Origin of the sequence: Azospirillum baldaniorum, from assembly GCF_003119195.2 — a bacterium.
GTDB lineage: Bacteria > Pseudomonadota > Alphaproteobacteria > Azospirillales > Azospirillaceae > Azospirillum > Azospirillum baldaniorum.
This window is the reverse complement of record NZ_CP022262.1, coordinates 427501-485171: the sequence shown is the minus strand read 5'-3', so window position 1 is coordinate 485171 and position 57671 is coordinate 427501. Positions and strand designations below refer to the sequence as shown.

43 protein-coding genes, 1 tRNA gene, 2 rRNA genes and 1 pseudogene (1 of these 47 running past the window's edge) are annotated in these 57671 nt (G+C 66.4%); 30 read left to right on the top strand and 17 right to left on the bottom strand.

Features of this window, described 5'->3' with window-relative positions; genetic code table 11:
• Positions 1–2: 2 nt before the first annotated feature.
• The 3 genes from Sp245p_RS33640 to ptsP are packed head-to-tail and all read left to right on the top strand — an operon-like array spanning position 3 to position 2512.
• Positions 3–404: a PTS sugar transporter subunit IIA gene (locus tag Sp245p_RS33640; protein WP_014199776.1), complete on the top strand. Its 402-nt coding sequence runs from the start codon at positions 3–5 to the stop codon at positions 402–404.
• Between the two features lie 4 nt (positions 405–408).
• Positions 409–750: an HPr family phosphocarrier protein gene (locus tag Sp245p_RS33635; RefSeq protein ID WP_014199774.1), complete on the top strand. Its 342-nt coding sequence runs from the start codon at positions 409–411 to the stop codon at positions 748–750.
• Positions 740–2512, top strand: a complete 1773-nt coding sequence (gene ptsP / locus Sp245p_RS33630) for a phosphoenolpyruvate--protein phosphotransferase (RefSeq protein WP_014199773.1) — start codon at positions 740–742, stop codon at positions 2510–2512. The genes Sp245p_RS33635 and ptsP overlap by 11 nt, the downstream gene beginning before the upstream one ends.
• 60 nt (positions 2513–2572) lie before the next feature.
• Here the strand turns inward: ptsP and Sp245p_RS33625 are convergent, their stop codons facing one another.
• Positions 2573–3529, bottom strand: coding sequence for a LysR family transcriptional regulator (locus Sp245p_RS33625; protein ID WP_158310467.1), 957 nt, complete (start codon positions 3527–3529; stop codon positions 2573–2575).
• Positions 3530–3703: 174 nt separating this feature from the next.
• Here Sp245p_RS33625 and Sp245p_RS33620 point away from each other — a divergent pair, with 174 nt between their 5' ends.
• The 8 genes from Sp245p_RS33620 (at position 3704) to argE (ending at position 13789) form a co-directional block, all read left to right on the top strand.
• Entirely contained in the window at positions 3704–5128 is a 1425-nt protein-coding gene (locus tag Sp245p_RS33620) for an MmgE/PrpD family protein (protein ID WP_014199770.1), read from the top strand.
• A 322-nt stretch (positions 5129–5450) separates the two neighbouring features.
• The gene (locus tag Sp245p_RS33615) at positions 5451–6953 is read left to right on the top strand and encodes an ABC transporter substrate-binding protein (RefSeq protein WP_014199769.1); all 1503 of its coding nucleotides are present in this window, start codon (positions 5451–5453) and stop codon (positions 6951–6953) included.
• Positions 6954–7020: 67 nt separating this feature from the next.
• Positions 7021–7977, top strand: a complete 957-nt coding sequence (locus tag Sp245p_RS33610; protein ID WP_014199768.1) for an ABC transporter permease — start codon at positions 7021–7023, stop codon at positions 7975–7977.
• 1 nt (position 7978) lies between these two features.
• Positions 7979–8842 carry an ABC transporter permease gene (locus Sp245p_RS33605; RefSeq protein WP_109139304.1) on the top strand — a complete coding sequence of 288 codons (864 nt, stop codon included), beginning with the start codon at positions 7979–7981 and terminating at the stop codon, positions 8840–8842.
• Positions 8843–8846: 4 nt separating this feature from the next.
• The gene (locus tag Sp245p_RS33600; RefSeq protein ID WP_052584556.1) at positions 8847–10967 is read left to right on the top strand and encodes a dipeptide ABC transporter ATP-binding protein; all 2121 of its coding nucleotides are present in this window, start codon (positions 8847–8849) and stop codon (positions 10965–10967) included.
• Between the two features lie 131 nt (positions 10968–11098).
• Positions 11099–11521 carry a RidA family protein gene (locus tag Sp245p_RS33595; protein WP_014199765.1) on the top strand — a complete coding sequence of 141 codons (423 nt, stop codon included), beginning with the start codon at positions 11099–11101 and terminating at the stop codon, positions 11519–11521.
• 41 nt (positions 11522–11562) lie between these two features.
• Positions 11563–12522 (top strand): agmatinase, encoded by a 960-nt coding sequence (locus Sp245p_RS33590; RefSeq protein ID WP_014199764.1) that lies wholly within the window; start codon positions 11563–11565, stop codon positions 12520–12522.
• A 109-nt stretch (positions 12523–12631) separates the two neighbouring features.
• Positions 12632–13789, top strand: a complete 1158-nt coding sequence (argE, locus tag Sp245p_RS33585) for an acetylornithine deacetylase (protein WP_014199763.1) — start codon at positions 12632–12634, stop codon at positions 13787–13789.
• A gap of 29 nt (positions 13790–13818) precedes the next feature.
• On the opposite strand, the gene Sp245p_RS33580 is transcribed toward argE, so the two are convergent.
• The 5 genes from Sp245p_RS33580 to Sp245p_RS33560 form a co-directional block, all read right to left on the bottom strand.
• Positions 13819–14346: a histidine phosphatase family protein gene (locus tag Sp245p_RS33580; RefSeq protein ID WP_014199762.1), complete on the bottom strand. Its 528-nt coding sequence runs from the start codon at positions 14344–14346 to the stop codon at positions 13819–13821.
• Positions 14343–15038, bottom strand: a complete 696-nt coding sequence (gene gph, locus Sp245p_RS33575) for a phosphoglycolate phosphatase (protein WP_014199761.1) — start codon at positions 15036–15038, stop codon at positions 14343–14345. Before gph ends, Sp245p_RS33580 begins: the two co-directional genes overlap by 4 nt.
• A gap of 13 nt (positions 15039–15051) precedes the next feature.
• Positions 15052–16167 carry an ABC transporter ATP-binding protein gene (locus Sp245p_RS33570; RefSeq protein WP_041814298.1) on the bottom strand — a complete coding sequence of 372 codons (1116 nt, stop codon included), beginning with the start codon at positions 16165–16167 and terminating at the stop codon, positions 15052–15054.
• Between the two features lie 14 nt (positions 16168–16181).
• Entirely contained in the window at positions 16182–17894 is a 1713-nt protein-coding gene (locus Sp245p_RS33565; protein ID WP_014199759.1) for an ABC transporter permease, read from the bottom strand.
• Positions 17895–17969: 75 nt separating this feature from the next.
• Positions 17970–19316 (bottom strand): ABC transporter substrate-binding protein, encoded by a 1347-nt coding sequence (locus Sp245p_RS33560; protein WP_014199758.1) that lies wholly within the window; start codon positions 19314–19316, stop codon positions 17970–17972.
• Positions 19317–19845: 529 nt separating this feature from the next.
• Between Sp245p_RS33560 and aspT the strand changes: the two genes are divergently transcribed.
• Both aspT and Sp245p_RS33550 read left to right on the top strand, forming a co-directional pair.
• Positions 19846–21534: an aspartate-alanine antiporter gene (gene aspT, locus Sp245p_RS33555; protein WP_041814295.1), complete on the top strand. Its 1689-nt coding sequence runs from the start codon at positions 19846–19848 to the stop codon at positions 21532–21534.
• A 21-nt stretch (positions 21535–21555) separates the two neighbouring features.
• Complete coding sequence (locus tag Sp245p_RS33550; protein WP_014199755.1) at positions 21556–23187, top strand: bifunctional aspartate transaminase/aspartate 4-decarboxylase; 1632 nt, start codon at positions 21556–21558, stop codon at positions 23185–23187.
• 13 nt (positions 23188–23200) lie between these two features.
• On the opposite strand, the gene Sp245p_RS33545 is transcribed toward Sp245p_RS33550, so the two are convergent.
• Genes Sp245p_RS33545 through Sp245p_RS33535 form a run of 3 tightly spaced genes read right to left on the bottom strand, consistent with a single transcriptional unit; the run spans position 23201 to position 28363 of the window.
• Complete coding sequence (locus Sp245p_RS33545) at positions 23201–24544, bottom strand: sigma-54-dependent transcriptional regulator (RefSeq protein WP_014199754.1); 1344 nt, start codon at positions 24542–24544, stop codon at positions 23201–23203.
• Between the two features lie 10 nt (positions 24545–24554).
• Positions 24555–26975, bottom strand: a complete 2421-nt coding sequence (locus Sp245p_RS36405) for an ATP-binding protein (protein ID WP_014199753.1) — start codon at positions 26973–26975, stop codon at positions 24555–24557.
• A complete protein-coding gene (locus Sp245p_RS33535; protein ID WP_014199752.1) occupies positions 26972–28363 on the bottom strand; it encodes an ABC transporter substrate-binding protein in 1392 nt (463 codons plus the stop codon). The genes Sp245p_RS36405 and Sp245p_RS33535 overlap by 4 nt, the downstream gene beginning before the upstream one ends.
• Positions 28364–29013: 650 nt before the next feature.
• Here Sp245p_RS33535 and Sp245p_RS33525 point away from each other — a divergent pair.
• The 7 genes from Sp245p_RS33525 (at position 29014) to Sp245p_RS35530 (ending at position 35592) form a co-directional block, all read left to right on the top strand.
• The gene (locus Sp245p_RS33525) at positions 29014–30174 is read left to right on the top strand and encodes a tyrosine-type recombinase/integrase (protein WP_014199751.1); all 1161 of its coding nucleotides are present in this window, start codon (positions 29014–29016) and stop codon (positions 30172–30174) included.
• Between the two features lie 20 nt (positions 30175–30194).
• Complete coding sequence (locus Sp245p_RS33520) at positions 30195–30962, top strand: hypothetical protein (RefSeq protein ID WP_129557300.1); 768 nt, start codon at positions 30195–30197, stop codon at positions 30960–30962.
• 114 nt (positions 30963–31076) lie between these two features.
• Entirely contained in the window at positions 31077–31349 is a 273-nt protein-coding gene (locus Sp245p_RS33515; protein WP_014199748.1) for a helix-turn-helix domain-containing protein, read from the top strand.
• A 307-nt stretch (positions 31350–31656) separates the two neighbouring features.
• Positions 31657–31932, top strand: coding sequence for a hypothetical protein (locus Sp245p_RS33510; protein ID WP_129557299.1), 276 nt, complete (start codon positions 31657–31659; stop codon positions 31930–31932).
• A gap of 139 nt (positions 31933–32071) precedes the next feature.
• Positions 32072–32380: a hypothetical protein gene (locus tag Sp245p_RS33505; protein WP_014199745.1), complete on the top strand. Its 309-nt coding sequence runs from the start codon at positions 32072–32074 to the stop codon at positions 32378–32380.
• On the top strand, positions 32373–34892 hold the full coding sequence (locus tag Sp245p_RS33500; protein WP_014199744.1) for a DUF927 domain-containing protein: 2520 nt from the start codon (positions 32373–32375) through the stop codon (positions 34890–34892). The genes Sp245p_RS33505 and Sp245p_RS33500 overlap by 8 nt, the downstream gene beginning before the upstream one ends.
• A gap of 526 nt (positions 34893–35418) precedes the next feature.
• Positions 35419–35592, top strand: coding sequence for a hypothetical protein (locus Sp245p_RS35530; RefSeq protein ID WP_186466863.1), 174 nt, complete (start codon positions 35419–35421; stop codon positions 35590–35592).
• A 670-nt stretch (positions 35593–36262) separates the two neighbouring features.
• On the opposite strand, the gene Sp245p_RS33490 is transcribed toward Sp245p_RS35530, so the two are convergent.
• From Sp245p_RS33490 to Sp245p_RS33480, 3 genes are read right to left on the bottom strand one after another with little or no spacing between them, the layout of a single operon-like run.
• On the bottom strand, positions 36263–37573 hold the full coding sequence (locus Sp245p_RS33490; protein ID WP_014199741.1) for a relaxase/mobilization nuclease domain-containing protein: 1311 nt from the start codon (positions 37571–37573) through the stop codon (positions 36263–36265).
• Positions 37563–37961, bottom strand: a complete 399-nt coding sequence (locus tag Sp245p_RS33485) for a plasmid mobilization protein (RefSeq protein WP_014199740.1) — start codon at positions 37959–37961, stop codon at positions 37563–37565. The genes Sp245p_RS33490 and Sp245p_RS33485 overlap by 11 nt, the downstream gene beginning before the upstream one ends.
• Complete coding sequence (locus Sp245p_RS33480) at positions 37945–38223, bottom strand: hypothetical protein (RefSeq protein ID WP_041814286.1); 279 nt, start codon at positions 38221–38223, stop codon at positions 37945–37947. The genes Sp245p_RS33485 and Sp245p_RS33480 overlap by 17 nt, the downstream gene beginning before the upstream one ends.
• A 370-nt stretch (positions 38224–38593) precedes the next feature.
• Here Sp245p_RS33480 and Sp245p_RS33475 point away from each other — a divergent pair, with 370 nt between their 5' ends.
• On the top strand, positions 38594–38962 hold the full coding sequence (locus Sp245p_RS33475) for a hypothetical protein (protein WP_014199737.1): 369 nt from the start codon (positions 38594–38596) through the stop codon (positions 38960–38962).
• 90 nt (positions 38963–39052) lie between these two features.
• Here the strand turns inward: Sp245p_RS33475 and Sp245p_RS33470 are convergent.
• Positions 39053–39519 (bottom strand): annotated as a pseudogene (locus tag Sp245p_RS33470) (DUF6398 domain-containing protein).
• A gap of 234 nt (positions 39520–39753) precedes the next feature.
• Entirely contained in the window at positions 39754–40314 is a 561-nt protein-coding gene (locus Sp245p_RS33465) for a recombinase family protein (protein WP_014199734.1), read from the bottom strand.
• Between the two features lie 417 nt (positions 40315–40731).
• Between Sp245p_RS33465 and Sp245p_RS33460 the strand changes: the two genes are divergently transcribed.
• The 9 genes from Sp245p_RS33460 to Sp245p_RS33420 all read left to right on the top strand — a co-directional run bounded on the left by Sp245p_RS33460 (position 40732) and on the right by Sp245p_RS33420 (position 54740).
• Entirely contained in the window at positions 40732–41610 is an 879-nt protein-coding gene (locus tag Sp245p_RS33460) for a BrxR family helix-turn-helix transcriptional regulator (protein WP_014199733.1), read from the top strand.
• A complete protein-coding gene (locus tag Sp245p_RS33455) occupies positions 41610–45191 on the top strand; it encodes a helicase-related protein (protein ID WP_014199732.1) in 3582 nt (1193 codons plus the stop codon). The genes Sp245p_RS33460 and Sp245p_RS33455 overlap by 1 nt, the downstream gene beginning before the upstream one ends.
• On the top strand, positions 45188–46567 hold the full coding sequence (locus Sp245p_RS33450) for an AAA family ATPase (protein ID WP_014199731.1): 1380 nt from the start codon (positions 45188–45190) through the stop codon (positions 46565–46567). Before Sp245p_RS33455 ends, Sp245p_RS33450 begins: the two co-directional genes overlap by 4 nt.
• Positions 46564–47334: a retron system putative HNH endonuclease gene (locus tag Sp245p_RS33445; protein WP_014199730.1), complete on the top strand. Its 771-nt coding sequence runs from the start codon at positions 46564–46566 to the stop codon at positions 47332–47334. Before Sp245p_RS33450 ends, Sp245p_RS33445 begins: the two co-directional genes overlap by 4 nt.
• Before the next feature lie 4 nt (positions 47335–47338).
• Complete coding sequence (locus tag Sp245p_RS33440; protein WP_014199729.1) at positions 47339–50221, top strand: DUF1156 domain-containing protein; 2883 nt, start codon at positions 47339–47341, stop codon at positions 50219–50221.
• 9 nt (positions 50222–50230) lie between these two features.
• Positions 50231–50536 (top strand): nucleotidyltransferase family protein, encoded by a 306-nt coding sequence (locus Sp245p_RS33435; RefSeq protein WP_014199728.1) that lies wholly within the window; start codon positions 50231–50233, stop codon positions 50534–50536.
• A complete protein-coding gene (locus tag Sp245p_RS33430; RefSeq protein WP_014199727.1) occupies positions 50523–50861 on the top strand; it encodes a HepT-like ribonuclease domain-containing protein in 339 nt (112 codons plus the stop codon). Before Sp245p_RS33435 ends, Sp245p_RS33430 begins: the two co-directional genes overlap by 14 nt.
• 5 nt (positions 50862–50866) lie before the next feature.
• Complete coding sequence (locus tag Sp245p_RS33425) at positions 50867–54214, top strand: Swt1 family HEPN domain-containing protein (RefSeq protein ID WP_014199726.1); 3348 nt, start codon at positions 50867–50869, stop codon at positions 54212–54214.
• A 343-nt stretch (positions 54215–54557) separates the two neighbouring features.
• The gene (locus Sp245p_RS33420; protein WP_014199725.1) at positions 54558–54740 is read left to right on the top strand and encodes a hypothetical protein; all 183 of its coding nucleotides are present in this window, start codon (positions 54558–54560) and stop codon (positions 54738–54740) included.
• Between the two features lie 202 nt (positions 54741–54942).
• Here the strand turns inward: Sp245p_RS33420 and Sp245p_RS33415 are convergent.
• From Sp245p_RS33415 to Sp245p_RS33405, 3 genes are all read right to left on the bottom strand, one after another.
• Positions 54943–55019 (bottom strand) — tRNA-Met (locus Sp245p_RS33415).
• A 100-nt stretch (positions 55020–55119) separates the two neighbouring features.
• Positions 55120–55235 (bottom strand): 5S ribosomal RNA (gene rrf, locus Sp245p_RS33410).
• A gap of 136 nt (positions 55236–55371) precedes the next feature.
• Positions 55372–57671 (bottom strand): 23S ribosomal RNA (locus tag Sp245p_RS33405) (it continues 448 nt past the right edge of the window).

Below are 57671 nucleotides of genomic sequence, written 5' to 3'. Positions count from 1 at the left end.
CCATGATCGGTATGGTTCTGGTAACCCACGGGCGCCTCGCGGAAGAGTTCATCGCCGCGCTGGAGCATGTGGTGGGTGAGCAGCAGCAGGTGCGGGCCGTGTGCATCGGCCCAGACGACGACATGGAGCAGCGCCGCCAGGACATTCTGAACTCCGTGGCCGACGTGGACGACGGGTCCGGCGTCGTCGTGCTGACCGACATGTTCGGCGGAACCCCGTCCAACCTCGCCATCTCCATCATGGACAAGGCGAAGGTCGAGGTGATCGCCGGTGTGAACCTGCCGATGCTGATCAAGCTGGCCAGCGTGCGCCGCCAGGAAACGCTGACCCACGCCGTGACCGCCGCGCGCGAGGCCGGTCAGAAGTACATCAACGTCGCTTCCTCGCTGCTGTCGGACGGGTGACCCGATGAGTTCTCCAGACGAGAAGGCGCCCGCACAAGGCGCCCCTGGTATCGACGGACAGAATCCGGAGAGGAATCCCGAAATCTGCCAGACCGTCACGATCAGCAACCAGCGCGGCCTGCACGCCCGCGCGGCGGCGAAATTCGTGAAGCTGGTCGCCACCTTCGATGCCGAAATCGAGGTGCGGCGCGGCGAGACGCAGGTGTCGGGCGAATCCATCATGGGCCTGATGATGCTGGCCGCCGGCCCCGGCACCTCGGTGGAGCTGTACGCCTACGGCCGCGAGGCCGAGGAGGCCATGGCCGCTCTCGTGGATCTGATCACCCGCAAGTTCGATGAAGACTGACGTTCCGGCCGCCGGCCAGGGACGGTCGTTGCGCGGGTTGGGCGTTTCGCCCGGCATTGCCATCGGCCCGGCCCATGTGGTGGAGAGCGGCGCCATCCGCGTTCCCGAATACACGCTCACCGCCGATCAGGTGGAGGCCGAGGCTGCGCGCTTCGCCGACGCCTGCGGCAAGGCGCGCCGCCAGATCCGCAAGCTGAAGGCCAAGGCACTGGTGCTGCCCGGCTCGGCGTCGGAGGAGATCGGCTTCCTTCTCGACGCCCATCTGGCGATGGTCACCAACTCCCGCCTGACGCGCGGCGTCGAGCGCCGCATCCAGCAGGAGCTGGTCAACGCCGAGGCCGCGGTCCAGGCGGAAATCGCCACCATCGCCCAGACCTTCGCGAGCATGGAGGACAGCTACCTCGCCGGGCGCATCGCCGACGTGCGCGAGGTTGGACGGCGGCTGATCCGCAACCTGATGCGGCACGAGTATCAGGCCTTCTCCATGCTGAATCCCGGCGCGGTGATCCTGGCCGAGGAGCTGACCCCGGCGGACACCGCCCTGCTCGACCCGCGCCGCGTCGCCGGATTCGCCACCGTGCTCGGCGGCGCCGAGGGGCACACGGCGATCATGGCCCGCTCGCTGGGCATTCCGGCGGTGCTGGGCGTCGGCGGGCTGCTGGCCGGCCTGAAGAACGGTATCACGGTCATCGTCGACGGGGTGCAGGGGCGCGTCATCATCGACCCCACCCCCGAGGTGCTGGAGGACTACCGGCAACGCCGCGCCGAACGCGAGCGCGAGCGCGAGCAGCTGAAGGGCCTGCGCAAGTTGCCGGCGGTCACCCGCGACAACACCGCGGTGACGCTCCAGGCCAATCTGGAACTGCCGCGCGACCTCGACCACGCGCTGGAGAACGGGGCGCAAGGGATCGGGCTGCTGCGCACCGAGTTCCTGTTCATGAACCGCGACCAGCTGCCGGACGAGGACGAGCAGTACACCGTCCTGCGCTCCATCGTGGAGGGCATGGGCGGGCGCACCGTCACCGCCCGCACCATGGATGTCGGCGGGGAGAAGCTGGCCGGCTGGATGGCCGGCCGCTACGGCGAGCCGGCGAACCCGGCGCTCGGCCTGCGCGCCGTCCGGCTGGGCCTGCGCGAGCCGAAGCTCCTGGAGACACAGCTCGCCGCCATGCTGCGGGCCGGCGTCCATGGGCCCCTGCGCATCCTGCTGCCGATGATCTGCTCGGTCGCCGAGGTGCAGCGCGTGCGCGAGATGATGGGCCAGGTGGCCCGCCGCCTGCGCCGCCGCGGCGTCCCCATCGCCGACCCGCTGCCGCCGGTGGGAGTGATGGTGGAGGTGCCGGGAGCGGCGCTGTCGGCGGACGCGCTGGCCTACGCCGCCGACTTCTTCTCCATCGGCACCAACGACCTGACCCAGTACACGCTGGCCATCGACCGCGGCGACGAACAGGTCGCCTCGCTCTACGACCCGCTGCACCCGGCGGTGCTGCGCCTGATCCAGTTCACCATCGAGGCGGCGCTGCGCGCCCGCATCCCGGTGTCGGTCTGCGGCGAGATCGCCGGCGATTCGCGCTACACGGCGCTGCTGCTCGGGCTCGGCGTGCGCGACCTGTCGATGGTCCCGCCGGCCATCCCCCTGGTGAAGCGGCGCATCCGCAAGCTGGACCTTCAGGAAGCCACGCGCCGCGCCCGCGTCATTATGGACCAGAGCGACAGTGGGCGCATCGCCGCCCTGCTGGACGACTTCAACGCCGTCGGCTGAGACACCGCTCGAAGGTAAAACGGCGTCCGCGCAACTCCATCTTGGCCGCGGACGCCATTCTCACCGCCCGATCATAGGCTTCAGCCAGGGCCAAGAGATGAACAGTTCGGTGAAGTAGCCCTGGGTGAGAATGCCGCGGCCGACCTTGTGGATGCGGGCCGGAAGCGCGCCGAGTTCCCCCTTGCGGGCGATCACGAAGATGGACCGGCGGAAGCTCGCGGCCGGAAAGGGCAGAACCCGCAGGCGCCCCAGATGCTGGCGGCTTTTCACCAGCGCGGTCGGTGGAAGCAGGCTCCACCCCATCTCCTCCGCCACCATGGCCATCATCGTGTCGACGGCGTCGAACGCGAAGCTGCGCGGAATCTCCAGGCCCAGGCGGCGCAGATGCTGGTCCACCATACGGCCGAGGCTGCTGTCCGCCGTGTTGCGGATCAGCGGCAACGCCTGCGAAAGCGCGCGCAGCCCGGCCTCGTCGGCGACCTCCGGCGCGTTGCGCGGCACCAGCAGCACGAAGGGCTCGGTGACCAGCCGGGCGCTGTCCACCTGATCCATGTCGTCGAAGGACTCGTTTGTGAAGATGACATCCAGGCGCCGGGCCATGAACTGCTCCCGCAGCTGCCGGCTCAGACCCGCTGCGATGCTGAAGGAGGGCACGCCGTCGCGCAATTGCTGAAGCAGCCGCGGCATGAACGGGGCGGCCAGCGTGTCGATGCAACCGAGCCGCAGTTCCGGCACGAAAGGCGCATCCTTGCCGCCGATCACCGCCGGCAGTTGGCGGGCATCGTTCAGGATGCGCTTGCTCCAGTGCCAGAGCCGGTGACCGGCGGCGGTCAGCGCCATCGGGCGGATGCTCCGGTCGAACAGCTGGGTGGCGAAGGCGGTTTCCAGTTGACGCACCACGTGCGACACGGCCGACTGGGTCAGGCCCAGTTGACCGGCGGCTCGGGTCATGTTGCCCAGCTCCGCCACGGTCACGAACACTTCGAGGGCGTCGAGGTCAAAGTCGCGATGGCGCATGGGGCGGGCGGGCTTCGTCTTCTGGCGGTCGTGGGGCAGGTCCCGATGGAGACCCGGGCGGTGGCGCATTATGAACGCAGTTCATCCCCACCATGAAAGTCATTTCTTGACGTGACGGGGCGGAACAGTCGTGGGCAGCCTCACGGGGTCGTCATCCCTTGCGAGCGTCCCATCATGACCACCCCTCCCCTCCCCTCCATCACCGCCGGCCAGTCCACGATTCAGCCTGCGACCCAGCCCGCCGCCCGACTCATCGGCCATTGGCTGGCCGGCCTGGAGCGCGACGGCATTCCCGACGACGTGGCCGCGGCGGCCCGCGCCTGCATCATCGACACGCTGGGCGTGGCTCTGGCCGGAGTGGGCACCGACACCGCCCGCCTGGCGCGGGAGGACGCGCTGGACATCCATGCCCCCGGCCCGTCCACCCTGCTGGGAGGCGGACGCCTCAACGCCGAAGGGGCCACCTTCGCGAACACCGCCGCCGCCCATGCGCTGGATTTCGACGACAACTCCTATGCCGGATTCGTCCATGGGTCGGCCGTGGTGGTGCCGACCGCTCTGGCCGCGGTGGAGGCGGCCGGAGGCACCGGAGCCGATCTGCTGACCGCCGTGGTTGCCGGTGCGGAGGCGGAATACGCGCTGGCCATCGCCCTCGGCAACGGGGTGTATGAGGCCGGCTGGTGGACCACCGCGCTGTTCGGCGTGGTCGGCGCCGCAGCCGCGGCGGCCAAGGCCTTCAAGCTGGACGGCGACCGGGCCGCCGACGCCATTGCTTTTGCGCTCTGCGGAGCCGGCGGCATGCGGGCCTGCTTCGGCACGGGCGCCAAGCCGCTGCTGGCCGCGCAGGCCGCCGCCAACGGGCTGCGCGCGGCGCGTCTGGCCAAGCGTGGCGGGGCCGTGCCGCACGGCGTGGTGGAGGACCCGCGGGGCTTTGCCCGGCTGGTGGCGCAGGGCCGGTTCGATCCCACGGCGCTGGCGGCCCTGGGCCGGCGGTGGCACCTGCTGGACCCGGGCATCGACACCAAGGCCTATCCGGTCTGCCTCTCCTCGCACGCGGCGGCCGACGCGGTGCGCGACCTGATGATGGAACACCGGCTGGCTCCGTCGGACATCACGGCGGCGCGCTGCGTCGTACCGCCCGTGGTGGCTGCCAACCTCACCTACGACCGCCCGGCCACTCCCGGCGAAGCCCGCTTCAGCCTGCCCTTCGCGGTGGCCTGCGTGATGCTGCACGGCGACCTGACTCTGGATCACCTGACCGCGGCGACGCTGGCCGACCCGCGTCTGCGCGCGGCCATGGAGCGTGTGAGCCTGCGGCCCGATCCCGGTTGGAACGCCGATCCCGAGCGGGCCCGGCTGGCCCCGGAAGGCGCCGATGTGACGGTGGAAACCGCGACCGGACGGGTGTTCCGCCGCTTCTGCGCCTCGGCCCGCGGCACTGTCGCCCGGCCCCTGTCGGCGCAGGAACATACCGGGAAGTTCCATGACTGTGCCGGACGCGCCATGAGACCGGAGGCAGCGGCGCGGCTCCATCGGAAGTTGCTGGATATCGATACTCTGCCTCAGCTGGACGGGCTTCTGAACGGCTCGATCGGCTGACATGCGGGCCGACAGCATACGCTTGCATTCATGGTCCCTGCAAAATTCATTCATGGTGCTGGCGGGGCGTCCACAATCCAGCCTAATTTTTGAGCAAGATTGTCAGTCCAACGAACGGAATTTTACGAGCAAATTCCGGGCTTCAGCGGTGATTGAAAATCAGGCACACGGCCCACAACGCATGATTTGCCTATTATTAAGGCGCATCTTGCTCCGCCGGGCGGCATGGTCTTGGCCTTTCCGCCCATGACGGGTCTGTGAGAGCGTCGAGGCAACAGGAACCAAGGTCCACAACGGACCCCGCAAGCAGAGAGGCTTCATCATGGTGAAACGGTTGGTGGCACGGGCTGTGCTCTCGGCTTTCCTCCTCTCCGGCACGGCGCTGTCCGCGCAGGCCGCCGGCACGCTCAAGGTGGCGGTGGATTCGAACCTGAACACCCTCGACCCCGCCAAGATGAAGGGCGGCCAGGAGTATGTGGCCGCCTACCTCCTCTTCAACGGCCTGACGGCGATCGCCGCCGACATGACGCTGAAGCCGGACCTCGCCGAGCGCTGGGAGCACAGCGCCGACCTCAAGACCTGGACCTTCTTCCTGAAGAAGGGCGTGAAGTTCCACAGCGGCCGCGAGATGGACGCCGAGGACGTGCTCGCCACCATCACCCGCATCCAGGACAAGGCGACCGGCTCCACCGCCCGCGTGAATTTCGAGATCGTGGAGTCGATGAAGGCTGTGGATTCCCACACGGTGGAATTCACGCTGAAGTCCCCCTACTCCGGCTTCGCCGAGCTGTTCGGCGAGCGTCAGGCCCGCATCGTGCCGCGCGACGGCCTCGACACGCTGGCTTCCAACCCCGTCGGCACCGGCCCCTTCCAGTTCGTCTCCTTCGCGCCCGGCGACCGCATGGTGGTGAAGCGCAACCCGACCTATTTCGAGGCCGGCCTGCCGAAGCTGGACGAGGTGGTGATCCGCATCCTGCCCGAGACGGCCAGCCAAGTGGCGGCGCTGACCACGGGTGAGCTGGACCTCGCCTGGAACCTGCCGCCGGAGGCGGTGGACAAGGTCAAGGCGACGTCCAACCTGAAGGCCGAAGCCGTGCCGACCTCCACCTGGGACGGCGTCATCATGAACGGCACGACCAAGCCGTTCGACGACGTGCGCGTGCGCCGCGCCGTGGCGACGGCGCTGGACAAGCAGGCGATCACCCAGATCGCCCTGTTCGGCTACGGCACGCCGACCCATTCGCCGATCCCGCCGAGCCATCCCTACTTCAACAAGGACTTGGCCATCGCCAAGGGCGACCCGGCCGCCGCGAAGAAGATGCTGGCCGAGGCCGGCTATCCCAACGGCTTCGAGGTCACGCTCTACACCCCGGCCGGCCGCGCCACCCGCGAGCGTCTGGGCCTCGCGGTCCGCGAGTTGCTGAAGCCGGCGGGCATCACCGTCAACGTGCAGCGCGTGCCCTTCGACGTCTTCCTGAAGGACATCGAGGGCAAGGCGGGCTTCTACATCGACGGCTTCTTCAGCCGCCCGACGATCGATACCTCGGTCTACCCCTGGTACCACTCGCGCGGGTCGTGGAACGCCGCGCTGTGGAACTACTCCAACCCGGCGATGGACAAGCTGCTCGACGGCGCCCGTCAGGCGTCCAGCGAGGAGGAGGCCAAGAAGCTCTATGGCGAGGTGCAGGCGCTGGCCGTCCAGGACGCTCCCGGCGTCATCCCCTACGTCATCAACCACGTCAACGGCGTGAGCGCGCGGGTGCAGGGCTTCACCTCCCACCCGATGATGTTCCTCGACCTGCGCAACGTTTCGGTCGGCCAGTAGAGCCGTCGACGGCGTCGGGAGCGCCCGCCGCGCTCCCGACGGCCCCGGGCCAAGGGAAGCTCTCTCCATGCTCCTCTACACACTCACCCGGCTGGCCTATCTGGCGATGGTGCTGGTCGTCATGTCGATCCTCGTCTTCCTGGTGACGCAGGCCATGCCGGGCGACGTCGCGTCGATGATCGCCGGGCAGTTCGCCTCGAAGGAGGTGATCGACGCCATCACGGTCAAGCTCGGTCTCGACCAGCCCCTGATCGTGCAGTACGGCCGCTGGGCCGCCGGCATCCTGCAGGGCGATCTCGGCCGCTCGCTGGTCCTGGAGCAGCCGGTGGCACCCATCCTGATGGAGGCGCTGAGCCGGTCCCTGGTCCTGGCGGTGGTGGCCCTGGCGGTGGTGACGGTGATCGGCATCGGCGCCGGCGTCCTGGCCGCGGTGCGCCGCGGGCGCATGGCCGACCAGATGGTCTCGGGCGTGTCCTATCTCGGCATCGCCGTTCCCGACTTCTTCTGGGCCATCGTCCTGGTTCTGATCTTCGGCAGCTACCTGAAATGGTTGCCGACCGGCGGCTACGCGCCGCTCGCCGACGGCTTCGTGCCCTGGGCGTCGCATCTGGTCCTGCCGGTCGTCACGCTGGTGCTGATGCTGATCGCCCGCATCGCGCGGCTGACCCGCTCCAGCATGATCGACGTCCTGCAGACCAACTACGTGAAATACGCCCGCGCCAAGGGCCTGCCGGAGAAGGTGGTGATCGTCCGCCACGCCCTGCGCAACGCGCTGCTGCCGACCATCACCGTGCTGGCCATCGATTTCGGCCTGATCCTCGGCGGCGTCGTGGTCATCGAGACGGTCTTCTCCTTCCCCGGCATGGGCCGGCTGCTGCTGTTCGCCATCCAGCGCCACGACCTGCCGCTGATCCAGGCGACCATCCTGATCATCTCGACGGCCTACTGCCTGGCGAACCTGGCGGCCGACCTCCTCTACGCGTTCGTCAACCCGAAGATCCGCCATGGCATGGGGAACGCCTGACATGACCGCCGCGAGCCAAACCCCTGCCGCCCCGCCCCGCTCCGCTCCGAAGCGCTGGCCCACCTCGCTCGTCCTCGGGCTCGCGCTGCTGGCGCCGCTGCTGGTGGTCGCCGTGGCCGGCCCCTGGCTGGCCCCCTACCCCTACGACGAGATGAACATCATGAGCCGGCTCCAGCCGCCGGGGCCGGACTTCTGGTTCGGCACCGACGAATACGGCCGCGACGTGTTCAGCCGCACCCTCGTCGGCACGACCAACTCGCTGGTCATGGGCGTCGCGGCCACCGCCATCAGCCTGCTCGTCGGCGTGCCGCTGGGGCTGGTCGCCGGCTACGGCCGCGGCCGGACCGACGAGATCATCATGCGCTGCATGGACGTGCTGATGTCCTTCCCGCCCATCCTGCTGGGCATCCTCGTCCTGGCCGTCACGCCGCCGGCCCTGTGGAAGGCGGTCGTCGCCATCGGCATCGTCTATGTGCCGCAGGTGGTCCGCCTGACCCGCGCCATCACCCTGGAGCTGATGCAGGAGGAGTTCATCACCGCCGCCCGGCTGCGCGGCGAGAGCACCGCCTACATCCTGTTCCACGAGATCCTGCCGAACATCTGGCCGCCGCTGGCGGTCGAGTCCAGCCTGCGCGTCGTCTTCGCCATCCTGCTGGGCGCCGCCCTCAGCTTCATCGGCATGGGCGCCCAGCCGCCCTCCTCCGACTGGGGCCTGATGATCAGCGAGGCCCGGCCCTTCGTCGAGCAAGCGCCGTGGATCGCGCTGTGCCCCGGCCTCGCCATGGGCATCACCGTGATCGGCATCAACCTGCTGGGCGATGGACTGCGCGCCGTGCTGGACCCCCGCAACACGGGAGGACACTGACCCCATGACCGCTCTCGTGCCCCTTTCCGCCGCGTCTCCCGATCCGACCCCGGCCTCCGCGACCGCCGTTTCCGCCCTGCTGGAGGTGCGCAACCTCACCATCAACTACGCCAGCCCGCGCGGCACGCTGCGCGCCGCCAGCGACGTCAGCTTCGCGATCCGGCCAGGCGAGGTCATGGGGCTGGTGGGCGAGTCCGGCTCGGGCAAGAGCACCGTCGCCATGGCCATCCTCGACCTGCTGGGCGAGGCCGGGCGCATCGACGGCGGCGAGATCCTGTTCGAGGGGACCGACCTGCGCCGCCTGTCCGCCGCGCACCGCCGGAGCTTGCGCGGCGACCGCATCGCCGCGGTCTTCCAGGACCCCTTCACCTCGCTGAACCCGGCGCTGACCGTCGGGCGGCAGATCGCCGAGCCGCTGGTCCAGCACAAGGGCTTCACTCCCCGGCAGGCAGCACCGCGGGTGGAGGAGCTGCTGGCCGAGGTCGGCATCCGCGAGCCGCGGCGCATCGCGCAGTCCTACCCACACCAGCTGTCGGGCGGCATGCAGCAGCGCGTGCTGATCGCCACCGCGCTCGGCTGCGACCCCAAGCTGCTGATCCTCGACGAGCCGACGACGGCGCTCGACGTCACAGTCGAGGCGCGGATCATCGAGCTGCTCGCCGGCCTGTGCGAGAGCCACCATCTGAGCGCCCTGTTCGTCTCGCACAACCTCGGCATCGTCAACCGCATCTGCAATTCGGTCTGCGTCCTCTACGGCAGCGAGGTCGTGGAGACCGGGCGCACCCGCGACGTGCTGGCCCGGCCGGTCCATCCCTACACCAAGGGTCTGGTGGCGGCGCTGCCGCGCATCACCACCGACCGCCGGCACCGCCTGTCCTCGATCCCCGGCACGGTCAGCAAGCTGTCGGGCGCCTCCGAATCCTGCGTCTTCGCGCCCCGCTGTCCGTTCGCCGAGGAGACCTGCCGCCGCCTGCCCCAGGCGCTGCGCGGGGACGCCGCCGGCAACAGCGTGCGCTGCTGGAAGGCCGAGGCCCTGGCCGGCACCCCGTGGCCGGAAGAGTCGACCGCGTCCCGGCCGCAGGCAGCGCCGCCGGCCCGCACCGCCCCGCTGGTGCAGGTCGATGCGCTGCGTAAGGTCTTCGGCGAGCGCCGCTCGATCCTACCGTGGCTTCGCCGCGACGGCACGGTGGCGGTCGACGACGTCTCCTTCACCATCCAGCGCGGCGAGGTGCTGGGCGTGGTCGGCGAGAGCGGCAGCGGCAAGAGCACGATCGGCCGCTCTCTGCTGGCGCTGATCGAGCCGACCGCCGGCACGGTGCTGTTCGACGGCGCCGACTTCGTCAAGCAGGCCAAGGAAGGCAACCGCGACCTGCGCCGCCGCGCCCAGCTGGTCTTCCAGAATTCCGCCGCCTCGCTCAACCCGCGCAAGACGGTGGGAGCGGCCATGGAGCGCCCGCTCGTCCTCGCCGGCCGCCAGGGCGAGGCGGAGCGCCGGGAGATGATCGCGGCCCTGCTGACCCGCGTCGGCCTGCCCGCCGCCTACGCCGACCGCTACCCGCACGAGCTGAGCGGCGGCGAGCGCCAGCGCGTGAACATCGCCCGCGCCCTGGCCACCGATCCGGAGTTCGTCGTCTGCGACGAGGCGGTGTCGGCGCTCGACGTCTCGGTGCAGGCGAACATCCTCAACCTGCTGGCCGACCTGCGGGACGAGCTGGGGCTGTCCTACCTGTTCATCACCCACGACATCGCCGTGGTGTCGCACATCGCCGACCGCGTGCTGGTCGTCTACGGCGGCACCATCTGCGAGGAGGGACCGATCGGCCGGGTCCTGCGCCCGCCCTACCACCCCTACACCGAGGCGCTGCTGTCGGCGGTGCCGCGGCTGAGCGGGGCGGAGGACGGGCCGGAGCCCGAGCGCATCCTGCTGGAGGACTCCACGGCACCGCCCGGCGGCGGGGGCTGCGCCTTCCGCGGCCGCTGCCCGCGCAAGCTCGGCGCCATCTGCGACGAGCGCGCGCCGCCGGTGCAGACGGCAACCGACGGCCACCGCATCGCCTGCCACATCCCGCTGGCCGAGCTGGCGGAACGGGCGTCGGTCTTCCCCGAACTGGCGGCCCTGCACTGATCGCCCCGCACTGACCGCCTGACCCGCAGCCACCCCTTTCCGGGCGGCGTGACGGCCGGGAGCTTTTTCGGCTCCCCGGACACGCCCTCCCCATGCCCGGCGCACCCGTTCACCCAAGAGAGAACCGACCCATGACCACCCACACCCGCATCCGCAAGTTCAACACCAAGAAGACCTATCCCGAGCAGGCGCTGGACAACGACCTCTGCCAGACGGTCGTGGCCCGCGGTGCGATGGTCTTCGTGCGCGGCCAGATCGGCCAGAACCTCGACACCAGCGAGAGCGTGGCCATCGGCGACGCCGCCGGCCAGACCGAGCAGGCCATGAGCAACATCAAGATGCTGCTGGACGAGGCCGGCGCGAAGATGGAGCACATCTGCAAGATCACCGTCTACATCACCGACCCGCGCTACCGCGAGCCGGTCTACCGCACCATCGGCAAGTGGCTGAAGGGCGTCCATCCCGTCTCCACCGGCATCGTCGTCAGCGCCCTGGCGCGGCCGGAGTGGGTGGTCGAGGTCGACGCCATCGCCGTGATCCCCGACGCCCCCTGATCCCTTCCCGCATCCCACAGAAGAAACCTGGAACGCCCGCCATGAGCAGCACCCTGACCAACCCGCCGCGCCGCGAACTGCAGAGCTTCCTCGACTTCCCCATCTGCACGGATCTCGACCAGCTCGACGGCCACATCGGCATCCTCGGCATCCCCTACGGCGATCCCTACTCGATCGACGAGGTGACCAACGACCAGACCAACGCCCCGACCTGGGTCCGCCGCTACACCGAGCGGGCGCTGCGCCAGCTGGAGCGCTGGGACTTCGACATCGGCGGTCCGCTGCTCGGCGGGAAGGACATCAAGGTCGTGGACTGCGGCGACGTGAAGGCGAACCCGCGCGACCTCGACCTGCATTACCGCAACGCCGAGGCGGTGGTGCGGGCGATGCTCGCCAAGGGCATGCTCCCCATCATCATCGGCGGTGACCACGGCATCCCGATCCCGGTGCTGCGCGCCTACGACGACCAGGGCCCGATCACGCTCGTGCACATCGACGCGCACCTCGACTGGCGCGACCATGTGAACGGCGCCCGCGGCGGCTATTCCAGCCCGATCCGCCGCGCCGCGGAGATGGACCATGTCGGCCAGATCTTCCAGATCGGCCTGCGCTCCGCCGGCAGCGCCCGGCCGGAGGAGGTCGAAGCGGCCCAGGCCTACGGCGCCGTGCTGATCCCCGACGTGGAGTTGCAGGACGTCGGCATGAAGGCGGTGCTCGACCGCATTCCCGACGGCGGGCGCTACTACCTGACCATCGACGCCGACGGCATGGACCCGACCATCATGCCGGCCGTCAACGGCCCGGCGCCGGGCGGCGTGACCTATCCCCAGATCCGCACGCTGATCCACGGTCTGGTGAAGAAGGGCCGCGTGGTCGGCATGGACATCGTGGAGATCACGCCCAAGAAGGACGTGAACGGCATCACCGCCATCACCGCCGGCCGCATCATCTGCAACCTGATCGGCAAGACCATCCAGGCCGGCTACTTCGACGCCAAGTGAACGGACCGGCCTGACCGAGGAACGGGGGAGGCCGGCCGCCGGCCGCCTCCGTCCCGACGGCACCGCCGGCTTGTGAAAGCCAGGGCTGAAAGACCAAGGAAGAAGGACCATGACCGCCATGGGTGCGACGCTGGACATTCTGGAGCGGCTGGTGGCCTTTCCCACGGTCAGCCGCGACAGCAACCTCGACCTCATTCTCTGGGCGAAGGAGCGGCTTGAGGCGGCCGGCGCCACCACGCGGCTGGTGCCGAGCGAGGACGGGCGCAAGGCCAATCTCTTCGCCAGCGTCGGCCCGGCCGACCGTCCGGGTGTCCTGCTGTCCGGCCACACCGATGTGGTTCCGGTGGACGGGCAGGCCTGGACCAGCGACCCCTTCCGCCTGACCCGCCGGGCCGGGAATCTCTATGGGCGGGGAACCGCCGACATGAAGGGCTTCGTCGCCGCCGCGATGGCCCTGGCCCAGCGGGCCTCCGGGCGGACGCTCAGCCAGCCCCTTCATCTTGCGCTGTCCTACGACGAGGAAGTCGGCTGCCTGGGCGTGCGCCGCCTGATCGACATGATGGCCGCCCTGCCGGTCCGCCCGCGCTTCTGCATCGTCGGTGAACCCACCCTGATGCAGGTGGTCACGGCCCACAAGGGCAAGACGGCGCTGCGCATCGACTGCCGCGGGGTCGAATGCCATTCCAGCTTGGCGCCGCAAGGGATGAACGCCATTCATATGGCCTGCGACATGCTTACGGGACTGCGCCGGCTGCAGGAGCGGGTGCAGACCGAAGGCTCGCGCGACGCCGATTACGACGTGCCGTGGACCACCATCCACGCCGGTGTCATCCAGGGCGGCAGCGCGCTGAACATCGTGCCCAACCATTGCCGCCTCGATATGGAAATCCGCCACCTGCCGCAGGACCCGGTGGAGCCTCTGCTCGACGCGGTGCGGGCGGAGGCGGCGGCCATCGAAACGCGCGCGCGAAGCGCCTTTCCCGCCGCCGCCGTCGAGATCGCCGAATTGTCCAGCTATCCGTCGCTCGACACCGACGGGGACTCGGAGGTGGTGTCCTTTGTCAAGGCGCTCACCGGAGGAAACAGCCTGGGCAAGATTTCCTTCGGCACCGAAGGCGGCCTGTTCCAGCAGCGCTTGTCGCTTCCCACCGTCGTCTGCGGCCCCGGCAGCATCGGCGAGGCCCACAAGCCGGACGAGTTCATCGCGGAGGAGCAGCTGGCGGCTTGCGACCGCATGCTGGATCTTCTGCTGACCCGCCTGGCCTGACGAGCCGACGTTTTCCGCGCGGCCTCCGGTCAGGGGCCGCGCGTCAGCGTGACCGGGGTCGCGTTGGGCGGCCAGAGCGTGTCCGGGTCGACGCCCATCCAGCGGCACAAGGCGTGCCACGTGCCGGCGTGCGCCACGATCAAGGGGGACTGCCCATCCGCCGGAATCGGCAACCCGCTCAACGCCGCGGTGACACGGGCCTGGAAGGCGGCGAGGCTTTCACCCCCCGGCACCTCCTCGCGCAGGAGATCCCCCGGCACGGCGCCCCCTTCCAGGTCACCCCAGCGCCGCTCCTCCAGACCGGGGACAACGGCCACCGGAAGGCCCAGCGCCGCGCCGATGATGCCGGCGGTTTCCAGCGCGCGCCGCTGCGGGCTGGAATAAATGGCCGCGACCGGACTGCCCTGAGCGGTCAGCGCCGCCGCCGCCGCGTGGGCCTGCGCCCGCCCGCGGTCGGTCAGCGACACGTCGCGCGACCCGGCCAGCCAACCGCCAAGGTTGCTTTCCGTCTCGCCATGCCGACAGAAAACGACCCGATCCAGCGTGGGACGGCTCATGCCGGGGAACCCTCGGACAGCGCCCCCGTCAGGTCGCCGAAGCGCTCCAGGATGCCGTCGTGGGGAAGGCTGTCGAGCGGCACCCGCGCGTAGCCGTAGCGCAGCACCAGCACCCCCGCCACCCCGGCGGCGCGGGCGGCGGCCACGTCATGCTCGTTGTCGCCGACGAACACCGTTTCCTCGGGCCGGACATCCATCAGGGCGAGCAGGCCGAGCACCGGCTCCGGCGAGGGCTTGCGGCTGGGGAAGCTGTCGCCGCCGACCACCGCCGTGAAGCGGTCCGCGATGCCCAGGTCGGCGAGCAGCCGCCGGGTCGCCGCCATCGGCTTGTTGGTGCAAACACCCAGCTTCAGCCCGGCCGCGGACAGCGCCGTCAGCGTCTCCGCGACGCCGGGATAGAGCGCGCTGTGAGCGCTGGGGTCGGCCTCGTAGATCGCCAGGAAGCGGCGGGTGTGGGCCGCCGTCTCCTCCGCTCCGGGCAGGCCGCCGGTGGCGGTCAGGACCCGCTCCACCAGCTTGGCCACCCCGTCGCCGATGAAGGAGCGCACCGCCGGCAGATCGACCGGCGGGCGGCCCAGCTCGGCGAGCAGGGCGTTGGAGGCGTGCATCAGGTCGGCGGCGCTGTCCACCAGCGTGCCGTCGAGATCGAAGGCGACAGCACGCAAGAACGTGCGGTTGAGAAGGCTGGTCACCGGAGTGCGACTCCTATCGGCGCAGGAAGCGGGCCTTGTCGGCCGCGAGGTCGAGGGTGATCGGGGTGTCGGTCGGCAGCAGCGCGTCACCGGCTTGGTGCGGGGCGTCAACCTGCACCTGCTGCCCCCCGATGTCCACCGCGTAGCGGATCGAGGCGCCCAGGAACTCGCGATGCCGCACCACGCCCATCAGCCGGACATGGCCCGCGCGCGGCGGCCCGCCGTCCTGGCGGATAAAGAGATTTTGCGGGCGGAACATCAGCTTGCCCGCGGCCCCCGGCTCCACGCCATGCGGCAGCGGGATCGGCACGCCGCCGCCCATGACGAAGGCCGTCCCGCCGTCCACGGCGCGCACCTGCCCTTCCAGCACGTTGGCGGTGCCGAGGAAGCCGGCGACGAACAGGTTGGCCGGGTGGTCGTACAGTTCCTGCGGGGTGCCCACCTGCTGGACGATGCCGTCCTCCATCACCGCGATGCGGTCGCAGATGGTGTTGGCCTCCTCCTGGTCGTGGGTGACGAAGATGGTGGTCAGCCCCAGCTTGCGCTGAAGGCTCAGCAGCTCCTGGCGCATCTGCACGCGCAGCTTGGCGTCGAGGTTCGACAGCGGCTCGTCCAGCAGCAGCACCTTCGGCTCGATCACGATCGTGCGGGCAAGCGCGACGCGCTGCTGCTGGCCGCCGGAGAGCTGCGACGGGCGGCGGTCGGCCAGATGCTTCAGCCCGACGAGGTCGAGCGCCGCGTCCACCCGCCGCTCGATCTCGGCGCGCGGCACGCGCCGCTCCTCCAGCCCGAAGGCGACGTTGCGGCGCACCGTCATGTGCGGCCACAGCGCGTAGCTCTGGAACACCATGCCGACGTCGCGCTTGTGCGCCGGCAGGCCCGAGATGTCGCGCCCGCCGATCGTCACCGCCCCGCGCTGCGCCGTGTTGAAGCCGGCGATCAGCCGCAGCAGCGTGGTCTTGCCGCAGCCCGACGGGCCGAGGAAGGCGAAGAACTCCCCTGGCTTGATGTCGAGATGGATGTCCTTCAGCACGCGGTGGCTGCCGTAGGACAGGTCCACGCCATCGATGCGGACGCCGACGCTCTCCATTCCGGCGGCCAGGGAGGTGGGGGAGAATTGATGGTTCATGGTGGCGGTTCCCCTCAATGGTCCTGGCCGCGCTCGCGCCGGCCCCGCTCGATGATGACGTGCGACAGGTAGGTTCCCAGCCCGACGATGACGACGGCGAAGACGCCCAGCGCCGCCCCGGGACCGCGCCCGGCCGCCGACTGCATGTAGACGTAGAGGCCGTAGGCCAGCGGCGCGTCGCTCTGCGAATGGACGAGCATGATGGTCGCCGACAGCTCGACCGCCGCGGTGGCGAAGCTGGTGACGAAGCCGGCCAGGATGCCGCCGGACATCAGCGGCACGACCACGCGGCTGATGGTGCGCAGCTTGGTGGCGCCCAGATTCTCGGCCGCCTCCTCCAGCGAGTTGCTGACCTGCTGCAGGGCCGCGGTGCAGGCGCGCAGCGCGTAGGGCAGGCGGCGGATCGCCAGCGCGAAGACCAGGATCAGCCAGAAGCCGGACAGCGGCTGCCCGGTGAAGGGCATGGGCACGTCGTAGAAGCTGCGCAGATAGCCGATGCCCAGCACCACGCCCGGCACCGCCAGCGCCGCCATGGCGATGTAGTCCAGCCATTGCCGGCCCGGCAGCTTGCTACGCAGCACCAGATAGGCGATGGCCGTGCCGATCACCACGTCGAGCAATGCCGCCAGCGAGGCGTAGAGCAGCGTGTTGGTGATGTACTGGCCGCTCTCCAGGAAGACGGTCCCGTAATGCTTCATCGTGAAGGCGTCGGGGAACGGGCTGAAGGACCAGATCGTCGCGAAGGACAGCAGCGTCAGGCCGATGTGCGGCGCCAGCACCAGCACCAGGATCAGCAGAACGACGGCGTAGGCCGCCACCAGCTCCAGCGGCTTCATGCGCCGCCGCGCCAGACCGCCGCCGCCGCGCTGGACGGTCGCGTAGTCCTTGCCCTTCATCGCCAGCGCCGACACCCAGAGGGCGAGCAGCGAGCAGACGATCAGCACCACCGAGATCACGTAGCCCATCGGGTCGGCGATACCGATGGAGGAGATGCGCAGGTAGGCCTGCGGCGCCAGCATGTCGTTGACGTTCAGCAGCAGCGGCGTGCCGAGGTCGTCGAACACCTTGATGAAGACCAGCGACGCGCCGGCGACGTAGCCCGGCATGGCCAGCGGGAAGACGATGCGGCGGAACAGCCGGAAGCCGTGGCAGCCGAGGTTCTGCGCCGATTCCTCCATCGCCCGGTCGATGTTCTTCAGGCTGGCCGACAGGTTGATGAGGATGAACGGGAAATAGTGGATGCTCTGCACGAAGATGACGCCGTTCAGCCCCTCCATGAACGGGATGGAGATGCCGAAATGGTCGCGCAGCAGCAGGTTGACCGTGCCGTTGCGCCCGAACAGGAGCTGCATCGCCACCGCACCGATGAAGGGCGGCATGATCAGCGGGATGATGCCCAGGCTCTGGATCAGCACGGCGCCGCGGAACTCGAAGCGCGTCGTCAAGTAGGCCAGCGGCAGGGCCAGCGCGCTCGCCACCACCACCGACATGGCGGAGACGTAGAAGGAGTTCCAGAACGACCGCATGAACAGGTCGTTCCGGAAGAAGTCGACGAAGTTGATCAGGGTGAAGGACCCGGTCGTCTTGTCCTGGAAGGCGACGAAGATGACCTGGACGACCGGCACGACGAGGAACAGCAGCAGGAACAGCGCGATCAGCACAGCCGCCACCGCCGGCCCCGGCCGCACGCGCGCGATGCTTTCGCGCGTGAGCGCAAGAGACGTCATGGTTCAGCCCAATGGTATCGGGGGAGAAGGCGAGGCGGGGCGCCCGCGCGGGGCGCCCCTCCCGTCACGCTCGGGTCAGCGGGCCAGCGCCAGGGCCTCTTCGGCCTTCTTGCGGGCGGCGGCGTAGTTGTCCTTGGCGAAGGCGGCCCACTTCTGCTCGACCTGGGCCTGACGCTCCGGCACGGCGTCGGTGGCGCTCTTGCGCTCCACCGTGAAGGCGCCGGAGAGCTGCGGGTCGGCGGCCTCCTGGGCGGTCACCGGCATGGCGGCGACGAGGTCGCGCGCCTCGGCCAGCAGCGCCTTGGCCTTGTCGTTGGGCTTCTTGGCCAGCGCGGCGTCGGCCTGATGGATGGCGCGGGTCGCCGCCTTCAGCCCGTCGAGCTGGAAGGTGATGAGCTGGTCGAACAGCGCGTCCACCACGTTGTAGCGGGCCTGCGACACCTCGACGTCGAAGTTCACCTGCGAGCCCAGCGAGGTGTCCTTGAACGGGTTCGGGTAATCGGCCGGGGCCTTGGCGTAGGTCGCCGGGTTGACCGGCAGGCGGCGGATGGCCGGCTGCAACAGGACCTCCTGGCCCTGCGGCGACAGGATGAAGTCGACGAAGGTCTCGGCGGCGGCCTTGTTGGGGGCGTTCTTCACGATGCCGATGTTGGCCGGCACGATGGTGGTGACCGTCGGATAGACGAACTCCACCGGGAAGCCCGAGGCCTGGGACGACAGCGCGAAGAAGTCGATCACGATGCCGATGCCGAAGCTGCCGGAGTTCACGCCGTCCGGCACGCCGAAGCTGCGCTCGGTGATGGTGCGGTAGTTGCCGGCGATCTCCTTGTTGGTCCGCCAGCCCTTCTCCCAGCCCTCGCCCTGGAGGATGGTCTCGATGGTCAGGTGCGTGGTGCCGGAGCGCGACGGGGCGGAGATGGCGACGTGGTCGTAATAGACCGGCTTGGCGAGGTCCGACCACTCCTTGGGGGCCGGCAGCTCGTTGGCCTTCATGTAGCGGCTGTTCCACATGATGCCATAGCCCGAGGCGGCGAAGCCGGCGTACATGCCCTCGGGATCGTTGATCGGGTAGGCGCCGACCTTCTCCGGGATGCCCTCGACCTTCGGCTTGTAGGCCTGCAGCAGGTTGGCGCCCTTCAGAACCTCGAAGGCGTCGGGAGCGGAGGCCCAGAACAGGTCGGTGCCGTTGTTCGACGCCGTTTCCTGGAGATACTTCACGCCCGCGTTGGTGTTGCGGTTCAGAACCTCCAGCGTGACCTTCGGATAGGCCTTCTGGAAGGCCTGCTGGAAGGCGCTGGTCAGGTCCTTCGGGAAGGAGGTGACGACGACCAGCTTGCCCGACGGGTCCTGGGCGAAGGCGGCGGTGCTGGAAGCAAGCAGGACGGCCAGGGCGGCCGCGACGCCATGCAGCGTGCGAGACATAGGTATGGTTCCTCCCAGTGTTTTTCTGCGTGCTCTTTCAGCAATCCGCGTGCCAGACCGTTCGCAGGCGAATTTACTGGAGTGGCGCCCGGAGGATGGGTAAAGCCGGTAACATCGGGCGGTTGCGATGGGTAACGGCGGGAACAGGGCGGTCCGGCCGCAGGACCTCGTCACCTTGGATCGGAGATCAGCTCCGCACGGCGGCAAAGCCCGGCAACGAAGAAGGCGACGCCGCGGCCAAAAGCGTTACCCCCTTTCAAAGCATCCAGCCTCTCCTTGAATGGGTCTGTGCGGCGCATCGGTGACCTAACAAAATATTTAAAACAAAAACCAACGGCAAAGACCCCGCAAACCGCTGATAACAAACAATAGAATTCGCACATCCATTTAAAACACAATCGTATTCCCAAAAATATTGTCATTTATGGAGCAGATTTGCGCACCTTGACCTCCGATCTCCATTGCTATTTCACTTGACGACCTTTCCCATCACGGTGCGCGCACAAAATAAACTTTTGAAGGAACCCCCATGTCATGGCTCCACTCGATCGTCAATCAATCCCCAGAAATTGCGTTATTTCTCTCCCTGGCCGGCGGCTATTGGATCGGTAAATTTCAATTTGGCAAATTTCAGCTTGGCGGCGTCGCCGGATCATTGCTGGTCGCCGTGGTGATCAGCCAGATCGGCGTGTCCATCGACAACGGCGTCAAAGCGGTTCTGTTCGCTTTGTTCATTTATGCGGTCGGCTTTGAAAGCGGGCCGAAGTTTTTCCAATCGCTCGGCCGGCAGTCGATCCGCGAAATCATCCTGGCGGCGGTGCTGGCGATCAGCGGTCTGGTCACCGTCGTGATCATGGCCCGCTTGACCGGTCTCGACAAAGGCTTGGCGGCGGGCATCGCGTCCGGCGGGCTGACCCAGTCGGCGATCATCGGCACCGCCAGTTCCGCCATCGGCAAACTCGGGCTGCCGGCGGAGGAGGTGCAGCGCCTCCAGGGCAACGTCGCGGTCGGCTACGCCGTCACCTACATCTTCGGGTCGTTCGGCGCCATCCTGGTCTGCGTCAACCTGCTGCCTTGGATCATGAAGCGCGGCATCCGCGACGACGCCATCAAGGCGGAAACCGCGATGCTGGCCGGCGCCCATTTTCTGGCGCGGGGTGAGGAATACGCCATGCCGCCCCTGGTCGGGCGCCTGTACCGGATCGAGCGGGCGGCCGGGCGGACGGTGGCGCAGATCGAGGCGGACTCCGCCGACGGTCCGGTCAGCGTGGAGCGGGTGAAGCGCAACAACGCGTTGATCGGGATGCAGCCGGACCTGCGGCTGGAGGCCGGGGACGTCGTGCTGCTGGTCGGGAGGCGGTCCGGGGTCGTCGGCCTCGCCGACACGCTCGGCCCGGAGCTTCAGTCCTCGCAGGGCATGGACCTCATCATGCTGGTGCGCGACGTCGCCATCGCCAACCCCGCCTTCGTGCACCGCACCGTCGCCGAGATCCGCAAGCTGTCCTCCGCCAACCTGTACCACGGCGTCTATGTGACCGGCCTCAAGCGGAGCGACCGGCCGCTGCCGCTCGCCCCCGACACGGTGATCGAGGCCGGCGACGTCGTCACGCTCTACGGCACCGCCGAGGACGTGCAGCGCGTCGCCGCGTCGGTGGGGACGGAGGTCATCGCGAGCGACAAGACCGACTTCATCTACCATGGACTGGGGCTGGCGCTGGGCCTGCTCGTCGGTCTGGCCGTCATCCGCATCGGCGACATCCCGCTGACGCTGGGCAGCGGCGGCGGCGCCCTGCTGGCCGGGCTGCTGTTCGGCTGGTACCGCACCCGCAACCTCGCCATCGGCAACATGCCGACACCGGCCTCCACGCTTCTGCGCGACCTCGGTCTGGCCGGTTTCGTCGCCGTGGTCGGCCTGCAATCGGGCCGGCAGGCCGTCAGCACCGTGGTCGAAAGCGGGTTGAGCATCTTCCTGGTCGGCGTGGTGGTGACGCTGGTGCCGATGATCATCACCCTGTTCGTCGGCCGCTACCTGCTGCGCTACGACAACGCGGCCATCTTCGCCGGCGCGCTCGCCGGATCGCGGAGCGCCAACCCCGCCTTCGGCGAGGTGCTCGACAAGGCGGGCAACTCGATCCCGACCGTTCCCTTCGCCATCACCTACGCGCTGGCGAACGTCTTCCTCACCCTGCTGGGGCCGCTGGTGGTGGCCTTCGTGTGATCCAGATGAGGAGATCCCCTGATGGACTCGATCGATTACAGCCGATACGCGAAGCTCAGTCCCTTCGAACTGAAGGACGAACTGATCAAGCTCGCCTCCGGCCGCGAGAACCGGCTGATGCTCAACGCGGGGCGCGGCAACCCGAACTTCCTGGCGACCCTGCCGCGGCGGGCCTTCTTCCGGCTGGGCCTGTTCGCCGTCGCCGAGGCCGAGCTGTCCTTCTCCTACATGCCGAACGGCGTCGGCGGCCTGCCGCGGCTCGAGGGCATCGAGGGCCGGTTCGAGCGCTACGTCTCGGAGCACCGCGACCAGGAGGGGGTGGTGTTTCTCGGCCGCGCGCTGAGCTACGTGCGCGACCAGCTCGGCCTCTCGGGCTCCGGCTTCCTGCACGAGATGGTGGAGGGGGTGCTGGGGGCGAACTACCCGGTGCCGCCGCGCATGCTGGCGATCAGCGAGGATGTCGTCCGGCACTATCTGGTGAAGGAGATGGTCGGCGGCTTCCTGCCGCCCGGCAGTGTCGATCTGTTCGCGGTCGAGGGCGGTACCGCGGCGATGACCTACATCTTCAATTCGATGAAGCAGAACGGGCTGGTCGAGCGGGGCGACAAGGTCGCCATCGGCCTGCCGGTCTTCACCCCCTACATCGAAATCCCGGAGCTCGACGAGTACGGGTTGACGGAGGTCGCCATCAACGCCGACCCGGCCAAGGGCTGGCAGTACCCGGACGCCGAGCTGGACAAGCTGAAGGACCCGGCGGTCAAGGTGTTTTTCTGCGTCAACCCCAGCAACCCGCCCTCGGTCAAGATGGACGACCGCAGCCTCGACCGCATCGCCGCCATCGTGAAGAACGAGCGGAAGGACCTGATCATCCTGACCGACGATGTCTACGGCACCTTCGCCGACAATTTCCGGTCGCTGTTCGCCGTCTGCCCCGAAAACACCATGCTGGTCTATTCCTTCTCGAAGTATTTCGGGGCGACGGGATGGCGGCTGGGCGTCATCGCCACCCACAAGACGAACGTCTGCGACCAGCGGATCGCCGCCCTGCCGGAGGAGCGCAAGGCGGCGCTCGACCGCCGCTACGGCTCGCTGGTCCCGGACGTGCGCGGCCTGCGCTTCATCGACCGGCTGGTCGCCGACAGCCGCACCGTGGCGCTGAACCACACCGCCGGGCTGTCCACGCCGCAGCAGGTGCAGATGGTGCTGTTCTCGCTGTTCGCCCTGATGGACGAGCAGGACGGCTACAAGGCCGAGCTGAAGAAGGTCATCCGCCGGCGCGAGGCCGCCCTGTACCGCGAGCTGGGCCTGCCGACGCTGTCCGACCCGAACGCGGTGGATTACTACACGCTCCTCGACCTGGAGGACATCGCGCTGAAGCTCTACGGCCCGGACTACGCGGCCTGGGTGAAGGCGAACTTCGTTCCGAACGATCTGCTGTTCCGCATCGCCGCGGAGACCGGCATTGTCCTGCTGCCGGGCAAGGGCTTCGGCACCCTGCAACCGGCCGCCCGCGTCTCGCTGGCCAATCTGAACGAGTACGAATACGCGGCGATCGGGCGCTCGCTGCGCGGAATGGCCGACCAGTCCCACGAGGAGTTCACGAGGCAGCGGCAGGGCGGGGACGCGCCGGACGGCGTGACCAAGCCCAACTGACGCTTCTCCACCCTCATTCCTCGGTGAAGTCGCCGCGGTGCAGGCCGTGGTGGCGCATCTTCAGGTACAGGGTCTTGCGGGTGATGCCCAGCTTGTCCGCCGTCTCGCCGACCCGCCCGCCGCAGCGGGCCAGCGCATCCTCGACGAGCTGCTTCTCGACACGATCCATCTGCTCGGCCAGGGGTTCGATTCCACCGCCCCCTGCCCCACTCACCGGTCCGCCCGCCAGACCGTCGCCCAGGCCCAGGGCCATGCGCTCGGCGACGTTGCGCAGCTCGCGGACGTTGCCCGGCCAGCCATGGGCGGCCAGACGGGCCAGCGCCGCCCCGTCCACCGGCGGCGCCGGGCGGCGGGCGCGGGCCGCGGCGGCGTCGAGGAAATGGCGCAGCAGCAGCGGCACGTCTTCCCGCCGCTCGCGCAGGGGCGGAAGCGGAACGGTGACCACGTTCAGGCGGTAGTAGAGATCCTCGCGGAACTTGCCCTCCCCGGCCAGCCGCAGCAGATCAACCTTGGTGGCGGCGACCACGCGCAGGTCGAGCGGGATCGGCCGGTTGCCGCCGACCCGCTCGATCACCCGCTCCTGCAGCACGCGCAGCAGCTTGACCTGGAGGTGCATCGGCATGCTCTCGATCTCGTCGAGGAACAGCGTGCCGCCGTCGGCGTGCTCCAGCTTGCCGATGCGCCGCCCCTGCGCGCCGGTGAAGGCGCCGGGCTCGTGGCCGAACAGCTCGCTCTCGATGATGGTGTCGGGCAGCGCGCCGCAATTCAGCGCGACGAAGTTGCCGGCCCGCCGCCGCCCGGCGTCGTGCAGGCTGCGGGCGATCAGCTCCTTGCCGGTTCCGGTCTCGCCGAACAGCAGGACGTCCACCTCGGCGTCGGCCAGCCCGGCCACGGCGGCGCGCAGCCGCTCGATGGCGGCGGAGCGGCCGATGATGCGCGCCTCCAGCGAGCCGCCGCCGGCGAGCTGCGCCCGCAGGCTGCGGTTCTCCAGCACCAGCCGCCGGTGCTCCAGCGCGCGGCGCACCACCTCCACGAGATGGCCGGGCTCGGCCGGCTTCTCGATGAAGTCGTAGGCGCCGCCGCGCACCGCGCGCATCGCCATGGCGATGTCGCCGTGCCCGGTCACCAGCACCACCGGCACCTCCGGGTCGGCGGCGCGCACCCGCTCCAGCAGCGCGAAGCCGTCCATCCCGGGCATGCGCACGTCGGTCACGACCACGCCCGGCCAGGACGGGCCGAGCCGGTCCAGGGCGTCTTCGGGCCGGGTCGTCGCCTCCACCGCGAAGCCTTCCAGCTCCAGCGTCTGGCGGCTGGCGTCCAGCACCTCGTGGTCGTCGTCGATCAGAAGAACGGTCATGCGATGTCGCTCAGGCACGGGTCAGGGTCAGCAGGAAGACGGTTCCGCCGGGGCCGCTCTCGGCCACCGACAGGGCACCGCCGAAGTCCCGCACGATGTTGTAGGAGATCGAGAGGCCGAGGCCCAGCCCGGCGCCCACCGGCTTGGTCGTGAAGAAGGGATCGAACACCTGCCCGGCCACCGCGTCGGGGATGCCGGGACCGTTGTCGCGCACCGTGACGCGGACAGTCCCCTCCGCCGCCTCGGCGGCGATGGCGATGCGGCGCTGCGGAGCGTCGGCCACGGCGTCCAGCGCGTTGCTCAGCAGGTTGACCAGCACCTGCTCCAGCCGCACCTCCTCAGCGCGGACGCGCAGCGGTTCGCCGGGCCGGTCCTCCGGCAGGTCCACGGTCAGCTCCACGGACTCCTCGCGCAGCCGGTCGCCGAACAGGGCAAGGGCGCCCTGCACCACCGGAGCCAGTTCCACCGCGCCCAGCCGGGTGTCGGGACGGCGGGCGAAGCGCTTCAGATGGTTGGTGATGTTGGCCATGCGGGCGGTCAGGTCGGCGATCTTGCCGAGGTTGCCCTCCGCCTCCGCGACCCGCCCGAGCGCGATCAGCTTGCGCCCGTTGTGGGCGTAGGAGCGGATGGCCGACAACGGCTGGTTCAACTCGTGCCCCACCCCGGCGGCGAGCTGGCCCAGCGCTGCCAGCTTGCCGGCCTGCACCAGCTCCGCCTGGGTGTCGCGCAGGTCGCGCTCGGCGCGCTGGTGTTCGGCGATGGCCTGCTCCAGCCGCGCGTTGGTGGTGCGCAGGTCGCCTGTGCGCTCCGCCACCGTGCGTTCCAGGAGCTGCTGCGCCTCTACGCGTTCGGTCATGTCGGTCAGGGTGACGATGAAACGCTGCTGCTGGCGCCGCCGGAAGGGCCGGATGCCCACCTGGACCGGCACCGGGCGACCGCTCGGCCGCCGCCCGGCGGTCAGGATGGACAGCGACGGCGTCGCCTCCTCCGGGGCTTCGCGGGCCTCGCGGAAAAAATCCTCCACGCGCCGCGCGCCGGCGGAGTCCAGCCGGTCCGCCAGACGCCCGTCCGCGACACCGCCCGGCCCGGCGATCAGCGCGGCGGCCAGCGGGTTGACGAACTCGATCACCCCGTCGGCGTCGGTGGTCGCCAGCCCGGCCTGGGCGTTGTCGATGATGGCCTGGGCGTTGGCCTCCTCCACCGCGATGGCGGTGTCGCGGAAGACCAGCAGGGCCGCGGCCATCTGTGACAGCTCGTCGTTGCCGCCCAGCGGGATGTCCGCCTTCAGGTTGCCGGCGGCGATCTCGTGCGCCGCGCTGCCCAGCCGCGTCAGGCGGGAGATGATGCTGCGGTTGACGTACAGCCAAGCCACCAGCACCGCCACCAGCAGGCTGACCAGCGCGCTCGCCAGCAGGGCCGACCGTCCCTCGGCGATGGCCTGGGCTGACCGCGCCGCGGCAGCGCGCGAGGTGGTTTCCACCGACTGCACCTGCTGGGCGATCAGGCCGTTCAGCCGGGCCACCAGCTTCCGGTTCTCGGCCAGCAGCCCTTGCCCCTGGTCGGCCGCGGCCAGCTCTGCGCGGCGCAGGTCCGGGATGCTGCCCTCGCCGCGGGTCAGCTCCAGCAGGCGGGCGACCACCTGCCCCAGCGACACGCCGTCCGCCCAGTCCTTCAGCGTGGCGAGGTCATGCTGCAGCCGGTCCGCGGTTTCCTCCAGGAAGCCCGCGTTGTCGTCCAACGCCTCGGTGGTGGCCAGCGTCGCGGCCCGCGCGATCAGGCCGACCGCGAGGTTGCCGTTCGCGCCGATCTGAAGCACCGCCTCGCTGCGCCGGCTTTCCTCGCGCAGCACGCGGACCGCCTCGGCGGAGCGGGTGCCGGTTTCCACGGAGCCCAGCGCGCTCTGGATGTTGAAACGGGCGTCGGCGACCAGCGGCTCGATCTCGTCGAGGAAGTCGGCGTGCAGCCAGCGCAGCCGCTCGATGCTTTCCTGGTTGCGGCGGGACAGCGCCAGCCGGTGCCGCACGGTCGCGTCGAGGTCGGTCAGGTTGTGGCCGAGCGCGTCCACCATCGGGCGCAACCCCGGGACCCCACGCTCCCCCTCCGCCGCGAGCAGGCGCAGCGCGGCGAGCCGGCGGCCCAGAGCGTCGCGGATGGCGCCCAGTTCCTGCTCCGTCCGGGCGTTGGCGAGGATCGGCGCGGTGGCGATGATGCTGCCACCCTCCTCCGCCAAGCGCGCGGCGAGGCCCAAAGCCGGCAGATGACTCTCCGCGAACTCGTCCAGCGTGCCTCCCAGCCGGTCGTAGGACAGCCAGCCCAGCCCGCAGGCGACCACCGACAGCGCTGCCACCGCGATGAAGGCCAGCAGCAGCCGCGCCCGGATGCCGAACCGCACGGGACCGGGAGCCTGCCCGGCGACGGCGTCCGCGCTCACGGCCAGACCCCTTCGCCGCCGGCCACGCGCAGGATGATCAGCGCGCGCTCCGCCAGGGCGAGCGCCTCGTCCAGCCGTTGCCGGGAGAAGGCACGCCACGCGGCTTCCTGTTCCGCCTGCCGGCTGGACACGGGAAGGCCGCGCGCCGGACGGCGCAGCACCGTGGAAAAGGCGGGGTCGGCGGCCTCCGCCGCGGAGACCGGGACCGCGGTGGCCGCCGCCCGCGCGGCGCGCAGCAGGTCCGCCGCGACCGGCTCGTGGTTTGCGGAACCGTAGAGCGCGTGAAGTCGCGCCTCCCCCTCATGGATCAGCTGCCAGACCCGGTTCAACGTCTTGACCCGGAAGGTCACCAGCTCGTCGAACAGCAGGTTCACCAGCTCGTATCGGGCGCCGGACAGGGCGCGGTCGAACAAGAACAGGTCGTCCCCCGTCTCCGTCCGGTAGGGGTCGGGATAGCCGGCGGGGGCTGCGGCGTAGGCGTCGGGCCGCACCGGCAGCCGCTGGATGTCCGGGCGGACGAGCAACGCCTGACCGGCGGGGGACAGCAGGAAATCGATGAAGGCGCGCGCCCCGTCCGGATTCGGCGCGCCGCGCAGCAGCGCCACGCTGGCGGGAAGGAACAGGCTGTCGGCGGGATAGGCGAAGCGCAGATCGTCCTCCTCCAACCCGGCGGACTGCCCGAGGAAATCGATGCTCAGCCCGACGCCGAAGCGTCCCTTGGCGATGCCGTCCGCCACGCCGTAGCTGCGCGCGGTCACGGTGGCGAGATTCCCGGCAATCTCCAGCCAGGTCGCCCATCCGCGTTCCCATCCCTGCATCTGCAGCACGGTTTCGACCATCAGATGCATGGTGCCGGAGCGCGACGGGGCTGTGATGCCGAGATGCCGGGCATAGATCGGATGACGAAGATCCTCCCACCGCTTCGGCGTCGGCAGGCCGTGACGGTCGAGATAGCGCTGGTTCCACAGCAGCCCGTAGCCCGACAGCGCGAAGCCGAGATAGGCCCCGTCCGGATCATTGATGGGCTGGTTCCCGATGGTCGGCGGTGCTCCCGTTGGCGGCGGAACGACCGGCTCCAGACGCTTGGCCGCCTTCAGCACCTCGAAGGCGTCGGGAGCGGACGCCCAGAAGACGTCGACGCCACCGTCGCTCCGCTCTTGCAGTTGGCTGATCGCCGCGGTGGTCTTCGTGTTGACGATGCGCAGGCGCCAATCCGGGTGGGTCGCCTCGAACGCTTCCCGCACAGGTTCGTAGAAGCCCGCGGGAAAGGATGTCAGCACGGTGACGGCGGCATCCGTGTCCTGCCCCACCGCGATACCCGGCGGCAGGAACGGGACCAGCAAGAGAGCGGCAACGAGGCGCCCGGCAAAAGCACGCAATCCAGTCATGACGGGGGACACTGTGCGGGGCGCCCTGTCCTTTTGTCCAACGGTTTGATCCGCCCCGCGCCGGCCATGTGCCAAAGGTGGCAGGGGCGGGTCTTCGCCGTCTCTGGCGCTTCCACGATGGCGGCATCAATGATCGAGCCACCCAGCACGAAGGAGGTGCGCTCCTTCAGATCCGCCTCGAAGCGTGAGAAAAGCCTTAAAGTCCAGCGCCGACAACACCTGCTTCGGATCGGAGAGGCGTTCCGGAGCCAGCCCCTGTCGCGTCGCGGGCTGCGCAGCGTGGGAAGCGGCTCGATGAAGGGCCTTGACCGGGAATGGCCTTGACCGGATCCGTGGCCTGGAAACGCGGAAGGCCGACCCCGTCTCCGGGGCCGGCCTTGCCGAGCCAGTAAAGTTGGTTGCGGGGGCAGGATTTGAACCTGCGACCTTCAGGTTATGAGTCTGATAGGCGCCACCCGGCAGAACCGCAGAAAATCGGGGATATCGTTACTTTTCAATATCCTACAATGCGACGTTCGGCGTCACATACTCTCTATTTGCGTCAGAGAACGGCATCGGCATACCATCTACGCCCGGACACAATGCGGACACGGCCCTTGCGCCCCGCCTTGGGATCGACGGAACACCGGTAACACGAGGTACACCGGAACATGGCGGAGAGGATTACCGACAAGCTGGTCAAGGCCCTGGAGCCACCGGAGACCGGAAACCGCATCACCTACGACTCCGAGGTCAAGGGCTTCGGAGTGCGCGTCACAGCGGCCGGGGCCAAGGCCTTTATCTTGAACTACCGCGTGGCTGGACGCGAGCGCCGTCTTACCATCGGCTCGTACCCGGACTGGTCCGCCGCCGCCGCCCGCGAAGAAGCCAAAGACCTGAAGCGGCGTGTCGATCAGGGACAAGACCCGCTGAGCAAGCGCATCGAGGAGCGCACGGCACCGACGGTTAATGACCTGTGGAAGGCGTACGAAGAGCATCACTTGCCGAACAAGCGCCCAAGGTCGGCAGCCGACGACCGCAGCATGTGGCAGACCTATATCCTGCCCCGACTCGGCTCGGAGAAGGTGGCCGACATCACCGCACAGGACGTGGACGCGCTGCACGCCTGGATCAGTCAAACCAAGCCGGTACGCGCCAACCGGGTCATTGAAGTCCTCAAGACGGCAATGTTTCTCGCCATCCGCTGGAAGTGGCGCAGCGACAACCCGGTATCGGGCGTGCGCCGTAACCACGAGGATAAACGGGAGCGCTACCTGAGTCCGAAGGAAATGGTCGCACTGAGCGAGGCGTTGGAGGCGCACTCCGAAAAGGCCTCCTGCGACGCCATCCGCTTGATGCTGCTGACCGGCGCCCGCAAGACCGAGGTGTTGGCGGCAAAGTGGTCGATGTTCGACTTGGACGAAGGGGTGTGGGTCAAACCGTCGGCACACACCAAACAGAAGAAGACGCACCGGGTGCCCCTATCCTCGGCAGCAGTCGAGCTTCTCCGCCGGATCAAAGCGGAGGGCGCTGACCCGGTTTTTGTCTTCCCCGGCCGCGTCGCAGGCAAGCCGCTGGGGGACATTAAGAGAACCTGGGCCGTCCTGTGTGCAAAAGCAGAACTCAAAAACGTCCGCATCCATGACCTTCGACACACCTTTGCCAGCGTGCTCGCCAGCAACAACCTGGGCCTGCCGATCATCGGTGCGCTCTTAGGCCATACCCAGGCGCAAACCACTCAACGTTACGCCCACCTGTTCGACGATCCATTGCGAGCGGCCGCTGAAGCGGCAGCCACGGTCGTCAATGGCAACCACCTTCGTAAAAAGTGATGATGGACGAGCACCCCTCAATGTCCCAAGACGAATTTTTTGAATTCGACCCCCATCGCGTCGAAGCCGCAATGCTGTTCCCGAACGACCTTGGCAAGCAGAGGGAGGTATGGATCTCGCGGAAGCGGTCGGTCATCGCATCGGAGGTGCTTAAGCGGGACAGCTGGCCTGTCACCCTTGGCCAAGCCGACTTCACGATCCTCTCCGAAGGAGCGCCATGGGATAGTCTCGCCGGATTGGTGGAAAAGCGCCGCGTGCTTGGGTGGATGGTTGCCATGGCATTCCACTATTTCCTGCGCACCACTGTTTGGAAACGGGGAAACACCCTGCGCGAGGACAAGGGCGCACTGGCGACAAAGAACAAGTTCCTGATGCACATTGAGACGCTCGCGAAGGGAAAGGTGGTCCCCGGCACGAATAAGCCCTGTCCGATGAGCGAGCAAAAATACGATGAGGCTCGGAAGCAGTTGTGGAATGCGGCTCACCTCTGGACCGCCGCTTTCGCTATCCAAGGGAACCTACCGTTCCCCGAACTCCCGAGGGAGCGTGCAGTCCAGATGATGGAACTGGCCGAAGGCTACCGTCTGATCGGAATTGAGATCGGGGTGTTCCAGCACCTTGCACCCGAAAAGGCATTCTCCCCTGACGCTATCGTCTTCGATGAGAGATTCAAACCGCAGCTTGCGATGTGTCTGGACACCCTCGGGAAGGACGAACTGAGCCATCTCGCCGGTTATGTCTCCAGGCAGACCATCTCTAAGAGTAAGCGTTCCAAAGCCCCTCGCTAAGCAGGCGAAGAAAATGGGCTTGGGGGTGACTCACCCTGTCGCAGTCACCCCCTGCCCGCTCGTAATGTCCTCTTGTGAGGCGCCACAAGGCGCCAGCAACAGCAAGAGGATGACATGCAGGCGACTTCCCCGCTGCTCACCACGGTCCCACTGGGCAGCTTCAGCCTCCCGGACACCGCCTTCCCGGAGTATCTCACTCCCGATGCCTTGGCTGCAATGCTGGGCATCTCTGAACGCACCCTCCAGCGCTGGCACGCAGCCCGCCGCGGTCCCGCCCGCTGCAAAGTCGGCAAGCTCATCCGCTACCGCATCGAAGCCGTTCGCGACTGGCTGGCCGCGAACGAGGAACGTCCGGTCGTGCGCCGCGCCGACCGTCGCGGCCACTGAGACCCCCTCCGCCATCTACCAGCATAGGAGCGAACTATGACCACGAAGCCCTTCGATTCCCACCGTCCGCTCAACCGAGCCATGCGCCGCGCACTCCGCCGTGGCGGGGTGTCGAACGACAACACCCTGAAGCGCTTCGTTGAGGCCACCGACGGCGGCGCGATCATCTCCAACGACGACCAGGTGCCCCTGCCGTACCAGCCGGGTAAGGTGTGCTGGTCGGTGGAGTTCGCTGGCGCGACGCTGAACTTCAACGCATCCCTGGGCGACATGCTCGATCTCGCGACCAAGGCTGAGCGACTCCCAGGTGGACGGCGATCCCCGGCACGCCGCCCGGCAGTTAATCCTCGAAACCATGATGGCAAACGAACACCTGCAGTGGGCAGGGGGGATGCTGGTGGCGGCGATGGCCGTGTGGCTTGCTCTCAACGGCCCCCAGGCCATCGTCCTCATGAGCGGCGAAGCCGACTTCGCCTCATTCACCATCGAACCGGGCGTCCGTCCCGGCGTGGACGTCACGTTCCGCTTCATCGCTGGCAAGGTTCCCCCTGTCGCCAACGACAACCGGAAGGAGACCCGCTAACGCAGAAAGCCACGACCGAAGCCGCGGGTTGATGCAGGCGGAGGCCCGAAGGCCGTGAATAGCTGGACACTCTTCACGTAGCACTCGGGCCTCCTCCGGTCAAGCCGACATCACCACCGGATACCAAGGAGGTTGTGCGATGAAGCACGACACGGAGACCCTTTTTGCCCGCGCCAACCAAGCGGCGCTTGGCTGCCTGCCGACGATCCTCGAACGCTGGCTGCCCAACGGCAAGCGCATCGGCCGCGAGTACGTGGCCCGCAATCCCCGCCGCAACGACCGCCGCGCCGGGTCGTTCAAGGTCAACCTCCATACGGGCCGTTGGGCCGACTTCGCCACGGGCGACAAGGGCGGCGACCCGGTCTCGCTGGCCAGCTACCTTTTCGGCATGTCGCAGGCCGATGCCGCTCGTCGCCTCGCCGAGATGCTGGGGGTGGGCCATGGCTGACGCCCGCTCGCTGACCACCGCCTTCGCCCCGCTCCCCACGACCGAAAAGACCATGATGCCCGTGCGGAAGTCCCCGTCCGTCGCCAAGCTGGTGGTGCCCGTGCCCGATGACGCCAAGCCCATCATCCGCTTCCACAAGGGCTTCGGGAAAGCAAAGCAGGTCTATCCCTGGTACAACAAGGATGGTTATGTCACCTTCTGCACCATGCGCTTCGAGCGCGTCGGCCAGGATGGCAAGACCGAAAAGGCCGTGCTCCCCGTCACGTACTGGGAGACCGCTCCCGGCACATGCGAATGGCGGTATCAGGCACCTCCTGCCGGTCGCCCGATGTACAATGAGTACGAACTCTTCAACCGTCGCGGCGCCACGAGGCTCATCTGCGAAGGTGAGAAGACCGCTGACGCCGCTGCCATTCTCTTCCCTGAGTACGTGGCAACGACGACGCTCGGGGGCAGCGGCGCACCGCATCTGTCCGACTTCTCCGCTATGTCCGGTTGCGCGGCCATCCTCGCCGCGGACCTGGATGAGCCCGGCGAAAAGTATGCCTGCAAGGTGGCTGAACTCGCCCTTCAGGCGGGCGCTACGGAGGTTCTGCGGCTGCGGTGCGACAAGCTCGCCCGCTTCATTGTCGAGAGCGGAGTGCCGGTCGAACGCGACGGTCCCATTCCCGAGGGTTGGGACCTTGCCGATGCCCTTGCCGAAGGCTGGACAGCCGAACTCATCGGCAAGCACTTTCCCGAGGGGTTGATCCAACCCTTCTCCGCAAATGACAACCGGCCCGAAGCGGCTGGCAAGTGCGCGGATGCCGCGAGCCTTCCGTTCATCGAAGCGGAAGACGGCCTGTACGCCATCCGGCGGGATCGGAATGGCAACGAGACCCTCCAGTGGCTCTGCTCCACGATCCGAACCCGCGGCTTGGCCCGGGACGCAGAGAGCCGCGGCTGGACCCTGGTTGTTGAGGTCTGCGACCCCGACGGACACTGGCACTCCTTGCAGATCACAAAGTCGGCGCTGGCGGGCGACGGCAAGCTCGTGATCGAGTCACTTCTCGATCGCGGCCTGTCCTTGTCGCCGGAGAGTGGCTCCAAGCGCGCGCTGCTGGATTACCTGACCACGGTGAAGCCTCAGGATCGCATCCTCTTTGCGGACCGTCCGGGCTGGATGCCGGGTCGCAATCTCTTCGTTCTCCCGGACCGCACCTATGGCCAGCCGGAAGGAGAAAGCGTCATCTACCGCGGACAGACAGCGATGCAGCCGACGCGTCGGATCATCGGCACCCTGGATCGCTGGAACGAACTGTCGGGCCTGGCCATCGGCAACAGCCGCCCGGTGCTCGCCTTGAGCGCCGCCTTCCTTGGTCCTCTCCTGCCGCTCGTCGGAGCAGAGGGGGGCGGCTTCCACTTCGTAGGCTCCTCCTCCATCGGCAAGAGCACCCTCCTTGCGATGGCAGCCGCGGTGTGGGGCTTCGACATCGGGTCCTGGCGGACGACGGACAACTCTCTGGAAGCCCGCGCGGCGGCCTTCAATCACCTGATGCTGACTCTCGACGAACTGGGGGAACTCAGTGCGAAGGTGGCCGGGCCGACCACCTACATGCTCGGGAACGGCGTCGGCAAAGGGCGCGCCGGGCAGACCGGCGACGCCCGCCCCGTCAAGCTCTGGCTCCTTGTCTTCCTCTCCACCGGAGAGGTCGGCATCGCGGACAAGATGCTCGAGGCCGGTGGTCGCGTGAAGGCCGGACAGGAGGTGCGCGTCGTCGACGTCCAAGCCAACGTGAAGGGCTTCGGCATCTACGAGACCGTGCATGGCCTGAACGGCGGGCGCGAACTGTCCGACCACATCAAGGCGGAGTGCCGTGCCGTTCAGGGTGTGGCCGGAGATCTGTTCCTTTCGGAGCTGGTGAAGAATCCCGTCGAGGTTGCCGAAGCCGTCAAGGCGGCCGCCGCTGACTTCGTCCGCGACAATTGCCCGAAGGGTGCCGACGGGCAGGTTCAGCGGGTAGCGCATCGGTTCGGGCTTGCCGCCGCCGCCGGGGAACTCGCCACGGCGTTCGGCGCCGTTCACTGGCCTGCGGGAGAAGCGACGCGCGGTGTGGCGGTGTGCTTCCACGACTGGCTCACGGCTCGCGGCGGCATCGGCGCTTCGGAACGTCTGCATGCGGTGCGCGCTATTCTCGCCTACATCGAGAGGCACGGCTCCTCCCGCTTCGATGAGTGGTCGAAGGTCACCTATGGCGGCCCGGAAACCGTAACCGACAAGGCGCATGACCGCATCGGCTGGCGCAAGCGGGACCAATCCGGTCACTGGGAGTATTTCGCCACCGCGGCTGGCTTCCACGAGATGTGCAGCGGCATGAACAGCGAGGTCGTTGCCGCTGCCTTGATCGAGAAAGGCATTCTGCAACCTGCAAAGGATGGCAAGAGCAGCGCGCTGGTGACAGTGCCGGGGCAGAAAAAGGCGCGCCTTTACCACATCATTCCGCCGCAGGCAGACGAGGTGGGCGATGAATGACCACTTTGCGAGGTTCCGCAAGCCCGCTGACCCGCTTGTGCAGTCGATGACCGACTCTCAGAACCGACCGGAAGCGAGGCCCCCCCGCATCGGTCCGGACGGCGCCCCTAGGATCGATACTGCCAATGACAATCGGGCCGAGCCCGGGCGGAACACGGGAACACGGAGAACACCGGGAACACACACTGCTGAGGATTGGCTGCACCTCTACGAGGAGCGCGCTGCCGTCCGCGAGTTCGACGGCGGCCTGCCCCGCCCAGAAGCCGAGCGGCTGACATACGAGGAGGTTCTCCTGGCATGGCACCGGGAGAGCCGCCCTTCGGACGGCAATGAGTGTGCCGCGTGTTCCGGTGTTCTCGCCGGACATACCGTCCGCCTTCCCGACGGCGCTTGGGTCCACACCGGATGCGTCGTCGAGTACGGACGGCTGTGGCGGAAGCGCGCCGCCGAAGCACTCCGGCTCGCGGGCATCCTCTCCCCGTCGAACACGCACCAGAATCCTAACCCCATGAAACAGGAGACCAGCATGGGCACCACCGCATCGACGAACGACATGGGCCATTCACCCGCCTGGCACCAAGGCCACGCTGACGGCCGTGCAGGGGACTGGAATGAAGCCCTCGCGGAGCGCGAGGACACGATGGACGACTACCGGAACGGCTGGGATGAAGGCCATACCTCGCGTCACCTGAATACATAGGCAGGCAAGGCCACGCTCTCCCAACGCGGACCAGCATTGGGGGAGCGTGCCCATCGGTGATCATCGTGCCGAGCACCTGCGGCGAAACTCGGCCTGCCGGAACACCTCCTATATCTCCAAACTGCCGTCTCGGGTCCAACCTCCAGGTCCAACATTCAGGAGCATACGGCCCCATGCCCTCCATACCGGCAGAAGGTCGATGATCGGCACCGGCGACAGCCTTGCCGATCCGGAATGCCACTCCCCGGTGCGGGCGATCCGCTCCTTCCGCCGGGCGGCCTGCCGGGTCCGCACACGAGCAACTTCCTCCCGCCAAGCATCCTCCCCGGCTGCGGCAACGGATGCGAAGAATGCTGCAAGTGGAGGATCGGACTCCAGTATCTCCCATTCAGTGGGCCTGCAGACGCCGAGCGGTTTTCCTGCGTTCTCCCGGAGCAGGGAGCGAACGGCCCGTGCCAACCGCCGTTCTCTGTCCCATTCCAGCCAAGTACGGACTACGTTGGCGATTCCGGTCTCGGGAGTGGTCATTGCTTCCTCACGGTTCCAGGGTGACAGCATCGGGGACTGGTCCGATGGACGGCGGCTCCCACGGTGATCCGACGTCAGCGTCGGAATCCCAAGACCGCACTCCTCCTTCTTGGAGGTCTGGACATGCTCGCGGTAAGGCGGTTCATCGGAAACGGGGGCTGTACGCCTGCTCTTCGGTGTTCTCCGTGTTCCTGGTGTTCTCGGTGTTCCCGTGTTCCGGCAAGCCGAGTTTCCGGCGCAGGTGCTCGGGCATGGGCTCGTCAGGCGGCTTGCTCCCTCCACCCGGATCACATTCCAGGCTGATGGCTTCGGGCGGGAAACCCTGACGGAGTGCCTCGAGACGGGCACGGTGTTGGAATGCCTCGCTGCCACCATGGAAGTGGATCGTCGACCAGCCACGAGCCTTTCCAGCGGCCACCATAGCGGCAATCTGCGCGTCGGTCGGCTCGCCCGTGCCGTGAATCTCGAGACGGTCGCCGAAGTCCCGGAGGCAGGCGCCATCCACGTCCACCCACAGGCAGTTCCATTGGCGGACAGGTGCATAACCGAGTCGGCGCCAATAATCTTCCAGCGCCTCCCAGTCGGCTTCTGCGGCATACGCCGGACCCGCGGCTCCGATGACGATCTTCTTCATGGGTGATTTCCTCCTGGTGGTGCGCGCCTCGTCCACGGCGGGCACGTCGTCCGAGCCGATGTCGGCGAGTTTGGCCCGGACGACGGCAGCCTTGAGGCCCAGCCGCCGGGCGATGGAATGAGGGGTTCCGGCTTCGTCCACGGCCAGCAAACCCCGCCGTCCCTTTGCCAACGAAAGCCCTCTCGCCTCCAAAGCTGCACGGAAGGCGGTCCCCGTATTCGACTCCAGCCAAGCCGCACGCATGCGAGCCGCTACGTCCTCGACAGCGATCCCCGTCCGCTCCGCCGCCTGCCAGTCGGCATGAGTGGCCTTGGCGATCGGGCGCCGTGCTCCCGGTGTTCTGATGTGCGCACCCATCACCGGTCGATGGCCGAACCTCTCCTCCAGGGCGCGGGAGCATTCTTCATGGATGCGATAGTTCTGGCCGTCGCTGACCGCTTTCAGCGTCAGGGGATCGACGCGTCCCCACACCACATGAACGTGGTCGCGTTCGTGTTTGCGGTGGAACACGACGGCACGAGGACGCCCAGCCAAGCCGAGGCGGTGCTCCAGTTCCCCGACCGCTTCCATCCAACGGGCGCGCGTCATCATGGCGGCTTCGTCGCGGGCAACATTGATGCTGGCGTGGTAAACGGATTTGCGGGTTCGGGACCCAAGCGACACAGCGCGCATCTCCGCCAAGGCGGCATGGAGGCCGCCGGCCGTCACCCCTGCGATCTCCGCCACCTCCACCGTCTCGTTCTCCGCGGCCAACAGGTGGGCAGCCAAACGGCGGATATCGGAAGCGGACTGCCCACGCGAAGACCCCTTAATCACCATGGATGCCCTCCAGCACACGCCGGACTTGGCAGGCGGCATCGGCGATCTCCGCAGCGGCACGACGCAGGACGGCCTCCTCCGGCAGGCGCTTGGTCAAGTTCGCGATCCTTGCGATCTGGTTGACGTTGCTGCCGATCTTGCCCAACTCACCGAGCACAGCCGCCAAGGCCCGGGTGTCGGCCTTGGGTAGGCGGCGCGCGGGATTCCGCCTCGGAGGCGGAGGAGCGGGCACCTTCGTCTTTGCGAGGTGCAGGGCAGCAGCGCGGCACCAGTCCTGGCGCGAGCGCGGCGTTCGCATCGCGGCGGCCGCCGCGTCCACGTGGGCGGCCTCCGTGTCCGTCAGCCGGAAGCTGACAACGTGCAGTCGTCTTTCAGGCCCGTCCGGCATGGGGAGCTTCCTCCGCATTCAGCAGGACAAGCACCGGCATGTAGGGGGTGTTGTTCTCGACAGCATGCGCGAGTTCGCGAAGCCAGAACGCCATCACCGGGCGCGGCGCCTCGCAAACATGGAGACCGATCCGGAGACCATGGAGGACGTGGGCAGCCGTCAAGGCAAGGCCATCGGCGGGCAGTCCGGCAGCGCTCGCTTCTGCAAGCTGGCGCTCCATGTCATCGAAAAGCCAGCAGCACCATGCATCCGTAGTGTCCATCTCACCTCTCCTTCGGGGTCCACGGGGGCGGCAGCCCCCTGGCAAGCAGTCGTCGGTAGACGACATGGCTTGCTTATCCTTCCTCACTTGTATTCGAAGATAGATGCAGGCACTTGCCAGCGGAGCCCAGAAAATTTCACCCTACAGAGCAGACGCACAAAATTAGTTACCAGAGCCCATCAATTACTCGTGTAGACGCGTGATTATGTATGTTTACGAGCGCACTGAAGCAGTTTGGCTTACACCTAGGCCAACGTTTGCTGAAACGTTTTTGGGCAACCTGTATCGATTTGCATCGCATCGCGTTAGATTACGCAAAGTGGAGGGATGCTATGGTGTTCCCGTTCAATTAGGAACACTCGGCACTCACGTGCATCTTGAGTTCGGACAGCGCGACCGGCGGCTTGCCTGGGCGGTCTGGGATCTGCTGCTATCCAACCACACCAAGGAACCCGGCTGGTGTCGTCGGAAGACCATCGACACCATCAAGGGGGACGACGAGCTCACGGACAATTTCCGTTCAGTCGCGGTCGCTGGGGCCGACGCCTGGGTCGATGAGGTGGCCCGGATTCGCCGTCACCAGTACCAGCGCCGTCGGCATCAGGAACGAGGGCTCGGACGGCGCATCGAAGGGTCGGCGGAGCTCTGCGCCGCCGCCATCACCGAATTGCTGCCGACATGGAGAGCGTGGGGCAGGATGCTAATCGATGCGGGCGCGGCGCCGCAGATGGAGGGCTGAAGGCGGTGTTCTGCGTGTGCCGTGTTCCGGAGGCTGAGAACACTGGAACACCCACAGAATGGTGGGCGCCGTCCAAAGGCCGCGGCACCGCTACGCCTGCCGGTCAGCCGGAATGTAGGGAATCATCCCCTTTTCGTAGGCGATGACCTGCACCTCACGCGGCATGTCGCGCAAATCGACCAGCAGCCCGTTCACCTCGGCCATCCAGATGTACGGGTTCGACTCGGCGAGCCGCGGCAGCGTCCAGTCGGGGTGGAACTGGTGTAGGTCGAACAGGTCCATGATCGTCCGGGCCTTGACGCTGACGGTGCTCTCGCCGACGCCGAACGCGCTCGCCACTTCGGCCAGGGTCATCGACGGCGGTGTGGACGGGTCCAACAAGAAGTTCACCCGACCGAGCGCCCAGATGATGCCGCTGGCCCACGTCACCGGCTTGCCGGACGCTTCCGGCATAGGGCCGCCGTCATCCGACGAGCAAGTTCCTTGTACTCGGTATCGAGGTGACGGTCACAGAAACCATCCGTGATGCCGACGATTCCTTCGAACCGCGCCTGCATCGCCTTCGGCACCGCCATTGACCGGCTCGCCTTCGTCATCGTTCTGTCCTCATGCCGGTGGCCGCTTTCGAGCAATCCTATGCGCACCAAGACACATGTCCATCAGCATGGTGGCGGCACCCTAATCTTCGGTAGCGCTCAACAAGGGTGTTCCCTCTGTTCCCGGTGTGCCGGTGTGCTGATGAGAGAACACCGGAACACTCGGAACACCAGGAACACCGGCAGGAAGAGCGGTCAGGCTGCCACGGCGCTCACCATTACGCGCGTGATCGTCGCCGGGTCTACGTCCATGATGCGGGCCGCCTCCGCCCGTGTCCAGGTACCGGCGGTCACATTCTGGACGACGGCCTGCCGCTGGACCGCCGACAGCTTCGGACGCCGCCCCAGGCAACTTCCCCGACGTTTGGCGGCAGCCAGCCCGTCGCGGGTCCTCTGGCGCAGGATGGCGCGCTCGTACTCGGCAAACGCGGCCAGCATGGTGGTCAGCATCCTGCCCGCCGGGCTCACCGTCTCGATGCCTTCGGTGAGCGACCGGAAACCGGCGCCCGTCTCGCCAATGCGTTCCAGGATTGTCAGCGTGTCCCGGACGGAGCGGGATAGCCGGTCGAGGCGGACTACCAGGACCTCATCGCCAGGGCGGAGCGAGCGAAGGAGTTCGTGCAGGACGGGCCGGTCCCAACGGCCACCAGACTCCTTCTCCTCATAGATGCGTTCGACCCCGGCGGCCGTCAGCGCGGCGCGCTGGGCATCAAGGTGCTGATCGTCGGTGCTGACCCGGCAGTAACCCAGCTTCATGTCGCTTCTCCTTGCAGAAAGGCTCACGCCCCTCAGCAATTGTGCGACAGGGTTTTGCAAGGCACGGACCCGCACGCCATCGTCGGCCCGGCGGCCTTGCGGAATCCGTCGATTCCACAAGGCCGCCAAGTAGGTTCTTCACCAGCGTTCCCAGACCCTAGGTCGGCCTGCGCCGTTAGCACCTCGGTCACTGCGGCCCTGGCCTGCATGCTCCCTGTTCGACGCGACCCACACTCCGCTGGCGAGCGAGATTGACAAAGGCTTCAAAGAGACCCAAGGCGCCTCCTGGAATGCTTCCCCAACCATAAAAGACGAGTATGGGGATATACCTCGGATTGTCCGAACGCTGATTGACGCCACCCCGGTGACGGTATAGAAACTTTACCGAATCAGTTGCTGTTCCGGTCGTGAGGAGTAATGGACGAAGGGCGGACGAACCTGAGGTGGGGCATTAAGCGGCGGTTGGAATTCATCGAATTCCGGCTGTTCTGGGAAGGCCACGTCAACCGCAGTGACATCGTAAACGCCTTCGGCGTGTCGATACCGCAGGCGTCCACCGACCTCAACCGCTACCTGGACATCGCTCCAGCCAACATGGCCTACGACAAGAGTGCCAAAGCCTACGTGCGTGGGCCTGACTTCTCGCCCCGTTTCCTCTCTCCCGATGCCGACCGTTACCTCGCCCAGCTTCGTTCCGTGTCGGATGGCATCCTCGATCAGGGGGAAACCTGGATCGGCCAGCTTCCCGGCTTGGGGGCGACGCCCGCCTTGGTGCGCTCCGTCAATCCCAAGGTGCTGCGCGCTGTGATCGCCGCCATCCGGCGCGGGGAGGCCCTGGAAATCCTGTACCAGTCGATGAGCCAGCCTGAGCCGCGGTGGCGTTGGATCGCCCCCCACGCCATCGGCTTCGACGGCTTCCGCTGGCATGCCCGCGCTCATTCCGAAGGCGATGACACCTTCAAGGATTTTGTCCTGTCCCGCATCCTGGAGACCAGGGCCATCCGACCAGCGACCGCCGATGGCAACGCCGACCTGGACTGGATTGAGGACGTGGTCCTGGAGATCGCCCCCCATCCTGGCTTGTCACCGTCGCAGCAAAGGACCATCGCGCTCGATTACGGTATGACCGAGGGCAAGTCCAAAGTGCGGGTACGCCGGGCGCTGCTGTACTACGCTCTGAAGCGGCTGGGGCTGGATACCGCCCCCGACGCCCGACGCCCACAGGACCAGCATATCGTGCTGATCAACCGGGACGAGGTGGACAGCCTCACCCACAAGCGGGAGGAAAGCGTCTGATGGCCCGCCTGGAAGACCTGACCCCCAACGCCTCGGTGCGTGGCATCCTGCCCAACGGGCTGGTGACGGTGGTCAATGTCCAGTGGCACGGCTCCGCCGCCGTGGAACTGACCTACAAGACGCCGGAAGGTAAGGTCGCCAACGAATTGCTCTACCGCCACGACGAGGAGCGGATCGAGGTGGCGACGGCAGGCAGGCCATGGTCGTTCGACGGCGATGGCGGCCTCTTCCGGCTGGTCTCCGAGGCACAACGCATTCGCTTGGCCCATCTGTTCGACCCGGTGCTGGCCGTCCACACCTCGGTGGTGGAGCCGCTGCCGCACCAGATCACCGCCGTCTATGAATCCATGTTGCCGCGCCAGCCTCTGCGCTTCCTGTTGGCCGACGACCCCGGCGCGGGCAAGACCATCATGGCCGGGCTGCTGATGAAGGAACTGATCGTGCGCGGTGACCTCCAGCGTTGTCTGGTGGTCTGCCCCGGCAGCCTGGCCGAGCAATGGCAGGACGAGCTTTATCGGCGCTTTCAGCTTCCATTCGAGATTCTGACCAACGACAAGCTGGAGGCGGCCCGCACCGGCAACTGGTTCCTGGAGAACAACCTCGTCATTGCCCGCTTGGACAAGCTCTCGCGCGACGAGGACGTGCAGCAGAAGCTGCAAGCGCCCGACTGTCGCTGGGACCTTGTGGTATGCGACGAGGCCCACAAGCTGTCCGCCACGTTCTTCGGGGGCGAGGTTAAGTACACCAAGCGCTACCGCCTGGGGCAGATGCTGTCCTCGCTGACCCGGCACTTCCTGCTGATGACGGCCACCCCGCACAACGGCAAGGAGGAGGACTTCCAGCTATTCATGGCGCTCCTGGACGGCGACCGCTTCGAGGGCCGCTTCCGAGACGGCACCCACACCGCCGACGTGTCCGACTTGATGCGCCGGATGGTCAAGGAAAGGCTGCTGAAATTCGACGGCAAGCCGTTGTTCCCCGAACGCATCGCCTACACCGTGCCCTACAAGCTGTCCGACTCCGAAGCCCGGCTGTATCGAGAGGTCAGCGATTACGTCCGGGAGGAGTTCAACCGCGCCGATGCGCTGCAAAACGACAAGCGGGCGGGCACCGTCGGCTTCGCGCTGACCATCCTGCAACGTCGCCTCGCCTCCTCGCCGGAAGCCATCTACCAGTCGCTTCGCCGCCGCCGCGAGCGGTTGGAAAGCCGCCTGCGCGAGATGGAAATCCTTCAGCGCGGGGCCGAAATCGGGGCCATGCTGTCCACCGGGCGGATGCTCGACGCCGACGACGTGGAGGATCTGGACGACGCCCCCGACAACGAGGTGCAGGCCGCCGAGGAAGAAATCCTCGATCAGGCCACCGCCGCCCGCAGCATCGGCGAACTCAAGATCGAGATCGACACCCTGAAGCGGCTGGAGGCTCTGGCGCTGTCCATCCGCCGCAGCGGCGAGGACAAGAAGTGGCGCGAACTGGCGAGCCTGTTGTCCGAGATCTTCACCCCCGCGCTCATCGCCAACGGCTTCGCAGAGGACGCCGAACCCTATGACGCGGGCGTCCCGGCCATTCCCAAGCCTTCCCCGTCTCCACGCCAGAAGTTGGTGCTATTCACCGAGCACCGTGACACGCTGAACTACCTCGAAGGCCGCATCACCACCCTGCTGGGCCGGAAGGAGGCTGTGGTGGCGATCCACGGCGGCCTGGGCCGCGAGGAGCGCAAGAAGGCCGAGGAAGCCTTCAAGCACGATCCCGAGGTGAAGGTGCTGCTCGCCACTGACGCGGCGGGTGAGGGCATCAATCTCCAGCGCGCCCACCTCATGGTCAACTATGACCTGCCCTGGAACCCCAACCGGCTGGAACAACGCTTCGGGCGCATTCACCGCATCGGCCAGACCGAGGTCTGCCACCTGTGGAACTTGGTCGCCGAGGAAACGCGCGAGGGCGATGTCTACAGCAAGCTGCTGGAGAAGCTGGAGCAGGCCCGCCGCGCCCTGGGCGGCCAAGTGTTCGACGTGTTGGGCAAACTCCAGTTCGACGGCAGGCCCCTTCGGGAACTGCTTATCGACGCCATCCGCTATGGCGAACAGCCCGAGGTGCGCGCTCGCCTGGATCAGGTCATCGACGACGCCGTCAACCGCGAGCACCTGTGCGGCTTGCTGGAGGATGGGGCACTGGTCCAGGACAGCATGGACGTAAGCCGGGTCAACCGCATCCGCGAGGAGATGGAGCGGGCCGAGGCCCGACGCCTGCAACCCCACTACATCGAGTCCTTCTTCATGGAGGCGTTCCGTCGTCTGGGCGGCGCCACCAAGCAGCGCGAGCCGCGCCGCTACGAGATCACCCACGTCCCGGCCCCCATCCGCAACCGCGACCGGCTGATCGGCATCGGCGAACCGGTGTTGCCGCGCTACGAGCGTATCGCCTTCGAAAAGGAACTGGTGGCCCCCATGGGGCAGCCCCTGGCTGCCTTCGTCTGCCCCGGCCACCCTCTGCTGGATTCAGTCATCGACCTCACCCTGGAACGTCACCGCGACCTGTTGCGGCGGGGAACCATCCTGGTCGACGAACGCGACTTTGGCACCCGGCCCCGCCTCTTGTTCACCCTGGAACACGCCATCCAGGACGGCGCAGTGACGAGGGGCGGCGAGCGGCGCGTTGTCTCCAAACGCATGCTGTACGTGGAGATCGACGAGGCCGGGACCACCCGTCCCCTGCGCCATGCTCCCTACCTGGACTTCCGTCCGCTGAAGGACGGGGAGCCGAATGCGGACGCCATCCTGGCCCGCCCCGAATGCGCCTGGATCGGACCCGGCCTAGAGGCCCAGGCCATCGGCCACGCCGTCGGCACCGTGGTGCCCGAGCATCTGGCAGAGGTGAAGGACCGCAAGCTGGCCCTGCTGACCAAGACCGAGGCGGCGGTGAAGGACCGCCTGACCAAGGAGATCACGTACTGGGATCACCGCGCCGAGCAACTGAAGCTGCAGGAACAGGCGGGCAAGACCAACGCCAACCTCAATTCCGGTGAGGCCAGGAAGCGCGCCGACGCGCTTCAGGCCCGGCTGGAAAAGCGCCTGGACGAGATAAAGCAGGAACGCCAGATGTCGCCCCTGCCCCCCGTGGTGTTGGGCGGCCTGCTGGTGGTACCGATTGGGCTGTTGAACGCCATCACCGGCAAGACCATGCACCAGCCATCGCAGCCGGTAGACACCATGGCCGCCGCCGCGCGAGCACGCGACATCATCATGGAGATCGAGCGCGGTTTGGGCTTCGAGCCGACCGACCGCGAATTCGAGAAGCTGGGTTACGACATCGAAAGCCGGGTGCCCGGAACCGGACGCCTGCGATTCATCGAGGTCAAGGGCCGCGTCACCGGGGCCAATACCATTACGGTGACCCGTAACGAAATCCTCACCTCGCTGAACAAGCCCGACGACTTCATCCTGGCGGTGGTCGAGTTCGACGGTCCCGGCCACCGTGTCCACTACATCCGCCAGCCGTTCAGCCGTGAGCCGGATTTCGGCGTCACCAGCGTGAACTACAGCTTTGCCGAATTGATTGCGAAAGCGGGTAAGCCGTCATGAAACTATCCAGGATCGAGATCACCAACTTTCGCTGTTTCGAGAGCCTGACGGTATCGCTTCAGCCCGACGTGAATGTCCTGGTCGGCGTGAACGCGGCAGGCAAGACCACCATCCTGGATGCTATCGCGATCGCGCTCTATGACGTCGTGGCGGCGAATGGCGGCGGCGGCAAACGGCAGCGGCAGGCTCAGCAGACGGCCCTTCGCCCGTCGGACATCCACATCGCGCCTGGAGCGTCGGATCAGATGTCGGGGCGGAAGGATCATGTTCTTTTCCGAGCCTGGGCGACCGACTTTTACCCGGTTACCGGCTTCATGACGGCCGAGCGGTTGGAGGGCCATCCTGCTCTCGTGTGGCAGGATTACATCCGGTATGCGCCACCAAATGATTTCAATTATTCATCGGGTGGTTCGGACGATCTCAACAGCTACTTTAAAGCGCTTTGGGATGCGGCACGAAAAGAGGCAAAGGCGCTGATTGCCTTCCCTGTTGTTGCGTATTACAGGGCAACCCGCCGGATATCTGAAATGCCCCCCCTTGGTGACATCTTCAAACTCAGGCTGGAGCGGCAACTGGCGTTCAAGGACGCTATGGACGCTGGCGCGAGCTATCAGTCCATGTGCCAGTGGTTCTACTTGCGTGAAAACCAGGAACTACGTGAAAAGCTGAGGACTCAAGAGGTACAGGATTTCCAGTACCCTGATCTAAAGGCCATTCGTCAAGCGATCTCCAAGACTTTGGAAAATGTGAAACGGGTATTCTTTGGTGAAAACCCCCCGAGTCTAATGGTGGAATTTGAAAATGGCAGTGGTGCCCCACGGTCCATGGCTTTGACACAGCTCAGCGACGGATATCGGAACCTTCTGGGGGTTGTCCTGGATTTCTCACGACGGCTCGCCCTGGCTCATCCGAACTGGGACAATCCGCTAGAGGCACCTGGCATTCTGCTGATCGACGAAATTGATCTGCATCTGCATCCCAAATGGCAGCAGCGGATCATTCCAAGCCTACAGGATGTCTTCCCCAACACGCAGATTATTGTGACGACTCACAGCCCACAGGTATTGACCACGGTGCGTCGCCGGAACATCACTATCATCAAAGACCAGCAGCTCCACATGCCTCACGGCAGCACCTACGGCGCCGAGAGCCAGCAGGTCATGCGCCAAGTCATGGGAGCGGATGGACGCCCGCCGGACAACCCGAACGCAGAGGCGATCTACGAACTTTTTGCCTTGATCAATCGAGGAGAGTTGGAAGCTGCGGGCGAAAAATGCCAGGAACTGATGTCTCTGATCGGACCGGATGATCCGGCTCTCATCGAAGCCGAAACCACGATCAAGAACCGGCTTTGGGAAAAGGAGCTGGGACTGTGAAGCATTGCCGGAAATCAACCCCGGAGCCACCCAAGCTGACCGAGTTCCGTGCGGCCAATCCGCAGGCAAAGTGGGACGAGCTTCGCGATCATGCCTGCTATGGTGACGTTCGCGACGCGACGCGGCGCGATCAAGGTGGTCTGTGCGCCTATTGCGAACTGTCACTGACCGACGACAATGAGCAAATCGCCCACTTCCATCCCAAAAGCGACCATGCCGGAACCGTTAACTGGGCCCTGACGTGGGAGAACCTCTGGTTGGCTTGCAAGGGCGGAACGCAGACACATCACAACGATCCGGCCTGTTACCGCCCCCCGCTGCCCGACAATAGGAGTTGCGACGAGAACAAGAAAGACGACATCGTCGATGGGCATGTTCTCTCTCCGGAAGAGGTGCCCCTATTTCCGCGCATCTTCCGATTTGAGCAAAGCCCAAATGAAATCAGAATTGTGCCCGACGAAAACGGGTGCGAACAGGCGGGAATACCAATCGAGAAGGTTCAGAGGACTATCGACGTCTTCAATCTGAATTGCCAGCGGTTGGCAGAGGCACGGCTGTCCGTCTATCGCCCGATTGAGTCGACGCTCAAGAAGCTGCGGGAATCCTCGTTCTCAACGGAACAGAAGGTTGAAAAACAGCGGCAGTTTGCGGCTCGTCATTTGACCATAGACGCAGGGCATCGCTGGCCGCGCTTCTTCACCCTTCTCCGTTGGCAGTTTGGTATGGTCGCCGAAACGCATCTGAACTCCCTTCCGTATCAAGGTTAGTATCATGCCGGTCAGAACCCGCAAGAAGCTCATCGAAGTCGCCCTGCCTCTGGAGGCCATCAACCAGGAGAGCGCGCGGGAGAAGTCGATTCGGCATGGGCATCCCAGCACACTGCATCTGTGGTGGGCACGGCGGCCCTTGGCGGCGGCGCGGGCGGTGATCTTCGCGCAGATAGTGGATGACCCGTCGTCGTGGCCGGACCTGTTCCCCACGACCAATGCGCAGCAGAAGGAACGTGACCGGCTGTTCGAGATTATCAAGGCGTTGGTGAAATGGGAGAACACGACCAACGAGGCGGTGCTGGAACAGGCCCGCGCGGAAATCTGGCAAAGCTGGCGGCGGACCTGCGCCGAGAACGCCGACCATCCGCGCGCAAGGGAATTGTTCGACCGCCATGTGCTGCCCGGCTTCCACGACCCCTTCGCGGGCGGCGGCGCACTGCCGCTGGAGGCGCAGCGGCTGGGGCTGGAGTCGTACGCCACCGACCTCAACCCGGTGGCGGTGCTGATCAATAAGGCAATGATCGAAATCCCACCCAAATTCGCTGGGCTGCCGCCGGTCAACCCGCGATCCCGCGAGGAGTTGGCGCGCGGCGGCACATGGAACGGCAAGGGGGCGCAAGGGCTGGCTGAGGACGTGCGCCATTACGGCCAATGGATGCGGGACGAGGCGGAAAAGCGCATCGGCCACCTGTATCCCAAGATCGAGATTACGGCGGAGGTGGCCGCCGAGCGGCCCGACTTGGCGCGGATGGTGGGCCGCCGGTTGACCGTCATCGCTTGGCTGTGGGCGCGCACGGTGAAAAGCCCGAACCCCGCCTTCCGTGACGTGGATGTGCCGCTGGCTTCCACCTTCATACTGTCCACCAAAACGGGCAAGGATGCCTTCGTCGAGCCGGTAATCGAGAGCGGCGGCTATCGCTTCGCCGTCAAGGTCGGCAAGCCGAGGGACGCCGAGGCGGCGAAGAACGGCACCAAGCTGGGGCGGGGGGCCAATTTCCAATGTGTGATGTCGGGTTCGCCGATTACGCCCGACTACATCAAGGGGGAAGGCCAAGCCGGTCGGATGGGGGCGCGGCTGATGGCGATTGTCGCCGAAGGAGACCGGGGCCGCATCTATCTGTCGCCCACCGTTGAAATGGAGAACTTGGCGACCAAAGCGGTACCCGATTGGAAGCCGGAAACCAGTTTGCCGAATGATCCCCGCAACTTCTGGACCGTTCAGTACGGCCTGACCACCTACGGCGACCTGTTCACCCCGCGCCAACTGGTGGCGCTGACGACGTTTTCGGATTTGGTACAGGAGGCGCGGGAGCGGATTAAGTCTGACGCCATGACCGCCGGACGCCTCGACGACAGCAAGCCCCTCGCCGATGGCGGCGCAGGAGCCACCGCCTATGCTGACGCTGTAGCTGTATACTGCGGATTCTCCGTAAGTAAGGCCACTGATCGCAACTCATCTTTGTGCGTCTGGGAAAGCCGAATGGACCGTATGCGCGGAACGTTTGGCAGACAGGCACTGCCGATGACTTGGGATTATGTTGAAACCAATCCCTTTTCAGGTGCAGGCGGAGATTTTTACGGCACAACGCACTCATTGTGCGAAGTGCTAGACAAATTTATAGATTGCGCTGGCGGAAAGGCAACGCAGAGCGACGCGCAAACCCAAACGACTAGCAATGCCCGCGTTATATCCACAGACCCACCCTACTACGACAACATCGGTTACGCCGACTTGTCCGACTTCTTCTATGTCTGGCTGCGCCGCACCCTGCGTCCGGTCTTCCCCGACCTGTTCTCCACCCTGGCAGTGCCCAAGGCCGAGGAACTTGTGGCGACCCCCTATCGCCATGGCGGCAAGGAGGCGGCTGAGACCTTCTTCCTGACCGGGATGACGGCAGCTATGCACCGTTTGGCTGAACAAGCCCATCCCGCCTTTCCGGTCACCATCTATTACGCCTTCAAGCAGTCGGAAACCGCCAGCGACGCCGGAACTGCGAGTACAGGCTGGGAAACCTTCCTGGATGCTGTCATCCGCGCCGGATTCGCCGTCAGCGGCACTTGGCCCATGCGGTCCGAATTGGCAACTCGAAACATTGGACGCGGCACCAACGCCTTAGCGTCCTCTATCATCCTGGTCTGCCGTCAGCGGCCCGAAAGCGCTCCCACCGCCACCAAGCGCGAGTTCCGCAACGTACTGAAGGCCGAACTTCCCGCTGCCCTCGCGCATCTCCAGCGTGGCAACATTGCGCCGGTGGACTTGGCGCAATCGGCTATCGGCCCAGGGATGGCGGTCTATACCCGCTATTCCAAGGTGCTGGACGCCGAGGGCAAGCCGGTGTCGGTGCGCGACGCCCTGGCCCTAATCAACGAGGTGCTGGACGAGGCCCTAGCCGAGCAGGAGGGCGATTTCGACTCCGACACCCGCTGGGCGCTGACTTGGTTCGAGCACGTGGGCTTCAACGACGGCGCTTATGGCGACGCGGAAACCCTGTCCAAAGCCAAGAACACCAGTGTCCGTGGTCTTGAAGAAACGAAAATCCTGTTGTCTAAGGGCAGCAAGGTGCGGCTGTTCCGTCCGGCCGATCTGCCCTACGACTGGGACCCGGCCGAGGACACACGCCTGACGGTCTGGGAGATGGTCCACCACTTGATCCGTGTGCTGGAAGCCGACGGCGAGGCGGCGGCGGCCCGACTCGTGGCTGTCCTCGGCTCAAAGGCCGAGGTCGCCCGCGAACTCGCCTACCGTCTCTATACCCTGTGTGAACGCAAGAAGCGGGCGGCGGAAGCCATGTCCTACAACGGCCTAGTGCAAAGCTGGCCGGAAATCCTGCGCCTGTCGCGTGAGGTGCAACCCGAGACGCCCGCCCAGGGCGCGCTGCTGTAAGGAGGAGCCATGCCCACCCGCCTCTTCCCCGACGATGCCGCCCTGGCTTCGGTCTGCCGCCGCCACCGCATCCGGCGACTGGCCCTGTTCGGCTCGATGCTCAAGGGCAGCAATCGACACGACAGCGATGTGGACCTGCTGGTGGAATTCGAGCCGGAGGCCAAGCCCGGCCTGCTGACGATGGCGCGGATCGAGATCGAACTGTCGCCGCTGGTGGGCGGGCGCAAGGTCGATCTGCGCACCGCCCAGGACTTGAGCCGCTACTTCCGCGACGAGGTGGTGCGGATGGCCGAGGTTCAATATGAAGCCCGATGACCTCTTTCGCATCCGCCACATGATCGAGGCGGGGGAAAGCGCCCTGCGCTTCATCACCGGTCGCCAGCGCGCTGACCTGGACGGCGACGAGATGCTGCGCTTCGCCCTGGTGCGCGCCGTCGAAATCGTCGGCGAGGCGGCATCCAGAATTTCACCCGACACGCGGGCCGGAGCACCGACGGTGCCCTGGTCCGCTATCGTCGCCATGCGCAACCGGCTGATCCACGCCTATTTCGACATCGACCACGACATCCTGTGGAAGACGGTGACCGAGGAAATCCCCGACCTTCTTCCGCTGCTGCGCTCCCTTCTGCCCACGGACTGACCATCATGGCGATGACCAACCAGGACCGCCTTGCCAAGGCACTCGACCTCCTCAAGGCCGGATTGGGGCCGTTCGTCGAACGCGAGATCGAGGCTGCGCTGAAGCGCAACATCCAGGTTCCGGCGGTGCGCGCCTTCGCCGATGATCCGCTCGCCCGCAACAGGCCGATCACCCAGTGGGATGCCGCGCTGCTGCTGAAGCTGATGTGGGAAGCCTGGAACGAGGTGTTCCGCAACACCCTCGGCCCCGCCGAGCGGGGACTGGTGGGTGAGATCCGCGGCCATCGCAACAAATGGGCGCACCAGGAGCCCTTCTCCGGCGACGACACCGACCGCGCGCTCGACTCCATCGCCCGCCTGCTGACCGCTGTTTCCGCCTCCCAGGCGGACGAAGTGGGCAGGATGAAGATGGAACTGCGCCGCCTGATCTTCGAGGAGCAGGCCCGATCCGAGCGGCGCAAGGGCGCGGGCACCGCCATTGAAAGCCAGGTCACCGGCAGCCTGACCCCGTGGCGCGAGGTGGTGGCTCCGCACAAGGATGTCGCCAGCGGGCGCTACCAGCAGGCGGAATTCGCCGCCGACCTGTGGCAGGTGCATCTGGGCGAAGGCTCGGACGAATACAGGAACCCGGCGGAGTTCTTCCGCCGCACCTATCTGACCGAAAGCCTGAAGACCTTGCTGAAGGGCGCAGCGCTGCGGCTGTCCGGGCAGGGCGGCGACCCGGTGGTGCAGTTGCAGACCAATTTCGGCGGCGGCAAAACCCACTCCATGCTGGCGCTCTACCATCTGGTGTCCGGCACTCCGCCGGGCGACCTGCTGGGCGTAGATGCCATCCTGGCCGAGGCCGAAATCACCAAGCTGCCGGAGAAGGTCGCACGGGTGGTGCTGGTGGGGAACAAGATTTCCCCCGGCAATCCTAGCGTGAAGCCCGACGGCACTGTGGTGCGGACGCTGTGGGGCGAACTGGCTTGGCAGCTTGGCGGTGCCAGGGCGTTCGCGCGGGTACGGGCCGACGACGAGCGCGCCACCAGCCCCGGCGACGTGTTGCGCGAGTTGATGAACGAGTTCGGCCCCAGCCTGATCCTGATCGACGAGTGGGTAGCCTATGCCCGCCAGCTTCACGACGATCCCGATTTGCCGGGCGGCAGCTTCGAGACCCATTTCACCTTCGCTCAGGCCCTTACAGAAGCCGCCAAGCTCGCCAAGCACTGCCTGCTGGTGATCAGCCTTCCGGCCTCGGACACGGCCATCTCGCCTCACGCCGTTGGCGACGACGAGGAAGTGGGCGGCGAACGGGGCCGCGCCGCACTCGCCCGTCTGCGCAACGTCATCGGCCGCGTGGAATCATCATGGGCACCGGCCAGCACCGAGGAAGGCTTCGAGATCGTCCGTCGCCGCCTGTTCGAGCCGCTGCTTGAGAGGTCCCAGTTCGTGTCTCGCGATACAGTGGCGCGGAAGTTCCACGATCTGTATCAGGGGCAGCATCAGGAGTTCCCGCCGGAGTGCCGGGACTCCGACTACGAGAACCGCCTCCGGGCCGCCTATCCCATCCACCCCGAGGTGTTCGACCGCCTCTACACCGACTGGTCCACCCAGCCCAAGTTCCAGCGCACGCGCGGCGTGCTGCGCCTGATGGCGGCGGTGATCCATAGCCTGTGGGAGAAGGGCGACCGCAATCCCATGATCATGCCGGGCAACCTGCCCATCGACGATCCCCGCGTCCGAGACGAACTGACCCGCTACCTGTCCGACACCTGGAAGCCGATCATCGAGAAGGACGTGGACGGCCCCAGCGCGCTGCCGCTGCGCATCGACGGCGACGTGCCCAACCTGGGCAAGTTCGCCGCCACCCGCCGGGTGGCCCGTACCCTCTATCTGGGGTCGGCCCCCACCTCCACGGCTGCCAACCGCGGCATCGAAGACCGCCGGATCAAGCTGGGCTGCGTCATGCCGGGCGAAGCGCCGTCGCTGTTCGGCGATGCGCTGCGGCGGCTCGCTACGGCGGCCACCTACTTGTACCAGGACGGCGCCCGCTACTGGTATTCGACCCAGCCCACCGTCACCAAGATGGCCGAGGACCGGGCCGAGCAGTTGAAGCGCTACCCCGACCAAGTGGTGGCCGAGATCGAGAGGCGATTGCGGATCGACTTGAAATCCATAGGCGACTTCTGTCGGGTCCACCCCCTGCCACAATCCGGCGCCGACGTTCCCGACGACGTGGACGCACGGCTGGTGGTGCTGTCGACGGAGTTCCCCTACAGCAAGGACGCGGGCAACAAGGCCGAGGCGGCGGCCAAGGCCATTCTGGAATCGCGCGGCAACTCGCCGCGGCTGTTCCGGAACAGCCTCACCTTCCTAGCCGTCGATCAGACCCGCTTGCAGGATCTGGACGAGGCGATGCGCCGCTACGTGGCCTGGGCCTCGATCCTGGACGAGAAGCTGGAACTGAACCTGGACCCCCATCAGGTGCGCCAAGCCGAGACCCAGATGAAAACGGCGGACAGTACTGTGGCTGCGCGGATGCCGGAAGCCTATCAGTGGCTGCTGGTGCCGGTGCAGACCTCCCCCCAGGCTGCCGTGGAATGGCAGGCGCTGCGCCTGTCCGGTCAGGACGCGCTGGCCGTGCGGGCATCCAAGAAGCTGCGCAACGAGGAGCTTCTGGTGCCGTCGCTGGCGGGAACCCGGCTGCGCATGGAACTGGACCGCATTCCCCTGTGGCGCGGCGATCATGTCAGCATCCGGCAACTGGCCGAGGATTTCGCCCGCTACGTCTATCTGCCGCGCCTGAAGGATTCCTCGGTGCTGACCGCTGCTGTCCAAGATGGTCTCGGCCTGCTGCTGTGGAGTCAGGATTCCTTCGCCTACGCCGACAGCTATGACGAGACGGCGAAAAGGTACCGCGGCCTGCGCTGCGGCAAGCAGCTTACCCTGTCCCCTGACAACCTGGACGGCTTGTTGGTCAAGGCCGAGGTGGCCCAGGCCCAGCAAGCGGCGGAAGCCGCAGCCATTCCTCAGGCGGGCACGACCGGCGGCACACCGGGAGAGCCGTCAGCCAGCAGCACGCCGACCGGGGCTGCTGGTGGGGACGGGAACCCCTCCGGCTCCGCCGTACCGCGTCCGCTCCGCCGCTTCCACGGCACCGTCTCGCTCAATGCCATGCGGGCTGGCCGGGATGCCGGTGAAATCGCCAACGAGATCATCGCCCACTTGGTCGGCGTCGTCGGTAGCGAGGTGACGGTGACCCTGGAGATTGAAGCCCGCCTGCCCGACGGCGCCTCCGACCACTTGGTGCGGACAGTGACGGAAAACTGCCGAACGCTGAAGTTTGCCAGCCAAGGGTTCGAGGAGGAGTAATCTCCCGCGCGGTTATTGATGTGACGACGATAGCCGATTCGCGGCTATCGTCTACGCCGACGAACTAGCGAGGCATGCAGGCACTGGGAGCGAGCGGCACGTCAAGCACCTCACCCCGTCCCGTGCCGCCGGTGTTCCAGTGTTCCAGTGTTCCCGAACACGCTTGCTTGGAGACGGCAGGAGCACCATAGCTTTCGCGGCTGAAACAAGGAGCACCGTATGCCGCCGAAGGTGGAGGATTTCGCCGAGAAGGAGACCAGCCCGAAGCTGGCCGATAAGGCGTTCGACAAAGCCGTCGGACCGGCTACCGGGTTGCAGACCGGTCCAGCCGGAGCGCTACACCATGGAGCGCTCCGGGCTGGTGATGACGATCCGCGGCTACCTCGGCGAGCGCCTCGCCTCCGTCAACGTGTTCAAGGCCGCTGCCGAGCGGATGAAAGAAGGGGAGCGGCGCTGGACATACCTGTTCGAGGACGGCAGCACGCGGACCATTGTCTCCCTGCACCCCGGCGAGCCGCTCGCCTGACGCCAGTGTCGTGCAGGCCGTGTTCGCGGTGTTCTGGGTGTTCCGGTGTTCCGGCCCCCCTCCCCCGCCGAAAAAGAGCACCGACCCTCTCTCGGCTGCACCGGCCACCACCTTCGATACGGACACCTTGCGGACACAGAATTCAGGCACCAAACCGCCAGACACGAAAAAGCCAGCAACCCCTTGGGATTGCTGGCTGATTTGGTTGCGGGGGCAGGATTTGAACCTGCGACCTTCAGGTTATGAGCCTGACGAGCTACCGGGCTGCTCCACCCCGCGGGTGTTGGGCTGCTGGGAACCGGCAGTGCGACGACGATTGTCAAGTGTGCTGGAAGCCTTCTGCGTCCACGTCCGTTTTGGTTTGGCGTGTGCCGTGGTGACCTGGCGGCGACCTACTCTCCCACGTCTTAAGACGCAGTACCATCGGCGCTGAGGCGTTTCACGGCCGAGTTCGGAATGGGATCGGGTGTTGGGAGCCCCGCCATGACCACCAGGTCACCAAGGCACACGCGAACCATCCGGACAGGGACGGCAGAGGTTTTGTTTGATCGAGGACGTTTTGCAATCTTGTACTTGCGGTGTTGGCTCGTGCGTCCAGGGCTTGCCGCTGCGCGCGGGCATCCTGCTGGGAAGGATCAAGCCGATCGAGCGATTAGTAAGGCTCAGCTTCAGGCGTTGCCGCCCGTCCACATGCCTCCTATCGACGTGATGGTCTGTCACGGCTCTCAAGGGAGTTCTGGTTTAGAGGTGGGTTTCCCGCTTAGATGCTTTCAGCGGTTATCCCGTCCATACTTAGCTACCCGGCCATGCCACTGGCGTGACAACCGGTGCACCAGAGGTATGTCCATCCCGGTCCTCTCGTACTAGGGACAGATCCTCGCAAAACTCCGACACCCACGGCAGATAGGGACCGAACTGTCTCACGACGTTCTAAACCCAGCTCACGTACCACTTTAATCGGCGAACAGCCGAACCCTTGGGACCTGCTCCAGCCCCAGGATGTGATGAGCCGACATCGAGGTGCCAAACGACTCCGTCGATATGGACTCTTGGGAGTCATCAGCCTGTTATCCCCGGCGTACCTTTTATCCGTTGAGCGATGGCCCGTCCACATGGAACCACCGGATCACTATGGCCGACTTTCGTCTCTGCTCGACTTGTCTGTCTTGCAGTCAGGCGGGCTTATGCCATTGCACTCGTCGAGCGATTTCCGACCGCTCTGAGCCCACCATCGCGCGCCTCCGTTACACTTTGGGAGGCGACCGCCCCAGTCAAACTACCCGCCATGCAGGGTCCCGGCTCCGGATGAACGGAGCGCGGTTAGATGCCAGAGACCTCAAGGGTGGTATTTCAAGGATGGCTCCACCCGAGCTGGCGCCCGGGCTTCCTAGCCTCCCACCTATCCTACACATGAGATCCCTAGCACCACTGCAAAGCTGTAGTAAAGGTGCACGGGGTCTTTCCGTCTGACCGCGGGTACTCCGCATCTTCACGGAGAGTTCAATTTCGCTGAGTTGGTGTTGGAGACAGCGGGGAAGTCGTTACGCCATTCGTGCAGGTCGGAACTTACCCGACAAGGAATTTCGCTACCTTAGGACCGTTATAGTTACGGCCGCCGTTTACCGGGGCTTCAATTCGGAGCGTGAACCCCTCCTCTTAACCTTCCGGCACCGGGCAGGCGTCAGACCCTATACGTCGCCTTGTACGGCTTCGCAGAGCCCTGTGTTTTTAGTAAACAGTCGCCACCCCCTGGTCTGTGCCCCCCGCCATGGCTTGCGCCACAACGGGGCCCTCTTCTTCCGAAGTTACGAGGGCAATTTGCCGAGTTCCTTCAACACCATTCTCTCAAGCGCCTGGGTATGCTCTACCAGTCCACCTGTGTCGGTTTGGGGTACGGTCTGATGCGGGGGCTGTTTCCTGGAACGGGTCCCCAGCCGGGCCAATCCGATAAGGCCCGACACGCTTTCCCATTCGTCACACACCCGCTGGCCCACGAATATTAACGTGGTTCCCATCGACTACGCCTTTCGGCCTCGCCTTAGGGGCCGGCTCACCCTGCGTGGATTAACCTTGCGCAGGAACCCTTGGACTTTCGGCGACAGTGTTTCTCACACTGTTTGTCGCTACTCATGTCAGCATTCTCACTTCCGATACCTCCAGGCACCCTCGCGGGGACCCTTCGCAGGCTTACGGAACGCTCCGCTACCACGTGATCTAAAGATCACATCCGCAGCTTCGGTACACGGCTTGAGCCCCGATACATTTTCGGCGCAGGCCGGCTTAACTAGACCAGTGAGCTATTACGCTTTCTTTAAAGGATGGCTGCTTCTAAGCCAACCTCCTGGTTGTCATGGCCTTCCCACATCCTTTCCCACTTAGCCGTGATTTGGGGACCTTAGCTGGCGGTCTGGGCTGTTTCCCTCTCGACGATGGACCTTAGCACCCACCGTCTGTCTGCCGGGCTGTGCTCCACGGTATTCGGAGTTTGGTTAGGTTTGGTAAGCCGCGAGGCCCCCTAGCCCATCCAGTGCTCTACCCCCGTGGGCAATCGCCCGACGCGCTACCTAAATAGCTTTCGCGGAGAACCAGCTATTTCCCGGTTTGATTGGCCTTTCACCCCTAGCCACAGGTCATCTCCGACTTTTTCAACAGGCGTGAGTTCGGTCCTCCAGTGCGTGTTACCGCACCTTCAACCTGCCCATGGCTAGATCACCGGGTTTCGGGTCTACAGCAAGCAACTCAAGCGCCCTGTTCAGACTCGCTTTCGCTGCGCCTCCGGCTATCGCCTTAAGCTCGCTGCTTACTGTAAGTCGCTGACCCATTATACAAAAGGTACGCCGTCACGGCGCAAGGCCGCTCCGACTGCTTGTAGGCATCCGGTTTCAGGAACTGTTTCACTCCCCTCGTCGGGGTGCTTTTCACCTTTCCCTC

Excerpts from the sequence above, each read along its gene's own strand:
- Sp245p_RS33500 (WP_014199744.1), top strand. The coding sequence starts at position 32,373 with ATGGCTGACGCCCGCTCGCTGACCACCGCCTTCGCCCCGCTCCCCACG.
- Sp245p_RS33535 (WP_014199752.1), bottom strand. The coding sequence starts at position 28,363 with ATGACTGGATTGCGTGCTTTTGCCGGGCGCCTCGTTGCCGCTCTCTTG.
- Sp245p_RS33425 (WP_014199726.1), top strand. The coding sequence starts at position 50,867 with ATGGCGATGACCAACCAGGACCGCCTTGCCAAGGCACTCGACCTCCTC.
- Sp245p_RS33480 (WP_041814286.1), bottom strand. The coding sequence starts at position 38,223 with ATGGACACTACGGATGCATGGTGCTGCTGGCTTTTCGATGACATGGAG.
- Sp245p_RS33640 (WP_014199776.1), top strand. The coding sequence starts at position 3 with ATGATCGGTATGGTTCTGGTAACCCACGGGCGCCTCGCGGAAGAGTTC.
- Sp245p_RS33435 (WP_014199728.1), top strand. The coding sequence starts at position 50,231 with ATGCCCACCCGCCTCTTCCCCGACGATGCCGCCCTGGCTTCGGTCTGC.
- Sp245p_RS33520 (WP_129557300.1), top strand. The coding sequence starts at position 30,195 with ATGTCCCAAGACGAATTTTTTGAATTCGACCCCCATCGCGTCGAAGCC.
- Sp245p_RS33595 (WP_014199765.1), top strand. The coding sequence starts at position 11,099 with ATGACCACCCACACCCGCATCCGCAAGTTCAACACCAAGAAGACCTAT.
- Sp245p_RS33430 (WP_014199727.1), top strand. The coding sequence starts at position 50,523 with ATGAAGCCCGATGACCTCTTTCGCATCCGCCACATGATCGAGGCGGGG.
- Sp245p_RS33515 (WP_014199748.1), top strand. The coding sequence starts at position 31,077 with ATGCAGGCGACTTCCCCGCTGCTCACCACGGTCCCACTGGGCAGCTTC.
- Sp245p_RS33450 (WP_014199731.1), top strand. The coding sequence starts at position 45,188 with ATGAAACTATCCAGGATCGAGATCACCAACTTTCGCTGTTTCGAGAGC.
- Sp245p_RS33620 (WP_014199770.1), top strand. The coding sequence starts at position 3,704 with ATGACCACCCCTCCCCTCCCCTCCATCACCGCCGGCCAGTCCACGATT.
- Sp245p_RS33610 (WP_014199768.1), top strand. The coding sequence starts at position 7,021 with ATGCTCCTCTACACACTCACCCGGCTGGCCTATCTGGCGATGGTGCTG.
- aspT (WP_041814295.1), top strand. The coding sequence starts at position 19,846 with ATGTCATGGCTCCACTCGATCGTCAATCAATCCCCAGAAATTGCGTTA.
- Sp245p_RS33615 (WP_014199769.1), top strand. The coding sequence starts at position 5,451 with ATGGTGAAACGGTTGGTGGCACGGGCTGTGCTCTCGGCTTTCCTCCTC.
- Sp245p_RS33490 (WP_014199741.1), bottom strand. The coding sequence starts at position 37,573 with ATGGTGATTAAGGGGTCTTCGCGTGGGCAGTCCGCTTCCGATATCCGC.
- Sp245p_RS35530 (WP_186466863.1), top strand. The coding sequence starts at position 35,419 with ATGGGCACCACCGCATCGACGAACGACATGGGCCATTCACCCGCCTGG.
- Sp245p_RS33485 (WP_014199740.1), bottom strand. The coding sequence starts at position 37,961 with ATGCCGGACGGGCCTGAAAGACGACTGCACGTTGTCAGCTTCCGGCTG.
- Sp245p_RS33545 (WP_014199754.1), bottom strand. The coding sequence starts at position 24,544 with ATGACCGTTCTTCTGATCGACGACGACCACGAGGTGCTGGACGCCAGC.
- Sp245p_RS33625 (WP_158310467.1), bottom strand. The coding sequence starts at position 3,529 with ATGCGCCATCGCGACTTTGACCTCGACGCCCTCGAAGTGTTCGTGACC.
- Sp245p_RS33525 (WP_014199751.1), top strand. The coding sequence starts at position 29,014 with ATGGCGGAGAGGATTACCGACAAGCTGGTCAAGGCCCTGGAGCCACCG.
- Sp245p_RS33600 (WP_052584556.1), top strand. The coding sequence starts at position 8,847 with ATGACCGCTCTCGTGCCCCTTTCCGCCGCGTCTCCCGATCCGACCCCG.
- Sp245p_RS33550 (WP_014199755.1), top strand. The coding sequence starts at position 21,556 with ATGGACTCGATCGATTACAGCCGATACGCGAAGCTCAGTCCCTTCGAA.
- Sp245p_RS33605 (WP_109139304.1), top strand. The coding sequence starts at position 7,979 with ATGACCGCCGCGAGCCAAACCCCTGCCGCCCCGCCCCGCTCCGCTCCG.
- Sp245p_RS33460 (WP_014199733.1), top strand. The coding sequence starts at position 40,732 with ATGGACGAAGGGCGGACGAACCTGAGGTGGGGCATTAAGCGGCGGTTG.
- Sp245p_RS33570 (WP_041814298.1), bottom strand. The coding sequence starts at position 16,167 with ATGAACCATCAATTCTCCCCCACCTCCCTGGCCGCCGGAATGGAGAGC.
- Sp245p_RS33455 (WP_014199732.1), top strand. The coding sequence starts at position 41,610 with ATGGCCCGCCTGGAAGACCTGACCCCCAACGCCTCGGTGCGTGGCATC.
- Sp245p_RS33590 (WP_014199764.1), top strand. The coding sequence starts at position 11,563 with ATGAGCAGCACCCTGACCAACCCGCCGCGCCGCGAACTGCAGAGCTTC.
- Sp245p_RS33505 (WP_014199745.1), top strand. The coding sequence starts at position 32,072 with ATGAAGCACGACACGGAGACCCTTTTTGCCCGCGCCAACCAAGCGGCG.
- Sp245p_RS33560 (WP_014199758.1), bottom strand. The coding sequence starts at position 19,316 with ATGTCTCGCACGCTGCATGGCGTCGCGGCCGCCCTGGCCGTCCTGCTT.
- argE (WP_014199763.1), top strand. The coding sequence starts at position 12,632 with ATGACCGCCATGGGTGCGACGCTGGACATTCTGGAGCGGCTGGTGGCC.
- Sp245p_RS33465 (WP_014199734.1), bottom strand. The coding sequence starts at position 40,314 with ATGAAGCTGGGTTACTGCCGGGTCAGCACCGACGATCAGCACCTTGAT.
- Sp245p_RS33420 (WP_014199725.1), top strand. The coding sequence starts at position 54,558 with ATGGAGCGCTCCGGGCTGGTGATGACGATCCGCGGCTACCTCGGCGAG.
- ptsP (WP_014199773.1), top strand. The coding sequence starts at position 740 with ATGAAGACTGACGTTCCGGCCGCCGGCCAGGGACGGTCGTTGCGCGGG.
- Sp245p_RS33580 (WP_014199762.1), bottom strand. The coding sequence starts at position 14,346 with ATGAGCCGTCCCACGCTGGATCGGGTCGTTTTCTGTCGGCATGGCGAG.
- Sp245p_RS33635 (WP_014199774.1), top strand. The coding sequence starts at position 409 with ATGAGTTCTCCAGACGAGAAGGCGCCCGCACAAGGCGCCCCTGGTATC.
- Sp245p_RS33565 (WP_014199759.1), bottom strand. The coding sequence starts at position 17,894 with ATGACGTCTCTTGCGCTCACGCGCGAAAGCATCGCGCGCGTGCGGCCG.
- Sp245p_RS33440 (WP_014199729.1), top strand. The coding sequence starts at position 47,339 with ATGCCGGTCAGAACCCGCAAGAAGCTCATCGAAGTCGCCCTGCCTCTG.